Annotated in this window: 52 protein-coding genes and 3 tRNA genes (2 of these 55 only partly in view); 17 read left to right on the plus strand and 38 right to left on the minus strand. The window is 70.8% G+C overall.

Annotated elements, in window-relative coordinates; all coding sequences use genetic code 11:
* Positions 1–693, minus strand: partial view of a signal recognition particle-docking protein FtsY gene (ftsY, locus tag RS82_RS07155; RefSeq protein ID WP_045297906.1) — the 5' portion only. It extends 180 nt beyond the left edge of the window; the window shows 693 of its 873 coding nt (coding positions 1–693); it begins with the start codon at positions 691–693; the stop codon falls past the left edge of the window.
* Between the two features lie 21 nt (positions 694–714).
* A complete protein-coding gene (gene smc, locus RS82_RS07160; RefSeq protein WP_045297907.1) occupies positions 715–4,323 on the minus strand; it encodes a chromosome segregation protein SMC in 3,609 nt (1,202 codons plus the stop codon).
* 492 nt (positions 4,324–4,815) lie between these two features.
* Between smc and RS82_RS07165 the strand changes: the two genes are divergently transcribed.
* From RS82_RS07165 to RS82_RS07175, 3 genes are all read left to right on the plus strand, one after another.
* Positions 4,816–5,070: a hypothetical protein gene (locus tag RS82_RS07165; RefSeq protein WP_045297908.1), complete on the plus strand. Its 255-nt coding sequence runs from the start codon at positions 4,816–4,818 to the stop codon at positions 5,068–5,070.
* A gap of 77 nt (positions 5,071–5,147) precedes the next feature.
* On the plus strand, positions 5,148–6,230 hold the full coding sequence (locus RS82_RS07170) for a GNAT family N-acetyltransferase (protein WP_045297909.1): 1,083 nt from the start codon (positions 5,148–5,150) through the stop codon (positions 6,228–6,230).
* A complete protein-coding gene (locus RS82_RS07175; RefSeq protein WP_045297910.1) occupies positions 6,223–7,323 on the plus strand; it encodes a GNAT family N-acetyltransferase in 1,101 nt (366 codons plus the stop codon). Before RS82_RS07170 ends, RS82_RS07175 begins: the two co-directional genes overlap by 8 nt.
* Positions 7,324–7,347: 24 nt before the next feature.
* On the opposite strand, the gene mutM is transcribed toward RS82_RS07175, so the two are convergent.
* From mutM to RS82_RS21335, 7 genes are read right to left on the minus strand one after another with little or no spacing between them, the layout of a single operon-like run.
* Entirely contained in the window at positions 7,348–8,295 is a 948-nt protein-coding gene (mutM, locus tag RS82_RS07180; RefSeq protein ID WP_045297911.1) for a bifunctional DNA-formamidopyrimidine glycosylase/DNA-(apurinic or apyrimidinic site) lyase, read from the minus strand.
* A complete protein-coding gene (gene rnc, locus RS82_RS07185; protein WP_045297912.1) occupies positions 8,288–8,989 on the minus strand; it encodes a ribonuclease III in 702 nt (233 codons plus the stop codon). The genes mutM and rnc overlap by 8 nt, the downstream gene beginning before the upstream one ends.
* 19 nt (positions 8,990–9,008) lie before the next feature.
* Complete coding sequence (gene rpmF, locus RS82_RS07190; protein WP_045297913.1) at positions 9,009–9,218, minus strand: 50S ribosomal protein L32; 210 nt, start codon at positions 9,216–9,218, stop codon at positions 9,009–9,011.
* 33 nt (positions 9,219–9,251) lie between these two features.
* Entirely contained in the window at positions 9,252–9,788 is a 537-nt protein-coding gene (locus RS82_RS07195; protein WP_045297914.1) for a YceD family protein, read from the minus strand.
* Positions 9,789–9,829: 41 nt separating this feature from the next.
* Positions 9,830–10,327: a pantetheine-phosphate adenylyltransferase gene (gene coaD, locus RS82_RS07200; RefSeq protein ID WP_045297915.1), complete on the minus strand. Its 498-nt coding sequence runs from the start codon at positions 10,325–10,327 to the stop codon at positions 9,830–9,832.
* Between the two features lie 41 nt (positions 10,328–10,368).
* Positions 10,369–12,531 (minus strand): ATP-dependent DNA helicase RecG, encoded by a 2,163-nt coding sequence (locus tag RS82_RS07205; RefSeq protein ID WP_045297916.1) that lies wholly within the window; start codon positions 12,529–12,531, stop codon positions 10,369–10,371.
* Between the two features lie 37 nt (positions 12,532–12,568).
* On the minus strand, positions 12,569–13,156 hold the full coding sequence (locus RS82_RS21335; RefSeq protein ID WP_157005457.1) for a hypothetical protein: 588 nt from the start codon (positions 13,154–13,156) through the stop codon (positions 12,569–12,571).
* Positions 13,157–13,246: 90 nt separating this feature from the next.
* Here RS82_RS21335 and rsmD point away from each other — a divergent pair, with 90 nt between their 5' ends.
* Positions 13,247–13,810, plus strand: coding sequence for a 16S rRNA (guanine(966)-N(2))-methyltransferase RsmD (gene rsmD, locus RS82_RS07220; protein ID WP_045297919.1), 564 nt, complete (start codon positions 13,247–13,249; stop codon positions 13,808–13,810).
* Between the two features lie 25 nt (positions 13,811–13,835).
* Here the strand turns inward: rsmD and thiL are convergent, their stop codons facing one another.
* A complete protein-coding gene (thiL, locus tag RS82_RS07225) occupies positions 13,836–14,816 on the minus strand; it encodes a thiamine-phosphate kinase (RefSeq protein ID WP_045298006.1) in 981 nt (326 codons plus the stop codon).
* Positions 14,817–14,888: 72 nt separating this feature from the next.
* Here thiL and RS82_RS07230 point away from each other — a divergent pair, with 72 nt between their 5' ends.
* Positions 14,889–15,386 carry a DUF3515 family protein gene (locus tag RS82_RS07230; protein ID WP_245619540.1) on the plus strand — a complete coding sequence of 166 codons (498 nt, stop codon included), beginning with the start codon at positions 14,889–14,891 and terminating at the stop codon, positions 15,384–15,386.
* A 9-nt stretch (positions 15,387–15,395) separates the two neighbouring features.
* Here RS82_RS07230 and RS82_RS07235 read toward each other — a convergent pair whose 3' ends face one another.
* The 7 genes from RS82_RS07235 to RS82_RS07265 form a co-directional block, all read right to left on the minus strand.
* Complete coding sequence (locus RS82_RS07235) at positions 15,396–16,511, minus strand: D-alanine--D-alanine ligase family protein (protein WP_045297920.1); 1,116 nt, start codon at positions 16,509–16,511, stop codon at positions 15,396–15,398.
* Positions 16,411–17,547 (minus strand): NAD(P)H-dependent glycerol-3-phosphate dehydrogenase, encoded by a 1,137-nt coding sequence (locus tag RS82_RS07240; protein WP_045297921.1) that lies wholly within the window; start codon positions 17,545–17,547, stop codon positions 16,411–16,413. Before RS82_RS07240 ends, RS82_RS07235 begins: the two co-directional genes overlap by 101 nt.
* A complete protein-coding gene (locus RS82_RS07245; protein ID WP_045297922.1) occupies positions 17,537–18,301 on the minus strand; it encodes a lysophospholipid acyltransferase family protein in 765 nt (254 codons plus the stop codon). Before RS82_RS07245 ends, RS82_RS07240 begins: the two co-directional genes overlap by 11 nt.
* Positions 18,302–18,305: 4 nt before the next feature.
* Positions 18,306–19,688: a UDP-N-acetylglucosamine 1-carboxyvinyltransferase gene (gene murA, locus RS82_RS07250; protein ID WP_245619541.1), complete on the minus strand. Its 1,383-nt coding sequence runs from the start codon at positions 19,686–19,688 to the stop codon at positions 18,306–18,308.
* A 74-nt stretch (positions 19,689–19,762) separates the two neighbouring features.
* Positions 19,763–20,359: a 3-isopropylmalate dehydratase small subunit gene (leuD, locus tag RS82_RS07255; RefSeq protein WP_045297923.1), complete on the minus strand. Its 597-nt coding sequence runs from the start codon at positions 20,357–20,359 to the stop codon at positions 19,763–19,765.
* Position 20,360: 1 nt separating this feature from the next.
* The gene (gene leuC / locus RS82_RS07260; RefSeq protein WP_045297924.1) at positions 20,361–21,833 is read right to left on the minus strand and encodes a 3-isopropylmalate dehydratase large subunit; all 1,473 of its coding nucleotides are present in this window, start codon (positions 21,831–21,833) and stop codon (positions 20,361–20,363) included.
* Positions 21,834–22,088: 255 nt separating this feature from the next.
* The gene (locus RS82_RS07265) at positions 22,089–23,162 is read right to left on the minus strand and encodes a TerC family protein (protein WP_045297925.1); all 1,074 of its coding nucleotides are present in this window, start codon (positions 23,160–23,162) and stop codon (positions 22,089–22,091) included.
* Positions 23,163–23,408: 246 nt separating this feature from the next.
* Here RS82_RS07265 and RS82_RS07270 point away from each other — a divergent pair, with 246 nt between their 5' ends.
* The 4 genes from RS82_RS07270 (at position 23,409) to RS82_RS07285 (ending at position 25,960) form a co-directional block, all read left to right on the plus strand.
* Positions 23,409–23,966, plus strand: a complete 558-nt coding sequence (locus tag RS82_RS07270; RefSeq protein WP_045297926.1) for an RNA polymerase sigma factor — start codon at positions 23,409–23,411, stop codon at positions 23,964–23,966.
* On the plus strand, positions 23,963–25,150 hold the full coding sequence (locus RS82_RS07275) for a DUF4349 domain-containing protein (protein WP_045297927.1): 1,188 nt from the start codon (positions 23,963–23,965) through the stop codon (positions 25,148–25,150). Before RS82_RS07270 ends, RS82_RS07275 begins: the two co-directional genes overlap by 4 nt.
* A gap of 94 nt (positions 25,151–25,244) precedes the next feature.
* Positions 25,245–25,607, plus strand: coding sequence for a YidH family protein (locus RS82_RS07280; RefSeq protein ID WP_045297928.1), 363 nt, complete (start codon positions 25,245–25,247; stop codon positions 25,605–25,607).
* On the plus strand, positions 25,604–25,960 hold the full coding sequence (locus tag RS82_RS07285) for a DUF202 domain-containing protein (RefSeq protein ID WP_045297929.1): 357 nt from the start codon (positions 25,604–25,606) through the stop codon (positions 25,958–25,960). Before RS82_RS07280 ends, RS82_RS07285 begins: the two co-directional genes overlap by 4 nt.
* Positions 25,961–26,004: 44 nt before the next feature.
* Here the strand turns inward: RS82_RS07285 and RS82_RS07290 are convergent.
* Together RS82_RS07290 and RS82_RS07295 are read right to left on the minus strand one after the other, a co-directional pair.
* Positions 26,005–26,080 (minus strand) — tRNA-Glu (locus tag RS82_RS07290).
* 42 nt (positions 26,081–26,122) lie between these two features.
* A tRNA-Glu gene (locus RS82_RS07295) sits at positions 26,123–26,198 on the minus strand.
* A 118-nt stretch (positions 26,199–26,316) separates the two neighbouring features.
* Between RS82_RS07295 and RS82_RS07300 the strand changes: the two genes are divergently transcribed.
* Complete coding sequence (locus RS82_RS07300) at positions 26,317–26,955, plus strand: MBL fold metallo-hydrolase (protein WP_045297930.1); 639 nt, start codon at positions 26,317–26,319, stop codon at positions 26,953–26,955.
* Between the two features lie 119 nt (positions 26,956–27,074).
* Here RS82_RS07300 and RS82_RS07305 read toward each other — a convergent pair whose 3' ends face one another.
* The 4 genes from RS82_RS07305 to RS82_RS07320 all read right to left on the minus strand — a co-directional run bounded on the left by RS82_RS07305 (position 27,075) and on the right by RS82_RS07320 (position 31,191).
* A complete protein-coding gene (locus RS82_RS07305; protein WP_045297931.1) occupies positions 27,075–27,344 on the minus strand; it encodes an HPr family phosphocarrier protein in 270 nt (89 codons plus the stop codon).
* 63 nt (positions 27,345–27,407) lie between these two features.
* Positions 27,408–29,435 carry a PTS fructose transporter subunit IIABC gene (locus RS82_RS07310; RefSeq protein ID WP_045297932.1) on the minus strand — a complete coding sequence of 676 codons (2,028 nt, stop codon included), beginning with the start codon at positions 29,433–29,435 and terminating at the stop codon, positions 27,408–27,410.
* 38 nt (positions 29,436–29,473) lie between these two features.
* Positions 29,474–30,415, minus strand: coding sequence for a 1-phosphofructokinase (gene pfkB / locus RS82_RS07315; protein ID WP_045297933.1), 942 nt, complete (start codon positions 30,413–30,415; stop codon positions 29,474–29,476).
* Positions 30,412–31,191: a DeoR/GlpR family DNA-binding transcription regulator gene (locus RS82_RS07320; RefSeq protein WP_045297934.1), complete on the minus strand. Its 780-nt coding sequence runs from the start codon at positions 31,189–31,191 to the stop codon at positions 30,412–30,414. The genes pfkB and RS82_RS07320 overlap by 4 nt, the downstream gene beginning before the upstream one ends.
* A gap of 73 nt (positions 31,192–31,264) precedes the next feature.
* On the opposite strand from RS82_RS07320, the gene RS82_RS07325 reads away from it, so the two are divergent.
* On the plus strand, positions 31,265–32,185 hold the full coding sequence (locus tag RS82_RS07325) for an aminoglycoside phosphotransferase family protein (protein WP_045297935.1): 921 nt from the start codon (positions 31,265–31,267) through the stop codon (positions 32,183–32,185).
* 61 nt (positions 32,186–32,246) lie between these two features.
* Here RS82_RS07325 and RS82_RS07330 read toward each other — a convergent pair.
* From RS82_RS07330 to RS82_RS07340, 3 genes are all read right to left on the minus strand, one after another.
* Positions 32,247–32,321 (minus strand) — tRNA-Gln (locus RS82_RS07330).
* A 69-nt stretch (positions 32,322–32,390) separates the two neighbouring features.
* Positions 32,391–33,920: a glutamate--tRNA ligase gene (gene gltX / locus RS82_RS07335; RefSeq protein WP_045297936.1), complete on the minus strand. Its 1,530-nt coding sequence runs from the start codon at positions 33,918–33,920 to the stop codon at positions 32,391–32,393.
* Between the two features lie 11 nt (positions 33,921–33,931).
* Positions 33,932–34,903, minus strand: coding sequence for a LysR family transcriptional regulator (locus tag RS82_RS07340; RefSeq protein ID WP_045297937.1), 972 nt, complete (start codon positions 34,901–34,903; stop codon positions 33,932–33,934).
* Between the two features lie 82 nt (positions 34,904–34,985).
* On the opposite strand from RS82_RS07340, the gene RS82_RS07345 reads away from it, so the two are divergent.
* The 4 genes from RS82_RS07345 (at position 34,986) to RS82_RS07360 (ending at position 39,378) form a co-directional block, all read left to right on the plus strand.
* Positions 34,986–36,053: an aminotransferase class V-fold PLP-dependent enzyme gene (locus RS82_RS07345; protein ID WP_045297938.1), complete on the plus strand. Its 1,068-nt coding sequence runs from the start codon at positions 34,986–34,988 to the stop codon at positions 36,051–36,053.
* Between the two features lie 78 nt (positions 36,054–36,131).
* Positions 36,132–37,739 carry an N-acyl-D-amino-acid deacylase family protein gene (locus RS82_RS07350; RefSeq protein ID WP_045297939.1) on the plus strand — a complete coding sequence of 536 codons (1,608 nt, stop codon included), beginning with the start codon at positions 36,132–36,134 and terminating at the stop codon, positions 37,737–37,739.
* The gene (locus tag RS82_RS07355) at positions 37,736–38,122 is read left to right on the plus strand and encodes a RidA family protein (protein WP_045297940.1); all 387 of its coding nucleotides are present in this window, start codon (positions 37,736–37,738) and stop codon (positions 38,120–38,122) included. The genes RS82_RS07350 and RS82_RS07355 overlap by 4 nt, the downstream gene beginning before the upstream one ends.
* On the plus strand, positions 38,122–39,378 hold the full coding sequence (locus RS82_RS07360) for an alanine racemase (protein ID WP_045297941.1): 1,257 nt from the start codon (positions 38,122–38,124) through the stop codon (positions 39,376–39,378). Before RS82_RS07355 ends, RS82_RS07360 begins: the two co-directional genes overlap by 1 nt.
* Before the next feature lie 19 nt (positions 39,379–39,397).
* On the opposite strand, the gene RS82_RS07365 is transcribed toward RS82_RS07360, so the two are convergent.
* From RS82_RS07365 to RS82_RS07385, 5 genes are all read right to left on the minus strand, one after another.
* On the minus strand, positions 39,398–40,699 hold the full coding sequence (locus RS82_RS07365; protein WP_045297942.1) for an MFS transporter: 1,302 nt from the start codon (positions 40,697–40,699) through the stop codon (positions 39,398–39,400).
* Positions 40,692–41,459, minus strand: coding sequence for a fumarylacetoacetate hydrolase family protein (locus tag RS82_RS07370; protein ID WP_045297943.1), 768 nt, complete (start codon positions 41,457–41,459; stop codon positions 40,692–40,694). The genes RS82_RS07365 and RS82_RS07370 overlap by 8 nt, the downstream gene beginning before the upstream one ends.
* 110 nt (positions 41,460–41,569) lie before the next feature.
* Complete coding sequence (locus tag RS82_RS07375) at positions 41,570–42,676, minus strand: branched-chain amino acid aminotransferase (RefSeq protein ID WP_045297944.1); 1,107 nt, start codon at positions 42,674–42,676, stop codon at positions 41,570–41,572.
* Between the two features lie 61 nt (positions 42,677–42,737).
* Positions 42,738–43,790 carry a 3-isopropylmalate dehydrogenase gene (locus RS82_RS07380; protein ID WP_045297945.1) on the minus strand — a complete coding sequence of 351 codons (1,053 nt, stop codon included), beginning with the start codon at positions 43,788–43,790 and terminating at the stop codon, positions 42,738–42,740.
* Between the two features lie 7 nt (positions 43,791–43,797).
* Entirely contained in the window at positions 43,798–45,339 is a 1,542-nt protein-coding gene (locus tag RS82_RS07385; protein ID WP_396653182.1) for an MFS transporter, read from the minus strand.
* Between the two features lie 63 nt (positions 45,340–45,402).
* On the opposite strand from RS82_RS07385, the gene RS82_RS07390 reads away from it, so the two are divergent.
* Positions 45,403–45,948 carry a TetR/AcrR family transcriptional regulator gene (locus RS82_RS07390; protein ID WP_045297946.1) on the plus strand — a complete coding sequence of 182 codons (546 nt, stop codon included), beginning with the start codon at positions 45,403–45,405 and terminating at the stop codon, positions 45,946–45,948.
* A gap of 87 nt (positions 45,949–46,035) precedes the next feature.
* Here the strand turns inward: RS82_RS07390 and serA are convergent, their stop codons facing one another.
* The 7 genes from serA to RS82_RS07425 form a co-directional block, all read right to left on the minus strand.
* A complete protein-coding gene (serA, locus tag RS82_RS07395; protein ID WP_045297947.1) occupies positions 46,036–47,640 on the minus strand; it encodes a phosphoglycerate dehydrogenase in 1,605 nt (534 codons plus the stop codon).
* A gap of 139 nt (positions 47,641–47,779) precedes the next feature.
* Positions 47,780–48,154 carry a hypothetical protein gene (locus tag RS82_RS07400; RefSeq protein ID WP_045297948.1) on the minus strand — a complete coding sequence of 125 codons (375 nt, stop codon included), beginning with the start codon at positions 48,152–48,154 and terminating at the stop codon, positions 47,780–47,782.
* Entirely contained in the window at positions 48,151–48,687 is a 537-nt protein-coding gene (locus tag RS82_RS07405) for a hypothetical protein (protein ID WP_045297949.1), read from the minus strand. Before RS82_RS07405 ends, RS82_RS07400 begins: the two co-directional genes overlap by 4 nt.
* 75 nt (positions 48,688–48,762) lie before the next feature.
* Complete coding sequence (locus tag RS82_RS20660) at positions 48,763–49,617, minus strand: peptidoglycan-binding domain-containing protein (protein ID WP_052676738.1); 855 nt, start codon at positions 49,615–49,617, stop codon at positions 48,763–48,765.
* 81 nt (positions 49,618–49,698) lie between these two features.
* Positions 49,699–52,962, minus strand: a complete 3,264-nt coding sequence (locus RS82_RS20665; RefSeq protein WP_084695510.1) for a lamin tail domain-containing protein — start codon at positions 52,960–52,962, stop codon at positions 49,699–49,701.
* 79 nt (positions 52,963–53,041) lie between these two features.
* Entirely contained in the window at positions 53,042–53,758 is a 717-nt protein-coding gene (locus RS82_RS07420) for a copper homeostasis protein CutC (protein ID WP_045297950.1), read from the minus strand.
* Positions 53,759–53,840: 82 nt separating this feature from the next.
* Positions 53,841–54,047: a hypothetical protein gene (locus RS82_RS07425; RefSeq protein ID WP_045297951.1), complete on the minus strand. Its 207-nt coding sequence runs from the start codon at positions 54,045–54,047 to the stop codon at positions 53,841–53,843.
* 199 nt (positions 54,048–54,246) lie between these two features.
* On the opposite strand from RS82_RS07425, the gene RS82_RS07430 reads away from it, so the two are divergent.
* On the plus strand, positions 54,247–57,061 hold the 5' portion of the coding sequence (locus RS82_RS07430; RefSeq protein WP_084695511.1) for an nSTAND1 domain-containing NTPase. 1,424 nt of this gene lie beyond the right edge of the window; only the first 2,815 of its 4,239 coding nucleotides appear in the window; its start codon is at positions 54,247–54,249; its stop codon lies off the right edge, out of view.

A 57,061-nucleotide genomic window follows, 5' to 3' on the forward strand; every position in this document is an offset into this window, starting at 1 on the left:
GAGGAACGCCTGCGCCTGCATGACGCCGTTCTGTCCGGTCGTCGCATCGAGCACGAGGAGCACCTCGCTGATGGGCGCCTGCTTCTCGATGACGCGCCGGATCTTGCTGAGCTCGTCCATGAGCCCGCCCTTGGTGTGGAGGCGTCCGGCGGTGTCGACGAGCACGATCTCGGTACCGGTGCTCTTGGCGTACTCGATCGTCTGGAAGGCGACGGATGCCGGATCCTGGCCCTCCTGCTGCGGCCGGACGATCGTCGCGCCGCCGCGCTCCGCCCACGTCGCGAGCTGGTCGACCGCCGCGGCCCGGAACGTGTCGGCTGCGCCCACCACCACCGATCGGCCGTAGCGCTGCAAGAACTTCGCGAACTTGCCGATCGTCGTCGTCTTCCCGACGCCGTTGACCCCGACGACCAGCACGACGGCCGGTCGCTCGGTGAGACGCAACGTGGTGTCGAACTTCGCGAAGTGCTCCTCGAGGGTCTCCTTCAGCATCCGCTGGAGGTCCCTCGGGTCGGTGGTGCGGTAGCGCTCCACCTTCTCGCGCAGCTCGTCCACGATGCGCTCCGTGATGTCGGGGCCGAAGTCCGCGGTGAGCAGCGCGGTCTCGAGGTCTTCCCACGTCGTCTCGTCGATGGTCGGCTTGACGAACATTCCGCGCAGCGCGCGTCCGAGCGACCAGGAGCTCTCTGCCATGCCTCTAAGCCTAGGGTCCGCTCACGAGGCCACGCGCTCTGCGATGCGCTGGCCGACCACGGCCGACACGCCGTCCTGCCGCATCGAGACGCCGTAGAGCGCGTCGGCGATCTCCATCGTGCGCTTCTGATGCGTGATCACGATGAGCTGGCTCGAGGCGCGCAGCTGCTCGAAGACGCCGAGGAGGCGCCCGAGATTCGCGTCGTCGAGGGCGGCCTCGACCTCGTCGAGGATGTAGAACGGGCTCGGGCGGGCCTTGAAGATCGCGGTCAGCAGCGCCACCGCCGCAAGCGACCGCTCGCCGCCCGACAAGAGTGAGAGCCGCTCGATCTTCTTGCCCACGGGCCGGACGGCTACCTCGATCCCCGTGGTGAGGGGCGAGTCCGGATCCGTGAGCGCGATCGAGCCGGTGCCCCCAGGGAAGAGGATCGGGAACACCTCGCCGAACGCCACCTTGGTGTCTTCGAACGCAGCGAGGAAGATCGTCTGCATGCGCTCGTCGAGCTCTTCGATGATCGTGAGCAGGTCCTTGCGCGTCTGGGTGAGATCGGCCAGCTGCTCCGTCATGAACTTATGACGCTGCTCGAGCGCTTCGAACTCCTCGAGCGCGAGCGGGTTCACCCGGCCGAGCTGCGCCAGCTTGCGCTCGGCCTCCTGCAGGCGTCGGCGCTGCTGCGGGCGATCGTAGGGAACGGTCCCCACGCCCCCTCCAGGCGCCGCCGGCGCGTCGCCCGGAGGCTCGGGCCGCGTGGGCCCAGCTGCGCCCTCGGGGGCGCCCGCATCTCGGAGCGGCTGAGCGACCGGATCGACGGGAACGGGCTGATCCGGACCATATTCCGAAACAAGAATGTTCTCGTCGAGTCCCAGCTCAGACTGCACCCGCTCGAGAAGGCCGGTGACATGGAGACGCTTCTCGTGAATCTGCAGCTCCAGGCTGTGAACGCTCTCCGTCAGCCCTGCCAGCCGCTCCCGCACCCCGCTCTCCTGTGCGCGGAGCTCGGCGAGCTCGGCCGTCACCGCCGTGCGCTCCGACTCCGCAGCGGCCAGCTCGGCACGGGCCTGCGCGAGGGAACGGTCGACCGAGTCGATGACGGCGGGCAGATGCCCCGCGACGCCCGCGGCGATCTCGCGCTGCGCGCGACGGACCACGGCGCGGCGCGCCGCCTCTGCCGCCGCATCGCGCTCACGTTCACGCTGGCGCTCGAGCGCCACCACCCGCGCTTCGCCTGCCCGGATTCGTTCGCGGAGCGTCTCGACGTCGAGGCGAGAGCGCATCTCGCCGTCGCGAGCCTCTTCGAGCGCCGCGAGCATGCCCTCGCGCGCGGAGGCGTCCAGGATCGGACGCGGGGCTTCGAGTGCCGAGGTCAACTGGTCGTCTGCGGACCGCGCCGACGCCTCGGCCTCCGCGACGGCCGCGGCCGCCTGGGCGAGCCCCGCGGCGAGTCGATCGCACTCGGCGACGGCGGCCTCATGCCGGAGCGTCGCCCGGTTGACCTGCTCGGCGTGGGCCGCAAGAGCGGCGTCGTGCTCGCGAAGGGTCGCGAGCGCGGTCTTCGTGCGCAGGCGCGCCGACTCGAGCTCGCGCGTCGCGTCGGCCAGCGCGGCGCGCAGCGAGTCCGCCACGACGGCGATCTCGTCGCGGCGGTCGGCCGCGGCATCCCGTTCCGCCGCGAGCTCCAGTCGCGATCGCGAGGCCCCCGCGCCCGCGCGGAGCGAGTACTCGGTGTACACCTCGCCGCGGCGGGTGACGAGGGTGATCGGGCCGCCCAGCTCGGCATTCGCCAACGCGGGACCGGCGTCGCGCGCGGTATCGAGATCGTCGGCCACCATGACGTACGACAGCAGGGCGAGCACGCCCTCAGGAGCCGTCACGACCTCTCGTGCCGGAACCACACCGCGCAGCGACGGGAACGGCGGACCCATCACGCTCGCGGTGGCGATCACGATGTCGACGACACCGGCTTCGGCATCGCGCGCGGCGTCCGCCAACGTGAACGCGCTGTCGCGGTCTTCGACGAGGACGCCTTCGGCGATCGGTCCCAGCACCGCCGCGATCGCGGCCTCGAACCCCGGCTTGACCTGCACGGCGTCGCCGACCAGCCCGCGGACGCCGTCGCGCCCGTCCGCGATCAGCGACGAGGCGCCGTTCTTCACATCGAGCGCCCGGCTCAGCGCTGCCGTCTGCGCCGTAAGCGCCTCACGTTCGCGTTCCGCGGCGTGCAGGCGCTCACGGAGCGAGGAGACCGTGGCCTCGGACTCCGAGGCGTCGCGCTGCGCCCGGTCGTATGCCGCTGCGTGATCGGCCGAGGACTCCTCGGGAACGAGGTCGGGGTCGACGCCGGCGAGGATCTCCTCGGCCTCCGCACGGCGTGCGAGCGCGGCATCCAGCGCCTTCTGCTGACGCTCGACCGCGGCGCGCACGGCAGCGAGAGCGGATGACGCAGCCTCCGCGGTACCGCGCAGCGCGGTGATGCGCATGTCGTGGTCCGAGACCAGCGCGCTCTGCGCGGCGATGTCGACGTCGAGCGCGTCGAGTTCGGCGCGGGCGCGCACGACGCCGCGCGCCGCCTCGGCGGCGGAATCCTGTGCGGCGCCGAGGCCGTCCGACACGACGTCGATCTCGGCGCGTGCCTCGTCGATCATCGCCTGCGAGACCGTCGTCAACTCGATGCGGTCCTCGTCCTCGGCGTCGCCCAGGAGTGCGAGTCGCTGACCGGCCAGGGCGTACAGACCGCGCAGGCGCTCCTGCACCCGCTCGAGCCCGAACGCCACGCGGCGCGCCTGGTCCACGCTCTCGGATCGCTGGTCGCTCTCGAGCTGCTCGATGCGCACGCGAGCGTTGTCGAGCCGATCCTGCAGCACCATGCGCTCGGCATGCCGCTCCTGCTCGCTGTGCGCGTGCGAGGCGAGCTCGGCGCGCAGGCCCACGATCTCGTCGGCGAACAGACGGGCCTTCGCGTCGCGCACGACCGCGGCGATCGTCGCCGCTTCACGGGCGATCTCGGCCTGACGCCCCAGCGGCTTGAGCTGCCGACGCAGCTCTCCCGCGAGGTCGCTGAGCCGTGTGAGGTTCGCCTCCATCGCGTCGAGCTTTCGCAGGGTCTTCTCTTTGCGACGGCGGTGCTTGAGGATGCCGGCCGCCTCCTCGATGAAGCCGCGGCGGTCTTCGGGCGTCGCCTGCAACACGCTGTCGAGGCGACCCTGTCCGACGATCACATGCATCTCGCGACCCAGCCCGGAGTCGCTCAGCAGCTCCTGCACGTCCAGCAGGCGGCAGGACTCGCCGTTGATCGCGTACTCGCTGGAGCCGTTGCGGAACAGCGTGCGGCTGATCGTGACCTCGGAGTACTCGATCGGAAGGGCGCCGTCGCTGTTGTCGATCGTGAGCTGCACCTCGGCCCGGCCGAGCGGCCCGCGCGTCGCGGTGCCGGCGAAGATGACGTCCTCCATCTTCCCGCCGCGGAGCGTCTTGGCGCCCTGCTCCCCCATCACCCACGCGAGCGCGTCGACGACGTTGGACTTGCCGGAGCCGTTGGGACCGACGATGCAGGTCACGCCGGGTTCGAGGGCGAAGGTCGTCGGCTGGGCGAACGACTTGAACCCTTTGAGCGTCACGCTCTTCAGGTGCATGGATTCGCCTTCCACCCCGGTCGTTTACCCGCCTACGCTACCCGAGCAAGCCTCCGCTGCCGGGAGGACCGGCCGAGGGGCATCCGGATGCCGCGACACGCCATGAGATCACCGAATCTGCGAGAAAGCTTGACGCGGGTATCCCGCAGCCGCTAACGTAACTCTCTGCGTCTGAAGTCGAGAAAGGAGGTCCCCCGATGATGCTGATGACTCCAACCGGAATCGCCGCCCGTGATGGCGGAGCGATTCGTGCCGTCGCGTCGGGGACCGTCTCCTTCGGCGCTGTGCTGAGCGGCCGCTTCCCCGCCGCCATCTGATCCCCGCAGGGGACGAGTCTGCCCGTTTTCGGGCGACGACCGTCTGCTGCGCCGCACCCGCTTCGCGGTGCTGAGCGCTCTCCCCCTGCAACCACCTCCCGTCGTGCTGCGGCACGGCATCCCCCGCCTCCGGCGCCTGCCCGAGGCATCCCTTCCACAACCGGAAAGAACGCTCATGAATACTCTCCTTGCGCCGCAGCGCCGCTCGGGCCTTCCCGATACGCTGCGGCTCCCGAGCCGCGACACCCGCACATCGCTCCTGGACCGCCTCGCCCTTCACCTGGGTGTGCGGCTGCTGCTGTGGAGCACCCGCACGCCGCGGCTCGCGGACGACCGCCGCCGGCACGCTCAGACGTACCGGCATCAGGAGGCCACCGCGCAGCGTGAACGCGCCTACCTCCGCGAGGCCAGCCTCGCTCCCCGGCCGTGACGGCCACCGGGTCCGCCGCCCGCATGCGGGCGGCGGACCCCCACCCCCGACCACACGACATGCAAGGACGCACTGACATGACCACCCTCACGGGGCTCGAGTTCCGCCCCCTCGTCGTACCCGCCTCCATCGACGCACCGGATGCCGCCGACTTCGTGGAGATGGTGCGCGTGCGCAACCTCATCTACCGCGAGATCTCCGGGCACGACGACCACGGGATCACCGCGGACGAGCTGCTCCCCCACTACCGGCCTTCCGAATACGAGACCCGGCTCAGCTGGGTGATCGTCGACGACGGCGCGATCGTCGGCCGCGTCGGCCTCGACGTCCCGCACGAGGACGGCTCGACCGCCGCGTTCTGGCTCATCGAGCTGCTGCGCGAGACGTGGGGCCGTGGCATCGGATCCGCGGCCTACGAGCTCGTCGAGCGCACCGCCCGCGAACACGGTCGCACCGTGCTGCAGTCGTGGGCTGAGCACCCGGCCGCGCCCGGCCCGCAGCTCGCACCGCCCACCGGCTTCGGCGAGATCCCCGAGGACCACGTCGCCCGGTTCTACCTCCGGCACGGATACAGGCTCGAACAGGTCGAGCGCAACAGCGCCTTCGACCTGACGGGCTCATTCGCCGGCGTCGAGCGACTCCTCGCCGAGGCGCAGGCCGCATCGCCCGCCTACCGCGTCGTCCAGTGGTCTGCGCCGACCCCCGACGAGTACGTCGCCGGCTACGCCTGGATGAAGTCCCGCATGTCGACGGATGCCCCCGCCGCGGCCCTCGAATTCGACGAGGAGACGTGGGATGCTGCGCGCATCGCCGAGCACGACGGGCGATACACCTCGTCCGGGCGCACGATCCTGGTCACGGCGGCACAGCACATCGAGACCGGTGAGCTGTGCGCGTTCAACGAGCTCGTGATCGGCAAGGATCACACCGAGGCGACGCACCAGGAGGACACCTTGGTCCTCAAGGAGCACCGCGGGCACAAGCTCGGAACGCTCGTGAAGTGCGCGGGGCTCCTGTCGTGGCGCGAGATCGCGCCGGACTCGAAGCGAGTCATCACCTACAACGCAGAGGAGAACCGGCCGATGCTGGACATCAACGAGGCGATCGGCTTCGTGCCGATCGCGTACGAAGGTGCATGGAAGAAGGTGCTCGATGACTGACCTGGCCGAAACCGGCGTCGTGACCGTCCAGCGGATCGTCGTCCCCGAGACGGCGGACGCCCCGGATGCCCGCGTGTTCCTCGAGATGGTGCGGATCGACAACGCGGTCTGCCTCGAGGACGCCGGACACGACTACCTGCACGAGGAGCCCGACGAGGTGCTCGGGTTCTGGCAGGACCAGACCGACTGGACGCAGCTCGGCTTCGCCGCACTGCGGGCTGACGAGGTGCTCGGGGCCGTGAAGCTCATGATCTCGAACGAGGCGGATGCCAGCACGATCGAGTTCGACCTGATGATCGATCCGCCGCACCGCGGTCGTGGTCTCGAGGAGCGGCTCCTCGCCGAGGTCGAGCGGGAGGCGCGCGAGCGCGGCCTCGCCACGATCCAGACATGGACACTGCATCGACCGGATGCTGCGGGCCCGCGCCTTCAGCCCTCCACGGGTTGGGGCGCCGTCCCTGCCGACGACGCGCAGACGAAGTTCCAGCTGGCGAGCGGCTTCACGCTCGAGCAGGTGGAGCGCAACAGCGTGTTCGATCTGACCGGCGACCTCGCCCTCGTGCAGCGCATGCTCGCGGACGCCGTCGCGGTCGCGGGTGAGGAGTACCGGCAGATCCAGTGGACGTCGCCGACGCCGCCGGAGTACGTCGACGGGTTCGCCTACGCGCTGTCCCGCATGTCCACCGACGTGCCGGCCGGCGGCCTCGTCATCGACGAGCAGCACTGGGACGCGGCGCGGGTCGAGCGCCGCGATGCCCGTCTCAAGGCACAGGGGCTCACTGTCTCGGTCGCGGCCGTGCTCCACGTGCCGACGGGGCGGGTCGCCGCATACAACGAGCTCGTGATCGGCGAGGACCGCTCCGGCGCGACGCAGCAGTACGGCACGCTCGTCGTGAAAGAGCACCGCGGCCATCGCCTCGGAACGATCGTCAAGTGCGCGAACCTGCTGCGCTGGCGCGACCTGGTACCGGAGTCGCCGCGGGTCTCGACGTTCAACGCCGAGGAGAACCGCCACATGCTCGACATCAACGAGTCCATCGGCTTCGTGCCCGCCTCGTACGCCGGCGCATGGAAGAAGGTGCTCGAACTCTGATCTCCGGCGTCCGCCGGAGTCGACTCAGTCGTGTGCCGTGCTCGGTTCGTCCACACCCGGGCGCGGCACTCGCTGGCAATGCGCACAGAAGTGACTCGAGCGATTCGTGAACGACACGCGCACGATCGGTCGGCCGCACCGGGGGCACGGCTCTCCGGTGCGGCCGTACGCGTTGAGCGAGTGGGCGAAGTACCCCGCTTGCCCATTGACGTTGACGTACTGCGCGTCGAAACTGGTGCCGCCTTCTGCCAGCGCCTTATCGAGGACGTGGCGCACTTCGCCGAGCAGGCGGTTCACGGCGCGGGTCGGCAGAGCGCGGGCGGGCGTCTCGGGGTGTATGCGCGCGGCCCACAGCGACTCGTCGGCGTAGATGTTGCCGACTCCGCTGACGACCGTCTGGTCGAGCAGCACGCGCTTGATCGCCGAGTCCTTGCGCGCGAGGGCACGCCGGAACCCGGAATCCGAGAACGCCGGATCGAGAGGATCGCGTGCGATGTGCGCCACCTGCGCGGGGACGGATGCCTCGCCCCACCCGTGACCGCCGGGTGCGCCGTCGGGCGTGGCGATCAGGTCGTCGATCGCGAGCGAGCCGAACGTGCGCTGGTCGGCGAAGACGACCGAGAGCTCGCCGTGCGTCGGATGTGCGAGGTCGATGCGCACGCGCTCGTGCCGCTCAGCGGGGGCGCCCGGAGCACGCAAAAGCATCTGCCCGCTCATGCCGAGGTGGCCGATCACCGCCTCCTCGGAGGGAGTGCCATCAGCGTCCGACCGCAGCGGAAGCCACAGGAATTTGCCGCGCCGGGCGGCGGCGCTGACGACACGCCCGGTGAGCCGCGACTCGAAGTCGGAGCCGCCGCCGGTGTGTCGCGTCAGCGCGCGTTCGTCGAGCACGGTGACGCCCACCACGAGCGCGCCGGTCACGGCAGGGGCGAGGCCGGCGCGGACGACCTCGACCTCGGGAAGCTCAGGCACGCCCGCTGAGTGCGCGCCACGCCGTGAGCGCGGCCGCCATCTCGGCATGCTTCTTGCTCGTGCCCGCGCCCTCCGCCGAGAGTTCGCCCACCGTCACGGTCGCGGTGAAGCGCCGGTCATGGTCGGGTCCCGTCGAGGTGACTTCGTACGCGGGGGGCAGCAGCCCGGCGTGCGCGGCGAGCTCTTGCAGCGCCGTCTTCGGATCCATCGCCGCACCGTAGCGCTCCGGGTCCGCGAGCAGCGGCTCGACGAGCCGCAGCACGAGTCCGGTGGCGGCATCGGATCCGTTCGACAGGTATGTCGCCCCGAAGATCGCCTCCATGGTGTCGGCCAGGATCGAGTCCTTGTCGCGTCCGCCGGTGAGGATCTCGCCGCGGCCCAGCTTGAGGTGCGCACCCAGGCCGATGCCCCGGGCGATCTCGGCGAGAGCCACCGTCGAGACGACGCTGGCGCGCCGCTTCGCGAGTGCGCCCTCTTCGAGCTCGGGATGCCCGGTGAACAGACGCACCGTCACAGCCAGGCCGAGCACGGAGTCCCCGAGGAACTCGAGACGCTCGTTGTGCGGGACCTGTCCGTTCTCATACGCCCAGGAACGATGTGTCAGCGCCAGCGACAGAAGCTCGGGGTCGATATCGACTCCGAGCTTCTGTGTGAGGTCTGAGAGCGTGTTCCGCTCCGCTGCGACGTCTGTCACGTCAGACCGTGCGCGACGATCAGACGTCGGCGACCTTGCGGCCCTTGTACTCGAGGAACAGCTCGGTGCCCTGCGAGTCCGTGACGACCTTCGCCTGGTGCGGACGGCTGTAGACGGTCTTGCCGTTCTCGACGGTCTTGACGAGCGTGGGGGCCTCGGCCTTCCACTGCGCGCGACGCGAGCGAGTGTTGGAGCGGGAGACCTTCCGCTTCGGGGGGTTACCTGCCATGGCTAGCTCTCTTCTGTGTTCTCGACGCCGCTGTCAACCGCGGGGGCGCGGTGCATCGTCGTCGTGGCTCGTGGTGAAGTCCTGGAGCGCGGCCCATCGTGGATCGAGAGGCCCGCTCTGCGGCGTTCCGGCGTTCTCGGCCAGTCGCTCACCCGTGACCGGATCTAGTCCGGGGCAATCCGGCTGGCACACCGGCTGAAACGGAAGCGACAGGACGACCGCTTCCCTGACCAGAGTTTCAAGATCCACGTGGTCGTCTTGAACCTCGAAGTCAGTTTCTTCCTCCCCAGGATACGCGAAAAGCTCCTGAAACTCGACTTTGAGCCCTTCGGCGATGTCGATGAGGCAGCGACTGCAGATGCCGGCGTACTCGGTGTCGATTTCTCCGGACACGAGAATGCCCTCGTGCACCGACTCGAGGCGCACGTCGATGACGACCGGCTCGCCCTCGGCGACCGAGACGAGTCCCTCGCCCCACTTCTCGGGAGCAGGGGCCTCGATGGTGTGCTCGCGCATCTCTCCGGAACGGTGGGCGATGTCTCGGATCGGGATGACGAACGGACCCGTCACATGCTTTCTGACCACGGTTCCAGCCTAGCCGCGGTTTCTGGTCAGATGCCGCGCGCGCCGGTGTCGAGGAATCGCGCCACGGCCGGCGGCACGAACGGCGACACGTCTCCCCCGAGCGACGCGACTTGCCGCACCAGCGAGCTCGAGACGAGGGCGTGCGCCGGATCGGGCAGCAGGAACACCGTCTCGACGTGCGCGAGGTGGCGGTTCACGATCGCCATCGGCGTCTCGTACGCCACATCGACCTGCGACCGGATGCCCTTGACGAGCACGCCGGCCCCGACATCCGTCGCGTAGTCCACCAGCAGGCCCATGCTCCACGAGGCGACGATCACGTCGCCCTCGATCTCGGCCTCCGCGATCGACTGCTCGAGCAGCGACTGGCGCTGCGCGATGGGGAGCATCGCCTCCTTGCCGGGGTTGTGCACGACCAGCACATGAAGCTCGTCGTACAGCGAGGCGGCGCGCCGGATCACGTCGAGATGACCGAGGGTCGGCGGATCGAACGATCCCGGGACGACGGCGATCCGGCTGCTCATGCGGTCCAGCCTAGTGGGCCGTCCCCAGGGCCTCCGACGCGTCAGTTCTTGGCGAGCGCCGCGCGCTCCGCCATGCCGACGTTGCGCTCGAGAGCGGCGGCGAGCCCGGGATGCCGCAGCAGTGCGGGATCCTCGGCGAGCAGCTTCTCGGCCGCCACCCGCGCTTCGGAGATGATGTCCGCGTCCTTCACGACCCGCAGCAGTCGCAGCGACGACCGTGCCCCGGACTGCGCATCGCCGAGCACATCGCCCTCGCCCCTCAGCTCGAGGTCGATCTCCGCAAGGGCGAAGCCGTCGAGGGTGGAGGCCACGGCTTCCACGCGCTCGCGGGCGGGGCTGCCGACCGGAGCCTCTGTCACGAGCAGGCAGAGCCCCGGGATTCCGCCGCGCCCCACGCGCCCGCGCAGCTGGTGCAGTTGCGACACGCCGAACCGATCGGCCTCGAGGATCGCCATCGTCGAGGCGTTCGGCACGTCGACGCCGACCTCGACCACGGTCGTCGCCACGAGCACATCGATGTCGCCACGGGCGAAGGCCTGCATGACCGCATCCTTCTCGTCCGACGGCATCTTGCCGTGGAGGACCTCGACGCGGATTTCCGAGAACGACGGATGCCGCGACAGCAGGTCGGCGACCTGGACGACGCCCCAGCGGGTCCGGCTCGCCTCGCCTCCCGTGTCGCCGGCGGGCTCGTCGGCGGTGTCGTCCTTGGTGAGCTTCTCGGCGTCGATGGCGGCGCACACGACGAACGCCTGCCGGCCCTGGGCGACCTCTTCGGCGACGCGCTCCCACACCCGCGCGAACCAGCCCGGACGTTCGGCGAGCGGCGCGACGAAGGTCTCGATGCCCGCGCGGCCGGCGGGCATGGTGCGGATGGTCGACACGTCGAGATCGCCGAACACCGTCATCGCCACAGTGCGCGGGATGGGCGTCGCGGTCAGCACGAGCGCATGGGGTGACGACCCCTTGGCGCGCAGCGACTCGCGCTGCTCCACGCCGAAGCGGTGCTGCTCGTCGACCACGACGAGACCGAGGTCGGCGAAGGTCGTGCTCTCGCTCAGGAGCGCGTGCGTCCCGACGACGATGAGCGCCTGTCCGGAGGCGGCGCGCAGCGCCGCCTTGCGGCGTTCGGCCGCCGGGAGCTGCCCGGTGAGGAGCGTGGGCATGAGCTCGGGGGCGAGCTTCGGCCCCAGCATCCGTGCGATCGACCGAACGTGCTGCGCGGCAAGGACTTCGGTCGGCGCGATCAGGGCGGACTGACCACCGGACTGCGCGACCTGGAGCATGGCGCGCAGCGCGACCAGCGTCTTGCCGGAGCCGACCTCGCCCTGGACGAGGCGGTTCATGGGCCAGTCGCCATGCAGGTCGCGCGCGACGTCGTCGCCGACCGTGATCTGGTCGGGGGTCCGTGGGAACGGCAGGCCCTCGTCGAATCGCTCGAGCAGCGTTCCCGGAGCACGCCTGGTCGCCGACAGCGCACGGACGAACTGCCGCTGCTGCAGGAGCGCGACCTGCAGGACGAAGGCCTCCTGCATGCGCAGCGTGGCGCGCGCGGGGTCGATCTGCTCGAAGTCGGTGGGGCGGTGGATGTGTTCGATGGCGGACCGGGCCTCTATGAGTCCGTGCCGTGCGCGCAGCTCGTCGGTGAGCGGCTCGGGCACCTCGCCGAGTCCGTCGAGGACGAGTTCGACGATCTTCTGCAGCTGCCAGCTCGCGACCGTGCTCGTCGCCGGGTAGATCGGGATGGGCAGATTGGCGTTCGCCTGCACCTTCAGCCTCGCCGTGTCGGCATCTTCGAACAGCTCGTAGTCGGGGTGGGCGAGCTGCTGGACACCCTTGTAGATGCCCACCTTGCCCGCGAAGATCCCCTGCCTGCCCGGCTGCAGGTCACGCACGCGCCACGACTGGTTGAAGAACGTCAGCGACATCTCGCCGTTGCCGTCGCTGATCACGACCTCGAGCAGCGACCCGTTCCGGTTCTTCATGCGCCGCTCGCTGACGCGGCGAACCTCGGCGACGATGGTCACCGGCTCGCCGAGCGGCAGTGTCGAGATCGGCGTCAGCTCGCCGTGGCGCGCGTAGCGGCGGGGATAGTGGACCAGCAGATCGCCGACGGTCGTCATGCCGAATGCGCGCTCGAGGGCCGCCGCGGTCTTTCCGCCGATCGCGCCGCCGAGGCTCGAGTCGAGGGTGAAGGAGGCCACGCCACGAGTCTAGGAGCGACCGGCGACGTCCCGTGCGCTAGCCGAAGATGGACTCCACGATCTCGGAGAGGAACGCGCGCCCGTTGCGGTTCACCGTGGAGAGGTAGATCCAGACCCCGTCGCGCGCGACGATCATCTCCTCGGTGTCGGTCCCCTGTCCGGGGAGCACGCAGAACTCCGCACCGAAGTCATCCGACACCTGGCATGTGTAGCCCTGTGCGGGGAGGTCGGCGACCGCGGCGGTGACGGCCTCCGCCGTCGCGATGCTGATGAGCAGCAGCATTCCGGTCGCATCGCCGACGATCCAGTCACAGCCCAGCGCGAGCGTCGCGCCATCGGGAGCCGGCCGCACGAAGCCCTCACCGTTGCTCTGCAGCGTCATGTCACCGACCGCCGCCTGCCACGTCGCGGGCGTCGCGAGGTTGTTGCAGTCGGTCGGCAGCGCGACCGGTGCGGGCTCGGTCGGCGTCGGTGTCGACGACGGGCTCGGAGACGCCGAAGGCGATGCCGAAGTCGTCGGCGACGTCGTCGGAGATCCGCCGCCGCTCGCGCATCCCGCGAGCACGAATGCAGCCGCGACGAACGCGATCACCGCCGATGAAACCCCGGTCCCGCTGCGATTCATCTCGACCCCCATCGATTCCGGGCTCCCCCACTCGCGATCATAGGGGCGCGCACGACCGGGCCGCATGGGGCGGGCCGATATCGTGGGAGGGTGACGCGCATCATCGCCGGCCGTGCGGGCTCGCTCATGCTCGACGTGCCCGAGGCCGGCACCCGGCCCACGAGCGATCGTGTGCGCGAGTCCCTGTTCGGCGCACTGGAGTCCGCGGACGCTCTCCGCGGCGCCGCCGTGCTCGACCTCTATGCCGGCTCGGGCGCACTCGGGCTCGAAGCGGTCAGTCGCGGTGCGGCTTGTGCCGACCTCGTGGAGAAGTCCCCGCGGGCCGCGACCATCGTCCAGCGCAACGCGGGCAGGGTGAGCAAGGCCGTGGGAACCGGCACCACGATCCGCGTGCATCGCGCGTCGGCCGACTCCTTCCTGCGGTCGGCCCGCGGCCCGTTCGACGTGGTCTTCCTCGATCCGCCCTACGACCTCGGCGAGACCGAGCTGTCCTCGACCCTGGCGCTGCTCGTGCCGGTCCTCTCCGCCGGGGCCGATGTGGTGATCGAGCGCGCCACGCGCTCCCCCGAGCCGAGCCTGCCCGACGGACTCGTCGCCACGCGCTCGAAGCGCTACGGCGACACCGTGATGTGGTGGGCGACCACCGCCGGCTGATCTGAAGCATCCGGCCGATGCCGGATCAGCCGGTGCCGGAATCCCAATCGCGGTAGGGGTCCCAGCCGCCGCGGCGGTCGTGAGGCCGGCCGTCGACGAGCACGGCGTCCTGGCCTCGCGCCAGCACCACGCCCACCCGGACGAACCCGTGCGGCAGCGGTCGGTCCGCCGGGAACGTCGCCAGCAGCGCGTGGTCCTCACCGCCGGCGAGTGCCGATGCGATGTCGGGTCCGAGCACCGCTGATTCGAGGGCGATGGTGACATCGGATGCTGCGGCCATGCGCGACGCGTCGAGCACGAGGCCGTCCGACACGTCCATCATCGCCGTCGCCCCCGCGTCGGCCGCCTCGGGACCGAGCCACACGGGAGGCGACGGACGCAGCTGCGCCGCGAGATCGGCGAGCTCCGCGTGGTCGAGCAGGCTCTCGTCGACCGGGACCGGGTGGCCCTCGGCATCCGTGAATCGCTCGAAGAGGATGCCGAGGCCGCGCGCCGCGCGTCCCAGGTCGCCCGCCACCGCGACGAGGTCGCCGGGTTCGGCGCCCGAGCGCAGCACCGGTGCGCGACCCGCGAGAGCCCCCAGGGCGGTCACCGCGATCGTGAGGGTGTCGGAGACCGTGAGGTCGCCGCCTTCGACCCGGCAGCCGGGCGCGAGCTCGCGGCAGGCGGCACGCAGGCCGTCCGCTATGCCGGTGACGAAGGAGAGACGTGTCGCATCGGGCATGGCGAGGGCGACGAGCAGGGCGGTGGGCGTCGCGCCCATTGCAGCGACGTCCGCGAGGTTGACGGCAGCCGCCTTGTAGCCCAGGTCGAACGCGCTCGACCACGCGAGGCGGAAGTCGGGACCGTGGACCAGCGTGTCGACGGTCGCCACGACGCGGCCGTCCGCGGCGGCGATCACGGCCGCATCGTCGCCCGGTCCGACGAGGGCGTTCGATTCGCCGAGGCGCTCGAGGATGCGCCGCAGGATGCGCCCCTCGCTGAGCTCGCCCACCGTCGGATCCATGCGCTCGTCGACCACACGACCACGCTACCGGTGCCGGCGTCGTCCGCCGCGCCGCCGGGTTAGCCTGGAACGGTGCGTGTTCTCCCCTTCCTGATTGCGTTCGGGCTCACGATGGCGGCTGCCGTCGGCGTGACGGGGTGCACCACCACCGTCGACCTGGATCCCGCGGAGGCCGCGAACGACCCGCTCTGCGCGGAGGTCACCTCGAATCTTCCGGGAACGGTCAGCGGTCAGGCGCGCCGGTGGACCGACGCACAGGCGACGGGCGCGTGGGGCGATCCGGCGAAGGTGCTGCTCACGTGCGGTGTCGCGCCTCCGGGACCGACCACCCTCCCCTGCCAGGACGTCGCAGGCGTCGACTGGATCATCGACGACTCCGATGCGCCGCGCTTCCGCGTGACCACGTTCGGCCGCACCCCCGCCGTGGAGATCTACCTCGACACGACCGCCGACGAGAACGGCGACGGCGTGTCGAGCCGCGACGTGCTCGACGCCTTGTCGCCGATCGTCAGCGTGCTGCCGGTCGACGGCCGGTGCCTCGATCGCAGCGAGGCGACCCCCGCTCCCTGAGGCCCCGGCTCAGCGAGCCGCGCGGACGACGACCGTCTGCCGGGCGCGCTCGAGTGCAGTGTCGATGAGCTCGGTGATGAGCTCGGGGTACGACAGCCCCGACGCGATCCAGCACTTCGGGAACATGGAGATCGGCGTGAACCCCGGCATCGTGTTGAGCTCGTTGACGTAGAGCCCGTCCGCGGCGAGGAAGAAGTCGACGCGCGCGAGCCCCTTGCCGTCGACCGCTTGGAAGGCACGGATGCCGAGCGCCTGGATGGCGGCGATCTCGCCGTCGGTCAGGTCGGCGGGGCAGACCACCTCGGCACCGTCGCCACCGAGGTACTTGCCCTCGAAGTCGTAGAACTCGCGCGTCGTGAGCACGATCTCGCCGGGCAGCGATGCGCGCGGAGCGGCGCCGCCGCGGCCTTCGAGGATGGCGACCTCGACCTCGCGGCCGACGATCGCCGACTCGATGAGCACCTTGTCATCCTCGGCGAACGCGAGGGCGAGCGCCGCATCGAGCTCCGAGGCGTCGTGGACCTTCGAGACGCCGACGCTCGAGCCGGCGCGCGCGGGCTTCACGAACGACGGCTCACCGAGGGTCGCAGCGTCCGCTCGGACACCCTCCGGGTCGCGCTCCCAGCGCTCCTGCGTCACGGTGACCCAGGGGGACACGGGCACGCCCGCCGCCTGCAGGACGATCTTCATGAAGTGCTTGTCCATGCACAGCGCGGAGTCGAGCACGCCGCCGCCCGCGTACGGGATCTCCAGCGTGTCGAAGTAGCCCTGGATCGTGCCGTCCTCGCCGTGAACGCCGTGGAGGATCGGGAGCACGACGTCGAGGGCGCCCAGGTCGTCGACGGTTCCATCGGCGCGGCGCACGCGCAGTTGGCGGTCGCCGACCTCGGGCCACAGCACACGGGTGCCGTTGTCGACGACCTCCGGAAGCCGTTCCGCGTCGAGGGCGAACTTGTCGGGGTCGTCGTCCTCGAGGACGAACACGCCGTCCCGCGTGATCCCGACGGGGATCACGCGGTAGTTGTCACGGTCGATCGCCCGCAGCACCCCGCCCGCCGTTGCGGAACTGATCGAGTGCTCGCTGGATCGACCGCCAAAGAGCACCGCCACCGCCGGCTTGTCCATTCGTCGTCCTCTCGCCCTGGGGGGTGTCGTCATCGGTCGTGAGATGCGGCGCGATGTCGCGAGGGTTCATTGTGCCGTCGAGCACCATCTTCACCTGCTCGACGATGGGCATCTGCACGCCCACCTCCCGCGCCAGCTGCAGGATGGGCGCGACGGACGCGAGCCCCTCCGCCGTCTGGTTCATCTGCTTCACGACGTCGTCGAAGCGATAGCCCTGGCCGAGCAGTCGCCCGGCGGTGTTGTTGCGGCTGAGCGGCGACTGGCACGTCGCGATGAGGTCGCCGAGTCCGGCGAGACCCTGCAGCGTCTCGTGCTGGGCGCCGAACGCCACCGCGAAGTCCGTCATCTCGACGAGGCCGCGCGTGATGATCGAGGCCTTCGTGTTCTCGCCGTAGCCGACGCCGTCGACGATGCCGATCGCCACCGCGATCAGGTTCTTGAGCACGCCACCGAACTCGGTGCCGATCACGTCGGTGTTGACGAACGTGCGGAAGTACTTGTTGCGCGCGCGCCGGGCGACGGCCTCTGCCGTCTCCTGGCTCGTCGAGGAGATGACGGCCGCGGTCGGCTGCTCGCTGGCGATCTCGAGGGCGAGGTTGGGGCCGGAGGCGACCGCGATGCGCGCGGGGTCGCAGTGCAGCTCCTGCTCGATCACCTGGCTCATGCGCAGGCCCGTACGCCGCTCGACACCCTTCATGAGCGACACGATGGGCGCGTCACTCTGCGAGATCAGCGGGCGGACCGCTTTCAGGTTCTGGCGCACCGCCTGGCTCGGGATCGACAGGTAGATCTGCTCGGCGCCCTCGAGCGCCTCCGACAGGTGGTGGGTCGCGTGCATGTCGCGCGGCAGGTTGATGCCGGGGAGGTACTCGCTGTTGCGTTTGCCCTCCTGGATCTCGCTCGCGAGCTCGGGGCGGCGTGCCCACATCGTGACGTGGGCACCGCCGTCGGCCAGGATCTTGCCGAACGTCGTGCCCCAGCTGCCCGCGCCGACGACGGCGACGCGCGGGCGCGCGGCATCCTGCCTACGGCTCAAGGCGCCCCGTCTCCTTCTGGCCGTGATCGGCCGGGTTCCAGCGCTCCGCGGGTGCGGGCTCGCCGCGCAGCTGAGAGAGAAGGCCCGAGATGTCGGCCATCACGGCGTCCGTCGCCTCGACGAGCGCGGTCTGCGACGAAGGCGCCCCGGTGTACGCCGAGAGGTCCACCGGGTCGCCCACGATCACGCGCACGCGGCGGCGCAGCGGCCACAGCTTGAGCTTGCCGTAGCGCGGGAGCACCTGCTGGGCGCCCCACTGCGCCATGGGGATCACCGGGATGCCTCCCGCCAGCGCGAGGCGGACGGCTCCGGTCTTGCCACGCATGGGCCAGAGGTTCGGCTCGCGGGTGAGCGAGCCCTCCGGGTAGACGATCACGCCGCGACCGTGCCGCACGAGCGTCTCCGACGCCTCGAGCGTGGCGCGCGCCGCGGCGGCCGACGTCGCCCGCGCGACCGGCACCATCCCCGTGATGCGCAGCACCCAGCCCAGCACCGGCACCCGGAACAGGCTCTCCTTCGCCATGAACCGGGGCGCACGACCCAACCGCCACACGGCGAGGGCGACCACGAGCGGATCGATCTCGCTCATGTGGTTCGGAGCGAGGACGTAGGCGCCATCGCGAGGGAGTTTCCTGCCGTCTTCGATCTCCAGTTTGAAGAGCAGGCTCAGCAGCGGCACGAGGAGGCCGGCCAGTGGCCAGAAGGCGCTCGGTCGCGTCTTCTCGGCCGACGCGCGCGGACGATCAGTGGACACCGGGTTATCCGATGACGTCGAAGTCGGCGCCGAGCTGGTCGAGCTTGGCGAAGAACTTCTCGTAGCCGCGACGGATGATCCCTACGTTGCGTACGACCGACTCCCCCTCGGCGGCCAGTGCCGCGATCACGTAGCTGTATCCGCCGCGGAGGTCGGGCACGACCACATCGGCGCCGTGGAGAGGTGTCGGGCCGTTGATCACGGCGGCCTGCTCGAGGGCTCGGCGGGGAACGCGGCGACCGGGCGCATCGATGCCGTCGCGGTGCACGACGATGTCGGCCCCCATGAGGTTCAGCGCCTCGGTGAATCCGAGCCGGTTCTCGTACACGGTCTCGTGCACGGTCGACTCCCCCTCGGCCTGGGTGAGCGCGACGATGAGCGGCTGCTGCCAGTCGGTCATGAAGCCGGGGTGCACATCGGTCTCGACGACGACGGGCTTCAAGGCCCCGCCGCGGCGGAACTGGATGCCATCCTCGCGGACGTCGAACCATCCGCCGGCCTTGCGGAAGACGTTGAGGAAGGTCAGCATCTCCTGCTGGCGCGCTCCGCCGACGAAGATGTCGCCGTCGGTCGCCAGCGCCGCGCACGCCCACGAGGCGGCCTCGTTGCGGTCGAAGATCGCGCGGTGGTCGTACCCGCGCAGCGAGTCGACCCCCTCGATGAAGATGACGCGGTTCGGCTCGTACGAGATGATCGCGCCCATCTTCTGGAGCACCGCGATGAGATCCATGATCTCGGGCTCGATCGCGGCGTTGCGCAGTTCCGTCACGCCTTTGGCGCGCACGGCCGTGAGCAGCACCTGCTCGGTCGCGCCGACGCTCGGATACGGCAGCTCGATGTTCGCGCCGTGCAGCCCGTCGGGCGCGGTGATCCGGATGCCCTCGTAGCTCTTGTCGACGACGGCGCCGAAGGCGCGCAGCGCGTCCATGTGGAAGTTGATCGGGCGATCCCCGATGCGGCAGCCGCCGAGGTCCGGGATGAGCGCCTCACCGAGCAGGTGCAGCAGGGGTCCGCAGAACAGGATCGGGATGCGGGAGGCCCCGGCGTGCGCGTCGATCTCCTCGAAGTGGGCTGCGACGGCCCCACTCGGGTCGAGGTGGATCGTGCCCTCCTCCTCGCCGTCCACGACGCGCACGCCGTGGACTTCGAGAAGGGAGCGGACCACCTGGACGTCGCTGATGTCGGGGACGTCGCGCAGCGTGCTGGCGGTCTCTCCGAGCAGCGCCGCGACCATCGCCTTCGTGACGAGGTTCTTGGCACCCTTGACCTCGACGCGCCCCGTCAGCGGTCGCCCGCCCCGGATCGCGAGGACTTCGCCGGTCCGTTCCTGCTCTCCCGCTTCGGCAGTGGTGCTTTCGCCGGCGGCGACGTTCAGGAGCGGCTTCATCCGGTGGTCCTCACTTGGTGTGCAGAGGGGGCTTGCGACGGTCGGGTGCCCGGGGTCTGGGCGCCCGGCCCGGCTTACGGAACGGGAAGTGTCCGCGGCCGCCACGCCTCTCGGCGAGCCTCGAACTGCGCGATCTTGTCTGCGTCGCGCAGCGTGAGCCCGATGTCGTCGAGCCCTTCGAGAAGCCGCCACCTAGTGTAATCGTCGATCTCGAAAGGGAGCTCCAGCGCGCCGATGCGCGCGGTGCGGGCGTCGAGGTCGACCGTCATCGAGACGCCGGGATCCGCCTCGATGGCGCCCCACGCGGCCTCGAGGTCGGCCTCGGAGATCACTCCGGCGACGAGTCCCTGCTTGCCCGCGTTCCCGCGGAAGATGTCGGCGAACCGCGGGCTCAGCACGACCTTGAACCCGAAGTCGCGCAGCGCCCACACCGCGTGCTCGCGGCTCGAGCCGGTGCCGAAATCAGGACCGGCGACGAGGATGCTGGCACCCGCGTACGCCGCCTGGTTGAGCACGAACTCGGGGTCCTGGCGCCAGCTGGCGAACAGGGCGTCCTCGAAGCCCGTCTTGGTGACGCGCTTCAGGTAGACCGCCGGGATGATCTGGTCGGTGTCGACCGCGGAGCGCTTCAGCGGCGCGGCGATGCCGGTGTGCGTCGTGAACTTCTCCATGTCAGGCCTCCGTGCCCTCAGCTGCGGCCGCGACGGGCGCGGGAAGATCGCCCGGGCTCGCGAGGCGGCCCATGACGGCGGTGGCGGCGGCGACGAGCGGCGAGACGAGGTGCGTACGGCCGCCCTTGCCCTGACGGCCCTCGAAGTTGCGGTTGCTCGTGGAGGCGCAGCGCTCCCCGGGAGCGAGCTGATCGGGGTTCATGCCGAGGCACATCGAGCACCCGGCGAAGCGCCACTCGGCGCCGAAGTCTTCGAAGATCTTGTCGAGGCCCTCGGCCTCCGCCTCGAGGCGCACCCGAGCCGAGCCCGGGACGACCATGACGCGCACGCCGTCCGCCTTCGTGCGGCCCTCGATGACGGATGCGAACGCACGGAGGTCCTCGATGCGGCTGTTCGTGCACGAGCCCATGAACACGGCGTCGACGGGCACCTCTTTGAGCGGCGTGCCGGGCACGAGATCCATGTACTCGAGCGCGCGCTCGGCTGCGGCACGCTCGTTGGGGTCGGCGAAGTCCCCCGGTGAGGGGACGGACGCGCTCAGCGAGACGCCCTGGCCAGGATTCGTGCCCCACGTCACGAACGGCTCGAGCTCGGCGGCGTCGAGGAACACCTCGGCGTCGTAGACCGCGCCCTCGTCGCTGGGCAGCGTCCGCCAGTAGGCGACGGCGTCGTCCCAGTCCTGACCGGTCGGCGCGTGCGCACGGCCCTTCACGTACGCGAAGGTGGTCTCGTCGGGGGCGACCATCCCGGCGCGGGCGCCGGCCTCGATCGACATGTTGCAGATCGTCATGCGGCCCTCCATGGAGAGGGACCGGATGGCGCTGCCGCGGAATTCGAGCACGTAGCCCTGCCCGCCGTTCGCGCCGATCTTGGCGATGATAGCCAGCACGATGTCCTTGGCCGTGACGCCGGGCCTCAGCTCGCCCTCGACCGTGATCGCCATGGTCTTGAAGGGCTTGAGCGGCAGCGTCTGCGTCGCGAGCACGTGCTCGACCTCGCTGGTGCCGATGCCGAACGCCATCGCGCCGAACGCGCCGTGCGTGGAGGTGTGCGAGTCTCCGCAGACGACCGTGATGCCCGGCATGGTCAGCCCCAGCTGCGGTCCGACGACGTGGACGATGCCCTGCTCCTTGTCACCGAGCGAGTGCAGTCGCACACCGAACTCGGCGGCGTTGCGGCGGAGCGTCTCGATCTGCGTGCGGCTGGTGAGGTCGGCGATCGGCTTGTCGATGTCGAGCGTAGGGGTGTTGTGGTCCTCGGTCGCGATCGTCAGGTCGAGGCGCCGCACCGGGCGGCCCTCCCCACGCAGACCGTCGAAGGCCTGGGGGCTGGTGACCTCGTGCACCAGGTGCAGGTCGATGTAGATCAGGTCCGGCTGACCGTCTTCGCCGCGGACGACGACATGGTCGTCCCACACCTTCTCGGCGAGGGTGCGGGGACGGTCGGGGATGCCGGATGCATCGGTCGTGCTCATAGCTAGTCGTTCTCCTCTGTGGGACTGCGCCCGAAAGGGGTGGGGCCCGCGACGAACTCCGCGACGAGGGAGGCCTGGGGACTAGGACTCGTCGCGGCCGCTAAGGAGAAGGCGAGCGATCCGCACGTGCCCAGGCTACCACCGCCGATGCGGGCACCCGCGCCGCCGCCGTCATCTGCCGTCTCTCCCCTCGCGTGCGCACCTCGGGCCGCCGACGACGGTCGGCGGCCCGAGGACAGGGCTGACGGAAGGCGATCAGAGAGCGTCGTCCGAACGGGGCTGGTCGACGGTGGGAGGGGTGCCCTTCTCGTCCGCCACGACGGCGGCCGCAGCATCCGCGGTCGGCATCTTCTTCTCCCGCGCGGAGGCGACAAGGCTCGCCACCGTCGCCACCAGCATCGAGACGATGATGACGCCGAGCGACATCCACGTCGAGATCTCGGGCGCCCACTCGATGGGCTCGCCGCCGTTGATGAACGGCAGCTCGTTGACGTGCATGGCGTGGAAGACGAGCTTCAGACCGATGAAGGCGAGGATGAACGCGATGCCGTAGTGCAGGTAGCGGAGGCGATCCAGCAGGTCGCCGAGGAGGAAGTAGAGCTGGCGCAGACCCATGAGCGCGAAGATGTTCGCGGTGAACACGATGAACGCGCTCTGGGTGATGCCGAAGATCGCGGGGATCGAGTCGATCGCGAACAGCAGGTCGGTCACGCCGATCGCCGCGAACACGATGATCATCGGCGTCCACATCTTCTTGCCGTCCACGACGGTGCGGATCTTCGCGCCGTCGTAGTGATCACTGATGTCGATCGTGCGGCGCAGCATCCGCACCACGAAGTTCTCCTGCTTCACGTCGGAGTCGTGGTCGCCGCCGGGGAAGGCCTGGCGCCAGGCCGTCCAGACGAGGAACGCGCCGAAGATGTAGAAGACCCAGCTGAACTCCTCGATCACGGCGGCGCCGACCATGATGAAGATGCCGCGCAGCACGAGGGCGATGATGATGCCCACCATCAGGACTTCCTGCTGATAGCGTCGCGGAACCGCGAACTGGCTCATGATCAGCACGAAGACGAAGAGGTTGTCGATCGACAGGCTGTACTCGGTGAGCCAGCCTGCGACGAACTGTCCGGCGTACTCGGGCCCGGCGACGATCCACATGATGCCTGCGAAGATGAGCGCGAGGGTCACGTAGAAGACGACCCAGAGCGTCGATTCACGCGTCGAGGGGATGTGGGGCCGCTTGAGGATGAGCAGCAGATCGGCGATCAGGATCAGGGTGAGGATCACGAGTGATCCGATTTCGAACCACAGCGGGAGTTCGAGGTCCATGGAGGGCCTTTCGAAGGGGATGTGAGCGGGGTCGGTGGAATCCGAAAGTCTCTCCCCCGCCGGCTGAGCGCCTGCGGCGCGCACCCGGGGTCGCTCTGTCGGGACCCGTGATGACGGATGCGCGGTGTCGGGATACTCCCTCTCGCTCGCAACAGACTACAGGGTCGGCGCGGCGCGACCGGCGCCCGTGAGACGATCCGGTCGGTGCGGACACTCACACGGTGAGAGACAATTCGGAGGATGGGGATGACGGGCGAGGACCTGCCGGGCGACGCCGAGCTCGTGGTGCTGGCTGCGGGCGGGAGCGAGCACGCCTTCCGCACGCTGTACCGGGCGTACGTGCGCCCGGTGTACTGGCTGGCGCACGGGCTCGTCGGCAATCCGGCGGATGCCGAGGAGGTCACGCAGGAGACGTTCCTCGCCGCCTGGCGCAAGCTCCCCGACCTCGACCTGGCCGGCGATTCACTGCTGCCCTGGCTCGCGACGATCTGCCGGTTCCAGTCGGCGAACCGCATCCGCCGGCAGCGGCGCGACCGCGAACACACCGGGGCTGCAGCCGACGAGACCCTGCCCTCGACGGTCGACGTCGAGCAGCAGGTGATCGGCGACAGCCTCGCCGAGGCGATCCTGCACGAGGTCGCCGGCCTCGGCGAGCTCGATCGCGCCATCTTCCGGCTCTGCGCGACCGAAGGCTACGCGTATCAGGCGGCCGCCGACGAGCTCGGCGTCGCACACGGTGTGGTCCGCAACCGTCTCTCCCGCATCCGCACCCGTCTGCGGACCGTCGTGAAGGAGAGCACATGAGCACGCAGTCCCCGGGTCCCGACACCCCGGCATCCCTCCCCGAACTCAGTTCCGAGCGCATCGACGAGATCGAGGACGCTCTCTTCGCCGACATCGCACGGGAGCGGGCACGCCAGTCCGCCCGGCGCACGCGGCGAGGACGCCTCTGGATCGCCGGCGGCGCCGCCGCCGCGGTGATCGCCGTCGCGGCCGTGATCGCGCCGGCCGTGGGCTCGCTGGTCAGTCCCTCGGGTGCCACGGGCGACGAATCCGCCGTCGCTCCCGTCGCTCCGGCCGACTCCGGTGCCGGCACGTACACGGACGAGTCCTCGGGCGCCGACACGCGCGAGTCCGCACCGCTTACGGTCGCACCCGGCACCGCCGGTGACACCGCTGCCGGCTCGACGGCGGCGGATCGCGACATCATCACCACGGCTTCCGCGACGGTCACTGCCGACGAGGTCGACGTGGCCGCACGTGCCATCGCCAACTCCGCGGTCGCGCACGGCGGCTATGTCGAATCGATGAGCGTCGGAAGCGACGGCACGGTGTACCCGGTGAGTCCCACCGACGGCGGCATCGTCTACGACACCATGCCCTATCCGTATCCGACGGACGGCGCGTGGATCACCGTCCGCGTTCCCGCCGACCAGCTGCAGCGCGTCGTCGACGAGCTCGACGACGTGGGCGAGGTGACGTCGACCAACCTGTCCCGTCAGGACGTCACCGAGCAGACCGTGGATCTCGAGGCCCGCATCGACGCGGCCCAGGCCTCGGTGGACCGCCTCACCGAGCTGATGGCGCAGGCGCAGAGCGTCGCGGATCTCATCGCCGCGGAGTCCGCGCTCTCGGAGCGTCAGGCGACCCTGGAGTCGTATCAGCAGCAGCTCGAGATGCTCGACGACCAGGTCGCGATGTCGACGCTGTCGGTCACGGTCGTCCCTGAGGTGGAGGCCGTGACCGCGGATCCCGCCGGGTTCGGCGACGGCCTCGCCGCCGGCTGGAACGGCCTCGTCGCCACGCTCAACGGCATCGTCGTCGCCCTGGGCTTCCTCCTCCCCTGGCTCGCCGTGGCCGCGGTCGCCGCGCTCATCGTCTGGGGCATCGTACGGCTCGTCCGCGGTCGCCGGAGTCGGCGGACGGATGCTGCAGCCCCCGCGTCGCCGACCGTCGACGCGGACCGTTCCAGCGACTCGCCGGGATGACGGTCTCGGCGCCGTCCGCCCCTCAGGGAGTCTCGACCCGGCCGTGGTGCCGCGCCACGGCCGGGTCGACAGGCGGCGCAGTTACGGTGTGAGGGTGACCCGCACCCGCTTCCCCGCCTCCGTCTACGGCACCGGCGACGAGCCGGACGCGCGCTTCAGCCTCGCGAACGAGCGGACGTTCCTCGCGTGGAACCGCACCGCTCTCGCGCTCATCGCGGGAGGGGTCGCCCTGGAGGCGCTGGGGCTCGACCTGCAGCCGGGACTGCGGCTCGCAGCATCCGTCATCCTCATCGTCGCGGGACTGCTCCTCCCCGCCCTCGCCTGGCGCGAATGGGGACGCACGGAGCGGGCGCTGAGGGCGGGCTCACCAATGCCGGGATCCGCGACGAGCATCGCCCTCGCCACCACGATCGTGGTCGTCGGCGTGCTCGTGCTGCTCGGTGTGATCCTGCGATGACCGAACGGCGGATCTTCGATCCGGGCCTGCAGCCCGAGCGCACGGAGCTCGCGTGGCGGCGCACGGCCCTCGCGATCGGCGTCGCCTCGCTGCTCGCCCTGCGGATCCTGCCGGCGACCACGCCGCGACCCGAGCTTGCTCCGGTGCTGCTGCTGCCGGGCATCCTCGGTCTCGCGTTCGCCGTAGTGCTCTGGGCCTGCGCCGGCGCCCGGCATCGCCGCGTCACCCGGGCCCTGCTCGACGACCGGCCCGACCGGCTGCCCGGCGCCGGCCTGCTCCTGCTGCTGACGGCGTTCGTCATCGCGTGCGGCCTGGTGGCGGCCGTCGTGATCGCGCTGCCCCGCCTCATCTGAGCGGAACCGAAAGACGCCCCGGTCCAGCTGGACCGGGGCGTCGATGGTGACCCCAGCGGGATTCGAACCCGCGTTACCGCCGTGAGAGGGCGGCGTACTAGGCCGCTATACGATGGGGCCGTACAGCGCGCCGCAACCGAGGCTGCGGCGTTGTTGCCTGACTGGTGACCCCAGCGGGATTCGAACCCGCGTTACCGCCGTGAGAGGGCGGCGTACTAGGCCGCTATACGATGGGGCCGTTCAGGCAACCGTTCGATTATGCCACGGGCCACATGCCCTCTCCAAATCGGCCCGGGCACCGGCGCGCCGCCCGCTCATCGCTTGCTCCGACGACGCCGTGACGCTTGACTCGACCCATGCGAGTCACGAAGTTCGAGCACGCCACCCTCACCCTCGTCGACACCGGCAGCACGGTCGTCATCGACCCCGGGTCGTTCACCGCCCCGCTCGGAGAGCTCGAGGGCGTCGTCGCGATCGTCATCACGCACGAGCACCCCGACCACTGGACGCCCGACCACCTGGACCGCATCCTCCAGGCTTTCCCGGGAACACCGATCTTCGCCCCCGATGGCGTCTCCAAGGCGGCCGAGGGCTACGACGTCACGATCGTCCATCCGGGCGACGTCGTCGACGTCGAGCCGTTCCGCCTCGAGTTCTTCGGCGGCCGGCACGCGGTGATCCACGAGTCGATCCCGGTCGTCGACAACGTCGGAGTGCTCGTGAACGACGAGTTCTACTACCCCGGGGATTCGTACGCCGTGCCGAAGGGCCGCCCGGTCAAGCTGCTGGCATCTCCGGTCGGCGCCCCGTGGCTCAAGATCGGCGAGGCGATGGACTTCGTACTCGCCGTCGCGCCGCGGCGCGTCTTCGGCACGCATGACATGACGCTGTCGGTCGCGGGACGGGACATGGGTCGCGCGCGCCTGGGCTGGGCGGCCGAACAGAACGGCGGGGAGCTCCTCGCGCTGAACCCCGGAGACAGCACCGACATCTGAGCCGGATGCGCCGGCACACCCCGGCAGAACGCGGACGACGGATGCCGCAGCGGCTTCGACCCGCGGCATCCGTCGACACGCTTCTCCCGCGGCCCTGCGACCGCGCCCTCTTCAGGTTCTCACTGGGCGTCGAGGTCCGTCTCGAGCAGAGCGACCAGAGCGTCCAGCGCCTCTTCGGCGCCGTCGCCGTCGGCCTTGAGGGTCACGACGGTCCCCTGCGAGGCGCCGAGGCCCATCAGCGACAGGATGCTGCCCGCGTTGAGGTCGGCACCGCCCTCGACCGCGATCGTGACCGGGACGGGCTGCGCCTGCACGGCCTGCACGAAGAGCTTCGCGGGGCGGGCGTGGAGTCCCGAGCTGCTGGCGATGGTGGCCTGACGTTCTGCCATGGTTCTCTCCTGTCTGTGTCGGACCTCGGCGGTCGACGATTCCGATTCTGGCGGACGACGGCCTCAGGCCGCCACGGGTACGCGCGCTTCGGCCTCTTCGAGCTCCTTCGGGGCGATCCACTTCTTGAGGGCGATCACCGTGAGGGCCGAGACGACCGTGCCCGCCGCCAGGGCGATCAGGAATCCCCAGATCGGGTTGATCGCGAAGAGGACGAAGATGCCGCCGTGGGGCGCCAGGGACTCGACGGCGAACGCCATGCTCAGCGCGCCGGTGACCGCGCCGCCCGCCATCATCGCGGGGATGACGCGCAGCGGGTCCGCCGCGGCGAACGGGATCGCGCCCTCGCTGATGAACGCCGCGCCGAGCAGCCAGGCCGCCTTGCCGTTCTCGCGCTCGACTGGGGGGAACATGTTCCGCGCCAGGACCGTGGATGCGAGCGCCATCGCGAGCGGCGGGACCATGCCCGCGGTCATCACCGCCGCCATGATCAGGTACGGCGTGGTGTTCTCCGCCGAGGCGGAGGCAAGGCCCGCGACCGCGAACGCGTAGGCGACCTTGTTGACCGGACCCCCCAGGTCGAAGCACATCATGAGTCCGAGGATCACGCCGACGAGGATGATCGCACCGGTCGCAGCGAGGCCCGTGAGCCAGTCGTTGAGCCCGACCATCAGGGTCGCGATGGGCCGGCCGAGGAACAGGATCATGAGTCCCGACGCCACGATCGACGCCACGAGCGGGATGATCACGACCGGCATGAGTCCGCGCAGCCAGCGCGGCGCGTTGAACCGCCCGATCCACCATGCGACGTAACCCGCGAGCAGACCGCCGATGATGCCGCCGATGAATCCGGCGCCCATCAGCGCGGCGATCGCCCCGGCGACGAAGCCGGGGGCGATGCCGGGCCGGTCCGCGATCGCGAAGGCGATGTAGCCGGCCAGCGCCGAGACCAGGAAGCCCATCGACGTCACACCGATCACGAAGAACACCGACCCGAAGTACTGGGCGAGCCCGCCCTCCGGAAGCGCCCACAGCGCGTTGTCCTTGATGACGGTGAACGCCGCGTCGTCGGCGTTCACGTTGACGCCGCCGATGAGGAAGCCGAGGGCGATCAGCAGACCGCCACCCGCGACGAACGGGATCATGTAGCTGACGCCGGTGAGGAGGATGCGCTGAATGCGCGCACCCCACGACAGCGTCTCGGCGGGGGCGGCAGTGGCCGCGGCCGACTCGCCGCCCACCCGCGTGGCGGACGGGTCGTTGGCGGCGGCGACGGCCTCCGAGATCAGCTGGTCCGGCTGCTCGATGCCGCGCTTGACACCCGAGCGCACGACGGGCTTGCCGGCGAACCGCTGCGGTTCCCGCACGTCGACGTCGGTCGCGAAGATCACGGCGTCGGCGTTGCGGATGACATCGGGCGGAAGCGCCTGGTAGCCGCTGGAGCCCTGCGGCTCGACGACGAGATCGATGCCGGCCTTCTTGCCGGCGGCGGTGAGCGCGTCGGCGGCCATGAACGTGTGCGCGATGCCGGTCGCGCAGGCCGTGACCGCGACGACGCGTGCCGGGCGGCCGTCGACGACGAGGCCCGGTGCGGCGCTGGGTGCCGCAGCGGCCGCGGCAGCAGCGGGCGCGGCGGCCTCGCGCTCCCCGATGGCCGCCTGCACGATCGCGACCACATCGTCGTCGGACGAGGCGGCGCGCAGTCCCGAGGTGAAGTCCTCCTGCATCAGGCTGCGGGCGAGCTTCGAGAGCACCGCGAGGTGCGCCTCGGCGGCATCAGCGGGGGCCGCGATGAGGAACACCAGATCGGCGGCGCCGTCCGGCGCGCCGAAGTCGACGCCCGGATTCAGGCGCGCGAAGGCGAGGGACGGGGTCGTTACCGCGGCGCTCTTGGCGTGCGGGATGGCGATGCCGCCGGGAAGCCCGGTCTCGTCCTTCTCTTCGCGGGCCCACGCGTCGGCGTAGAGAGCTTCGGCGTCGGTCGCGCGACCCTGCGCGACCACGCGTGCGGCGAGGGACCGGATGACGGCTGCCTTGTCGGCGCCCAGCGGGACGTCGAGACTCACCAGGCCTGGGGTGATGGTGTCGGACACGGTGACCTCCTGCGGTCGTGGGGTGGGGTTGGTGGGTGTCAGTCGAGACGCGTGACGGGCACGTCGCCGGTGGGAAGGTCTGCGGGAGCCGGCGCTTTCGTGCCGGGAAGGGATGCCGCGGCCGACCCGTACCGGACGGCGAGGCGCAGCCGCTCGCCCTCTTCGGCGCCGCGGGTCGCGGCGAGCACGTAGCCGGCGAGGGAGCTGTCGCCTGCGCCGACCGTGCTCACGACCTGGATCGGCGGCGGCGTGGCTACCCAGGCGCCATCGGCGGCGACGAGCACGGCGCCACGGGCGCCGAGGGTGACGAGTGCGGTCCGCACCCGCGCCGGGACCAGCACGCGCGCGACCTCGAGCACTGCGCGAGGGTCGGCGCCGTCGATCGCGACGCCGGCGAGCTCGGCGAGTTCTTCGTCGTTCGGCTTGATCAGGTCGGGTGCACCGTCGGCGACGACGGCGGTGAGCGCCGGGCCGGAGGTGTCGACCGCGATGAGGGGGGCGTCTGCTCCGTGCGCCCGTCGCACGGCGCGAATCACGTGCACGTAGAAGTCATCGGCGACGCCGGGAGGCAGCGAGCCCGCCAGCACCAGCCAACGGGCACCGACGGATGCCGCGACCACGGCATCGATGACCGCGGAGACCTCGTCGGGCGAGAGCTCCGCGCCCGGCAGGTTGAGCTTCGTCGTCACCCCGTCGGGGTCGGTGATCGCGATGTTCGCGCGCACGTTGCCGCGGATCGGAACGCGCTGGGCGTCGACCTCGGCGGCGCGGAGGGCGGCGTCGAACGGATCGCCCGGCGCGAGCGGCAGCACCGCGGTGCAGTCCTCGCCCGCAGCGGCGACGGCGCGGGCGACGTTGATGCCCTTGCCGCCGGCGTCCTCCCGCGTGGAGGCTGCGCTCTGCACATCTCCGACCTGCAGAGGCGCGGGGAGCATCACGGTGCGGTCGAGGGACGGGTTGGCGGTGAGCGTCACGATCATGCGAGCCAGACCTCCACGTCGGCGTCCGCGAGCGCGGACGCGAGTTCTTCGTCGGGTGCAGCATCCGTCACCAGCACGTCGATGTCGGAGAGCGACGCGAAGCCGACGAGCAGCTCCGCGCCGAGCTTCTCTGCGTCGGCGACGACGACCACCCGGCGCGCCGACTCGACGATGGCGCGCTTGACGGCGGCCTCGTCGGGATCGGGCGTGCTGAGCCCGAACGTGGCGGACACGCCGTTGGTCCCGATGAAGGCGACGTCGGGACGCAGAGCGCCGATCGCGCGGACCGTGTCGGCGCCGACCGCCGCGGCGGTGAGGCCGCGCACGCGACCCCCGACCAACGAGAGCGAGGCGCCCGGGACACCCGCCAGCGCGTTTCCGTGGGTCAGCGAGTGCGTGACGACCTCGATCCGCGCGCTCGAGAGGCGCGGGATCAGTGCCGAGGCGACAGCCGCGGTGGTCGTGCCGGCATCGAGGAAGACGGATCCGGCGAACTCGGCGCCGAGGGCGTCCAGGGCGCGCTGGCCGATCGCGGCCTTGGCGCCGCCGTGGTGCTCGAAGCGCTCGGCGAGCGAGGGCTCACGTGTGCTGGCGCGCTCGCGGCTCACCGCTCCCCCGTGAACCCGGCGCAGCGCGCCGGCCGACTCGAGGTGGTCGAGATCGCGGCGGATGGTCTCGGTCGTGACGTCGAAGCGCTCAGCGAGCTCGACGACGCTCACGCGGCTCTGCGCAGCCAGCAGGAGTTCGATCTGCTCGTGGCGCTCCGTCGCGTACATGTCGCAACCCTTCGTTGGATTCCAACACAATACAACACATTCCCACACAAACGCAATGGAGTATTTTCTTACGGTGCCCGACAAGCCCGCCGCCGAGATCTCGATCGACATCGCACTCATCCGCGGACTGCTCGCCGACCAGGCTGTCGCGATGATCCCCGCCGCCACCGAGCTGCCCCTCCGAAAGGTCGCCGAGGGCTGGGACAGCGAGGTGTGGCGACTCGGCGACCAGTACGCCGTGCGACTCCCCCGTCGCACCCTCGCCGCACCCCTCGTACTGCACGAGCAGGCGGTGCTTCCGGGCGTGGCCGAGCGGCTCGCACCGGTGGGTGTGCGCGTTCCGGCGCCCGTGGTCGACGGTGTTGCGGGCGACGGCTACCCCTGGGCGTGGTCGGTCGTACCGTGGATCGACGGCGTCCCAGCGCTCGCTCAGCCCGTCGCCGAACGCGGCGGATGGGCCGCCACGCTGGCTCGGGCGCTTTCCGCTCTGCACTCCGACGCCCCGGACGACCACCCGATCAATCCGTTCCGCGGCGTCCCGCTCGCCGCTCGCACAGGCGCCGTCGAGGAGCGGCTGCGGACACTCCGCGCCGGCGGCGTCCTCGACGGCTCCTCAGCGGACGCCCTGCACGCGCTGTGGCAGGCGGGAAGAGCAGCTGCTCCGTGGGATCGCACACCGGTGTGGATCCACGGCGATCTGCACCCGGGCAACCTCGTCTCGCGTGATGGCGACCTCGCCGGGATCATCGACTTCGGCGACGTGACCGCCGGCGATCCCGCCTACGACCTGGCTGTCGCGTGGCTGGCATTCGACGCCGCCGGGCGCGAGCGGTTCATGGCCGCCGTGGGTTCGCGCTACGACGCCCACATCTGGGTGCGGGCACACGCCTGGGCCGCCGCCGTCGTGCTCACGCTGCTCGCCCACAGCGACGACAACCCCGCCTACCTCGCGCTGGGACGGGATGCCGCGACGGAGGTGCTCGCAAAGGTCTGAGACCGAGGCATCCGTCGTCTGGAAAAACGAAAAACCCCCGCTCAGCGGGGGTTTTCTCGTTTGGCTGGGGTACCTGGACTCGAACCAAGAACAACTGAACCAGAATCAGCCGTGTTGCCAATTACACCATACCCCAAGGCTGTCAGCCGAAGCCGTGCCGAGGAATGAGTCTACGCGACGCCGGCACGTGCTCCAAACCGAGCCGTCACCCGCGCGCGTCGAGCAGTGCTCCGAGACGGCGGATCGACTCGGACTTGCCGAGCAGCTCCATCGATTCGAACAGCGGCGGCGACACCCGACGGCCGCTCAGAGCGACGCGCAGCGGGCCGTAGGCGATGCGGGGCTTGAGGCCGAGGCCACCCTCCTCCGCGGGCGAGATCAGCGCGCCGGCGAGGGCGTCCTGCACCGCGCCGGCGGTGAATTCGGTGCCGGGCACGAGCTCAAGGGCGCCGACCGAGGCGACCAGAACCTCGTTCGCGTTCGCCGGCAGCGACGCGAGGGCGTCTTCCTGGTAGGCGACCGTGTCCGAGAACAGGAAGCCGAGCAGTCCCGGCGCATCGCCGAGCAGCTGCATGCGCTCCTGCACGAGCGGCGCGGCGGCGACGAGGATGGCCTCCTGCGCCGGCGTCGGGTTCTCGGCGACCACTCCGGCCGCGGCCAGGTACGGCACCAGGCGATCGGCGAAGTCTCCGGGCTGCAGCATCCGGATGTGATCGCCGTTGATCGACTCCGCCTTCTTCTGGTCGAAGCGGGCCGGATTCGGGTTGACGTCGACGATGTCGAACGCCGCCACGAGCTCCTCGAGCGAGAAGACGTCGCGGTCGGGGCCGATCGACCAGCCGAGGAGGGCGAGGTAGTTGAGCAGGCCCTCGTGGATGAAGCCCTTTTCGCGCTGCAGGAACAGGTCGGCCTTCGGGTCGCGCTTGGAGAGCTTCTTGTTACCCTCCTCGCCGAGCACCAGCGGCATGTGGGCGAAGCGCGGGATGAACGTCGTGACGCCGGCATCGACCAATGCGCTGTAGAGGGCGAGCTGACGGGCGGTCGACGGCATGAGGTCCTCGCCGCGGATGACGTGGGTGATGCCCATGAGCGCGTCGTCTACGGGGTTCACGAACGGGTACAGCGGCACGCCGCCGGCACGCACGAGGACGAAGTCGGGGAAGGAACCCGCCGGGAAGGTCACCTCGCCGCGGATCAGGTCGACGTAGGTGAGGTCCTCGTCGGGGACCCGCAGGCGCCACGCGGGCTCGCGGCCCTCGCCGCGGAAGGCCGCCTTCTGCTCGTCGGTGAGGTCGCGGTCGTAGTTGTCGTAGCCGAGCTGCTTCGCACGGCCGTTCGCCTCGTTGCGGGCGTCGATCTCCTCAGCGGTCGAGTAGCTCTCGTACACGGCTCCGGCGGCGATGAGCTTGTCGAGCACCTCGCGGTAGATGTGGTGGCGCTGCGACTGGCGGTACGGGGCATGCGGACCGCCGACCTCGACTCCCTCGTCCCAGTCGATCTTGAGCCAGCGGAGGGCGTCGAGAAGCTGCTGGTAGCTCTCCTCGCTGTCACGCGCCGCATCGGTGTCTTCGATGCGGAACACGAGCTTGCCGCCGGTGTGACGCGCGTACGCCCAGTTGAACAGCACCGTGCGGATGAGTCCGACGTGCGGAAGACCGGTCGGCGAGGGGCAGAACCGGACGCGGACGTCGGTGCCGGTGGCGGTCGTGGTGCGGGGATCAGGCGAAGAAGACATCACCCCTGAGTCTAGTTGCGGGATGCCGCCGAACCAGGCTCGGCCAGGGGCTCGGAGATGAGCCGAGCCAGGGCGTTCAGCGTCGCCCGGACAGCCGGCACGCGCTCTGCGCCGCGCGCGGTGACGGTGTGGATACGGCGCTGCTCCCCCGCCGGCAGCGGCACCACCGCCACCCCCGGCAGCTGCGGGAACGACTCCACCGCCATCCGTGGCAGCGTCGCGACGCCGATGCCCTGTGCGACGAGTCCCTCGACGGCGACGAAGTTGTCGGTCTCGAACGCGATGCGCGGCGCGAATCCGGCGCGCCCGCACAGCTCGAGCAGGTGACCCCGGCAGCGCGGACAACCGGCGATCCAGTCGTCGTCCGCAAGTGTCGCGACGTCGATGATCTCCGAGGTCGCCGCCGGGTGCTCAGCGGGAAGCACCGCGAGCAGCTCGTCGGCACCGACCGTCTGCACAGCGAGGCCCCGGGCGCTCGAGCCGTGCGGATCGTCGCGGTCGCCCGGGTAGCTGAAGGTGAGGGCGATGTCGGTCCGGTCTTCGCGCACGGCCTCGACGGCCTCCGGGGGCTCCGCCTCGACGTAGGTGAGGGAGATTCCCGGATGCCGCTGCGCCAGGTCCGCGAGCAGGCGCGGCACGATCGTGGGCGAGGCGGACGGGAAGCCCACGAGCCGCACGCGCGCGGCCCGGAGACCGCGGAGCTCCGCGAGCTCGCCGGCGGCGGCATCCAGAGCCGTCGTCACTGCGGGAGCGTGCCGCGCGAGGATGCGGCCGGCGTCGGTGAGGCGGACGGTGCGACCGACACGTTCGACGATCGCGACGCCGAGCCTGTGCTCGAGGCGCTTGAGCTGCTGGCTCACCGCGGGCTGGCTGTAGCCGAGGGCGAGGGCGGCACCTGTGATGGACCCTTCATCCGCGATCGCCTTCACGACGCGGAGTTCGCGCGCGTCGAAGCCCGGGTCGTCGTCCCACGCATCGGTCATGCCTGAATCATAAGCTTCTGTTATGTCCAGCATGGAACACCTGCCGTAGACGCGAGCATTCGGCGCCGTCCACTCTGGATCCATGCCCGCGACCGCGCCTTCCTCCGCTCTCGACGCAGCGCGGCGCGAGTTCGCCGGCGGCCGCGACTATCTCGCAGCGTGCACGGTGGGCCTGCCGAGCCGGGCGACACGGCTCGCCGTACTGACCGACCTCGACGCCTCCGCCTCGGGCCGCCCCGACCTCGCCGCCTACTGCGCGGCGGTCGAGCACTCGCGGGCGCTCTTCGCATCGCTGGTCGGCGTGGGCGCCGAACGGGTGGCCATCGGCTCGCAGACCTCGGTCGCGGCGGGAATGGTGGCTTCCGCACTCCCTCACGGCGCCGAGGTGCTCGCGCCCGAGGGCGAGTTCTCGTCACTCGTGCTGCCGTTCGTCCACGCCGGCCGCGGGCTCGCCGTGCGCACCGCGCCGCTGGACGAGCTGGCCGCGCACGTGCGTCCGACCACGGCACTGGTCGCGTTCTCCGTGGTGCAGTCGGCAACCGGGGAGGTGGCGGATGCCGCGGCGATCGCCGCGGCGGCGGCCGCGCACGATGCGCTCACGCTGTGCGACGCGACCCAGGCCGTCGGCTGGCTGCGCGTGGAGGCATCCGTCTTCGATGCCGTCGTATGCCACGCGTACAAGTGGCTGTGCGCGCCGCGGGGCGTGTCGTTCCTGACCGTATCGGACCGTCTGGCAGCGCGCATGACGCCGCTCAACGCCGGATGGTACGCCGGGGACGACCCGTGGTCGTCGTGCTACGGCGCGGAGGTCGAGTTCGCACCTGACGCGCGCCGCTTCGACGTGTCGCCGGCATGGCAGGCCTTCGTCGGGGCCGCCCCGGCGCTCGACCTCTTCGCCTCGCTGGATCCGGCCGAGCTCCACGAGCACGCGACCGGGCTCGCTGCGGCTTTCCGAACCGGCCTCGGCCTCGCACCACCGGAGCGCGCATCGGCGATCGTCACGTGGGACGACCCGGAGGGGTGCGACCTCGCGCGCCTGACCGCGGCTGGGATCACGGCATCCGGTCGATCGGGCCGCGCACGCGTCGCTTTCCACGTGTTCAATGACGAAGACGACGTCGACCTCGCCCTCGCGGCGCTGGGTCACTGACGGCACGCCCTCGGGGCATCCGGGCGACTGCGTAGACTGCCAACGCGGGTCAGCCGGGCCCCGCACGACGGAGGCCGCATGACCGCCCACCCCGACCGCACGGTGCTGCGCGGCGGTACCGTGGTCGACGGCACGGGAGGCGACGCCCGCGAAGCGGACGTCGAGATCCTCGGCGATCGGATCGGCGTGATCGGCGACATCCCGGCACGGGAAGGTGATGACGTCGTCGACTGCCGCGGCCGCCTCGTGATGCCGGGCTTCATCGACGCGCACGCACACGCGGACGGGACCGTCTTCCGGCCCGACGTGCAGCTCGCACTCCTGCGCCAAGGAATCACGACCGTGATCGGCGGCCAGGACGGCGTCTCGTACGCCCCCGGCGACGGCGTCTGGGCGAGCCGGTACTTCGCGGCGATCAACGGCCCACATCCGACCTACACGGGCGGCGGCGTCGCAGAGCTGCTCCGCACCTACGACGGCACCACGCCCCTCAACGTCGGGTACCTCGTCCCTGCCGGCACCGTGCGCCATGCGGTCATGGGCATGGCGAGGGGACCAGCGGATGCCGGGCAGCTCGCGCACATGCAGCGCCTCGTGGCCGACGGGCTGGGGTCCGGCGCGCTCGGGCTGTCGACCGGGCTGGACTACGTGCCCGGCATCTTCGCCGGCACGGACGAACTCGCGCAACTGTGCGCTCCCCTGGCCGCCGCGGGCGGGCTCTACGTGACGCACATGCGCGGCGGGTACGAGACCAACACTGCGGCCGGCCTCGAAGAGGTCGTCGCGATCTGCGCGCCCGGCGCGGCGCACGACGGCGTGCGCGGACACGTCTCGCATCTTCACGTGGACGCCGATGACGCCGAGCGCCTGCTGGCCGGGGCCGCGGCATCCGGAGCCGACCTCTCCTTCGACATGTACCCGTACACGCGCGGCTGCACGCTCGTCTCGATGGCGGTGCTGCCCCCGCAGTACAGCGCGCTGGCCGTCGACGACGCGATCGCGCGGCTGTCGGATCCCGCCGAGCGTGCCCGTCTGCTCGACGAATGGTTCCCGACCGTGGCACACAAGCCGAGCCTCGGACCCGACTGGCCCTCGATGATCCGCGTCGGGCATACGCCCGCGACGGACTGGGCCTGGGCGCCCGGGCGGACCCTCGCCGAGATCGCCGACCGTCGGCAGACCTCGGTCGAAGAGGCGACGCTCGACCTCCTCGTCGCGGGGCGGATGGAGGTCAACGCGGTGATGGCGGTGCGCGACGAGCGCGCGATCGAGAACCTGGCGCAGCTGTTCGCGCATCCGGGGCACACCGGCGGCTCCGACGGCATCTTCATCGGGGCTGTGCCCCACCCCCGCGCGTGGGGCGCGTTCGGCCGGTTCCTCGGCACCTACGTCGGACGCTCGTTCACGTGGGACGGTGCCGCCGTCCACCTCGCCGCGCACACCGCCGAACGGTTCGGACTCGTCGATCGCGGCATCCTGCGTCCTGGCGCGGTCGCGGACATCGCGATCGTGGACCCGGCGACCGTCGCCGATGCCGCCACCTACGACGACCCGCAGCGGCTCGCACGCGGCATCGACGACGTCTTCGTCAACGGCACGCACGCGCTGCGCGACGGAGAGCTCACTGGCGCGCTCGCCGGGCGAGGACTTCGCCGTTCCCCCTCTCCCTCGAAAGGAACCACATGACCAAGCAAGCCGTCCTCATCGAGAACGCTCCGAAGCCCGCCGGTCCCTACAGCCACGGCGTCGCCGCCGCGGGTCTGCTCTTCACCGCCGGCTTCGGCCCGCAGGACCCCGCGACGGGTGAGGTCGTGCCGGGCGGTGTCTACGAGCAGACACAGCAGGTGCTGCGCAACGTCGGCAGCGTGCTCGCCGCCAGGGGCGCCTCCTTCGACGACGTCGTCAAGGTCACGGCCCACCTGCAGCACCTCAAGCGCGACTTCGCCGACTACAACCGCGCCTACGCCGAGTTCTTCACCGAGCCGTACCCGGTGCGCACCACGGTCGGCTCCGACCTGTACGACATCCTCGTCGAGATCGACGTCGTCGCCGTGCTGCCGAGCGAGTGATGCCGGCCGCGCAGCGCGGCATCGCCGATCGCGTGCTCGGCGGGGCCGACAAGGGACTGCCGTCGGATGCCGCGGGCCTGACCGTCGCCGAATTCCTGACGCGTGAGCCGCGGCTCGCCGACCTGTGGACACCCCTCGTCGTGCTCGACGACAGCGTGCTCGACGACAACATCGCATTCCTCGCAGGCTGGGTGGCCGCGCGCGGGCTCGAGCTCATGCCGCACGGAAAGACCACGATGGCGCCGCAGCTGTGGCATCGGCAGCTCGATGCGGGCGCCACCGGCATCACGGTGGCGAACCCCTCGCAGCTGCGCGTGGCGGTGGATGCCGGCATTCCGGCGATCATGCTCGCCAACCAACTGGTGCAACCGGGGGCGATCCGCTGGACCGCCGACGTCGTCGCGCGCGGCACCCGGGTGTGGAGCTGGGTCGACGATGTCGCCGGGATCGAGGCGATCGAGCGCGCCCTCGGCCCGGTGGAGCGGCCGCTCGAGGTTCTCGTGGATGTGGGCCGCCCGGGCGGCCGCACCGGCGCCCGCTCGCTGACGGCGGCGGTCGCGGTGGCCGAGCGCGCGGCGGCCTCGCCGGCGGTGCGCCTTGCCGGCATCACCGGGTACGAGGGCTCGGTCGCGCACGGGCGCGGCGCGGAGGCGCTGGCGTCGGCGGGGGCGTACATCGACGAGCTGCTCGCCGTCCATGACGCCGTCGGCCCGCTCTACGATGACGGCGACGTACTGGTGTCGGCCGGCGGCAGTGCCTACCCGGACGTCGTCGGCACGGCGTTCGCCGCGGCATCGGTGGGGGGCGACGGCGCGCGTTTCGTACTTCGCTCGGGCGCGTACATCGTGCACGACCACGGCTACTACCGGCAGAACTCGCCGTTCGAGGGATCGGGGCTCCGCCCCGCGGCGCGCGGGGTCGCACGAGTGGTGTCGCGGCTGGACGCCGACACCGCGATCGTCGATGCCGGCAAGCGCGACTTCCCGTACGACGAGGGACTGCCGACGCCGCTGTACGCGATCACGAGCGACGGCGAGCGGATGCCGCTTCCCGGCGCCGAGACGACCAAGCTCAGCGATCAGCACGGCTTCGTGCGCATCGGAGCCGACTCGCCGCTGGCCATGGGCGATCTCGTGGTGTTCGGACTCTCGCACCCGTGCACGATGCTCGACAAGTGGCGCCTCGTGCCGGTGGTGGACTCCGTGGAGGATCTCGAGGCCGCGATCGTGACCGACCTCGTCGAGACGCGGTTCTGAGGATCGTGCCGAGCTGCGCTCAGGCGCCCGACACGGCTTCCGGCGTCGCAGCTGTCGACGCCCGCCAGCCGAGTGGCGACAGCAGCACCGAGGCGGCGACGAGCACCATCACGACGAGTGCGAGCCCGCCGTAGCCGATCCAGCCGAGCAGTGCGCCGGCGATGATCGCGCCGACGCCGCCGACGATGCTCATCGTGAAGTCGCTGATACCCTGCCGCCTGGTGCGCAGCTCCTCAGATGACGACTCGGTGAGCAGAGTGGAGCCGGCGACCGTCGACGCGCTCCACCCGAGCCCCAGCAGCACCAGCGCGACGGTCACCGCAGTCGTCGAGGCCTGGCCGAAGGAGGCCGTCAACAGCGCGGCGGCGAGCAGCGCCTGACCCACGAGGATCGTCGGCACGCGCCCCATCTTGTCGGCGAGGATGCCGAAGACCGGTGAGAGCACGTACATGCCGGCGATGTGGAGGCTGATCGTGAGACCGATGATCGACAGCGTCGCTGCCTCCGACGCCTCGTGCGTCAGGTGCGCCAGGTGCACGGGGGTCATGGCCATGACCGAGACCATCGTGCCGTGGGCCGCAGCGACCGCGAAGATCGCGTAGCGCGCGGCCACGGGCCGGTCGGCTTTGGCGATCGCTCGGCTGCCCGCCTTCGCGGAGGCCACGACGCGCTGCGCGAGCAGCAGCGGGTCGGGTCGCATCGCGACGAGGTACAGGACGATGGCGAGCCCCTGCGCGACGATCGTGAACAGGTACGCACCTGTCAGCGGCGGCATTCCGATGGCCCCGCCGATCAGCTCGCCGGGACCTGTGAGGTTCGGGCCGAGGACGGCCCCTACGGTGGTCGCCCACACCACGATCGACAGGTCACGGCCGCGGGAGGCATCCGTCGCGAGATCCGCCGCGGCGAAGCGGGACTGCAGGTTCGCGGCCTGCCCCGAGCCGATGATGAGGAATCCCGCGAGCAGCAGCGGGAACGATCGCAGCGCGACCGCGAAGATGACGAGGCCCACTCCGATGAGTGCGACTGCCATCCCCGTGGTGAGTGACAGCCTGCGGCCGCGGCGGCGGGCGATCGCTGCGAGGGGCACCGCCGTCAACGCCGTGCCGAAGGTGACGGCGGCGGCCGCAAGCCCCGAGAACGCGTCCTCGCCGGACAATTCGGCCGCCAGCACCGCACCCAGCGACAGGGTCGCACCGAACGCGAGCCCGCCGAGCACCTGCCCGCCCGACAGGACCCACACGGTGCGTCGCTGGACGCGCACGACCTCTTGAGCGCTCGGCGCGAGGTCGACCGCCGGTTCTGATCCGGTCTCAGGCATCGCGGGCGGGATTGCGGAGCGTCCCGAGCCCGGTGATCTCGACCTCGACGGTGTCGCCCGCGCTGATCTGGCCGACCCCGGCGGGGGTGCCCGTGAGGATGACGTCGCCCGGCAGAAGCGTGAAGGCGGCCGAGGCGAAGGCGATGACATCGGCGAGCGAGAAGATCATGTCGCTGATCGGCCCCTGCTGGCGGACCTCGCCGTTGAGCCGGGTCGTGATGACGGCCGGGCCGTTCACGTCGAAGTCGGTCTCGATCGCGGGGCCCAGCGGGCACGACGTGTCGAAGCCCTTGGCGCGCGCCCACTGGCCGTCCGACTTCTGCCAGTCGCGCGCCGTGAGGTCGTTCGCGATGGTGTAGCCGAACACGTAGTCCAGCGCGTTCTCGGCCGAGACGTTCTTGGCGATGCGGCCGATGACGGCGGCGAGCTCGCCTTCGAAGCTGATGAAGTCGGACCCCTTGGGCAGCACGACGGCGTCGCCCGGACCGATCACCGAGGTGTTCGGCTTGAAGAACAGCATCGGCGATGTCGGCACGTCGTTGCCCATCTCCGCCGCGTGATCGCGGTAGTTGCGGCCGACCGCCACGATCTTGGACCGGGGGATCACCGGCGCCAGCAGCGCGACGTCGGCGAGCGGCACACGCTCTCCGGTGGTCTCGTACCCGGCGAACATCGGGTCGCCCGCGAGGACGACCAGCTCGCCCTCGTCGACGATCCCGAATCTGATGGCGTCGTTGTGGCTGAAGCGCGCGATCCTCACCCGCTCAGCCTAGCGAGAAGAGCCGACGCCGGCCCGGGGGGCACCGGAACGATGAAGCGGACGGATGCCGCAGCATCCGTCCGCTCCACAAGACCGGGTGTGCGCGCGGGTCAGCCGTCGAGGCGCACGAGCCAGTTGTGCTTGTCTTCGCGGCGGCCGTACTGGATGTCGGTGAGCTCCTCGCGCAGCGACAGGGCGAGCGAGCCGGTCGGCTGCTCGTCGAGGAAGTCCTTGCCCTTGAGTACGCCGATCGGGGTGACCACGGCTGCCGTGCCGCAGGCGAACACCTCGACGATGTCGCCGGACGCGACGCCCTGCCGCCACTCGTCGAACGAGACCGCACGACCCTCGACCTTGTGGCCGCGGTCGGCCGCGAGCTGCAGGATCGAGTCGCGCGTGATGCCCTCGAGGATCGAATCGGACTGCGGGGTGACGATGGTGCCGTCCTTGTAGACGAACACCACGTTCATGCCGCCGAGCTCCTCGACGTTGCGGTCCTGGTCGAGGAAGACGACCTGGTCGCACTCGTTCTCGTACGCCTCGGACTGCGGCAGCAGGCTCGCAGCGTAGTTGCCGCCCGTCTTGGCCGCACCCGTGCCGCCCTTGCCGGCGCGGGCGTAGTCCTCGCTGAGCCAGATCGAGACCGGCTGCACGCCGCCCTTGAAGTAAGCGCCGGCGGGCGAGGCGATGACGTAGTAGCCGACCTTGTGGGCGGGACGGACGCCCAGGAACGCCTCCTTGGCGAACATGAACGGGCGCAGGTACAGGCTCTGATCGTCGCCGGAGGGCACCCACGCAGCGTCGACGGCGATGAGCTCGCGCAGCGACTGGATGAAGTACGAGACCGGCAGCTCGGGCAGCGCGAGGCGACGCGCGGAGCGCTGCAGGCGACGGCCGTTCTGGTCGGGGCGGAAGGTGTGGATGGAGCCGTCCGCGTGGCGATAGGCCTTGATGCCCTCGAAGATCTCCTGCCCGTAGTGAAGCACCGCCGCGGCGGGATCGAGCGTCAGCGGGCCGTACGGCTGGACGCGCGGTCGGTGCCATCCGCCGCCGACCGACCAGCAGATGTCGACCATGTGGTCGGTGAAGCTCGTGCCGAAGCCGGGGTTGGCGAGGATCTGCTCGCGCTCTGCGGCGCTCTTCGCCTGGAGGTTGCGGTTGACGGTGAACTCGAGAGGTGCGAGTCCGGTGTCGGGATCGGAATCGATGAGGGTCATGACGAGCCTGTGCTTTCGTGCGGTCGAGCCGCTGGATGGAGAGGCGCTTGCCGGTTCCAGGTTACGCCGGGAGCCGGCCGGCGATGGCGTCGCCGATCTGCGCAGTGCTGCGCGATGCGGTGCCCCGGTTCGCGATGTCCGTTTCGACAGCCGTGGTGACGCGCTGTGCCTCTTCGGTGAGCCCGAGGTGATCGAGCAGTAGCGAGACGGAGAGGATCGCGGCCGTGGGATCGGCCTTCTGCTGTCCTGCGATGTCGGGCGCCGATCCGTGCACGGGCTCGAACATCGAAGGGAACGCGCCGTCGGGGTTGATGTTGCCCGAGGCTGCGAGGCCGATGCCACCGGTGACGGCGCCGGCCAGGTCTGTCAGGATGTCGCCGAAGAGGTTGTCGGTGACGATCACGTCGAAGCGGCCCGGGTTCGTGACCAGGAAGATGGTTGCCGCGTCGACGTGCAGATAGTCTACGGCGACGTCAGGGTGCTCCAGCGCCACCTCGTCGACGAGGCGCTTCCAGATCCCGCCGGCGTGGACGAGCACGTTCGTCTTGTGCACGAGGGTGAGCTTCTTGCGGCGCCGCTCGGCCAGGTCGAATGCATAGCGCACCACCCGCTCGACGCCGAAGGCGGTGTTCACCGAGGTCTCGTTCGCCACCTCGTGCGGCGTGCCGGTGCGGATCGACCCGCCGTTGCCGACGTACGGCCCCTCGGTGCCTTCGCGGACGACGACGAAGTCGATGTCGCCCGGCTCGGCCAGCGGTCCCGGCACTCCCGGGTACAGCTTCGACGGGCGCAGGTTGACGTAGTGGTCCAGCTCGAAGCGCAGCTTCAGCAGCAGCCCGCGCTCGATGTTCGCGTTCTTCAGCCGCGGGTCGCCGGGCAGTCCTCCGACGGCTCCCAGGAGGATCGCATCGTGCGTCTTGATCGCGTCAAGGTCGTCGTCGGTGAGCGTGTCGCCCGTTTCGAGATAGCGGGCGGCGCCCAGCGCGTACCGCGTCTTCTCGAAACGGATGCTGCTGCCCGCGGTCGCGGCGTCGAGCACCTTCTCCGCTTCGGCGATGACCTCCGGACCGATGCCGTCACCCGGGATGACGGCCAGCTTCACGACACGCGACATGGTGCTCCTACGACTTCTGGCGGGACCCTCCCAGGGTAGTGGCCGCGATGACCCCCGCGACGACCACGAGGGCCGCCCCGATGAGCGCAGTGACCGTGACGCCGGCGTCGAACGCGGTGGCCGCCGCCTCGAACAGTGCGTCGCCCGTCGCCCCGCCGATCCGGCCGGCCGCGTGCACCGCACCGGCCAGGGTCTCAGACGAGGCCGCGGCCGCGGCATCCGGGACGCCGTCCGGTACCACGAGATTCGAGCGGTAGAGAGCCGTCAGGATGCCGCCCAGCACCGTCGTGCCGAGAACGGCGCCGAGCTCGTACGCGGTCTCGGACACTGCGCTCGCGGCGCCCGCCTTCGCGGGCGGTGCGCTCGAGAGCACCAGCTCGTTCGACACGGTCTCGGCCGCGCCGATGCCGATCCCGAGCGAGATGAACGCCGCCACGAGCGTGCCGATGCTGTCGGGCCCGGTCGCGAACGCCACCGCGACATAGCCCGCGACGGAGAACACCAGCGCCGTCGGCACCACGATGCGGGCAGGCCACTTCTTCGAGATCGGCACCACCGCGAGGCCCGCCAGGATCATCATCGCGAGGCCCGGCACGAGCGCGAGACCCGCCTGCATCGGCGACAGCCCGACGATGAGCTGCAGATGCTGCGCGACGAAGAAGAGGAAGCCGACCAGCGCGATCACGCTGAGGAGGTTCACCAGCAGCGCGCCGCTGAACGTGCCGAGACCGAACAGCCGCATGTCGAGCATCGGGGTCTTGGCGCGCAGCTGGCGACGCACGAAGAGCACGCCGAAGCCGAGGCCCACGAGCATCGGCAGCCACGCGGCGACCGTGAACCCGTGCACCGCGAGCTCCTTGATGCCGTAGACGATCGGGATCATCGTCGCCATCGACAGCGCGATGCTGAGCGGGTCGATGCGGCCCGGCTTGGGGTCGCGACTCTCCGGCACGAGCAGCGGCGCCAGCACCAGCAGCGGAATGAGCACAGGGACCGAGAGGAGGAACACCGAGCCCCAAGAGAAGTGCTCGAGCAGCAGTCCGCCGACGACCGGGCCGAGTGCGGCACCGGCGGAGAACATCGACGCCCACACCGCGATCGCGAGACGCCGCTGATCGCGGTCGGTGAAGATGCTGCGCAGCAGCGAGAGCGTCGACGGCATCAGCATCGCGCCGAACACGCCCATCGCCGCGCGCGCCGCGATCAGCCACACGGCGCTCGGCGCGAAAGCCGCGAGCACGGACACGGCGGCGAAGCCGGTCGCGCCGATGAGCAGCATCCGTCGCCGTCCGAACCGGTCGCCGAGCGTGCCCATCGTGACGAGCAGACCCGCGAGCACGAGCGGGTATGCGTCGATGATCCACAGCTGCTGGGCGCTCGACGGCCCCAGTTCGAGCGCGATCGACGGCAGCGCGAAGCTCAGCACCGTGTTGTCGACCGAGACGAGCAGCACCGGCAGCATCAGCACGACCAGCGCCGCCCAGCCGCGCCAGCCGACCTTCCGCCCCTGGGCGTCGGCGAGCGAGAGTTCTTGAGTGAGTGTCATCATTTCTATACCGTCCAGCCGGTATAGTAACAGAATGCTCAGACACCCGTCGATACGATCGAGGCCATGAGCCGTCCTCCCCTCGCCCGCGAGAAGGTGCTCGACGCCTTCGAGCAGATCCTGATCGAGGAGGGCGAGCGAGCCGCGACGATGGACGCCACCGCCAAGGCCGCGGGCGTCTCCAAGGGCGGCCTGCTGTACCACTTCGGCACGAAGGAAGCTCTCGCAGCCGCGCTCATCGACCGGCTGCGGGAGCTCGTGCAGGCGGACGTCGACAGGATGGCGTCGGCGCCGGAGGGCCCGATCGCCTACTTCCTGCACACGTCGGTCATGGCGAACGACCCGATCGACCGAGCCATCCTCGCGACGTCGCGACTGGCCCAGGGAGGCGACGCGACGGCGAGCGACGCGCTGCGGCACATCAGAGAAGACTGGGCCGCCGTGCTTCAACCCCACACCAGGGACGCCACGGCGCTCGATCTCGTGATGCTCGTGAGCGACGGCCTCTACTTCAACAACGCCCTCGCGGGCGGCTCCATCCCCGGTCCGGTCCCTCGCGGCGAGGCGCTCGACGCGCTGGTCGCGCTGGTGGAGCGCGCCGCGCGACCCTGACCTGCGCCGGGTCTCGCCCGCACGCAACGACGGATGCCCCGCCCCGGCCCTCGCCGAGGACTCAGGGACGCGGCATCCGTCGTGGAATCAGGACTCGGTGATCTCGATCTGGCGGAACAGATCTGCCTGGATAGCGGTGCTCACCTCGTCGAGCAGGGCGTCGGGCACCGGCGAGTCGACCGTGAGGACCGACAGCGCCTGGCCGCCGGCCGTCTGGCGCGCGATCTGCATGCCGGCGATGTTGATGCCCGCCTCGCCAAACTTCTGGCCGTAGATCGCGACGATGCCGGGTCGATCGGTGTACAGCATGACGACGTGGTTCGTCTCGATCGGCAGCTCGATCGCGTAGTCGTTGATGCCGACGAGCTTCTCGACCTGCTTCGGGCCGGTGAGCGTGCCCGAGATCGCGAGCTGCGAGCCGTCCGACAGGGCGCCGCGCAGGGTGATGACGTTGCGGTACTCAGGGCTGTCGTCGTCGACGAGCAGGCGCACCTCGACGCCGCGCTGTTCGGCGAGCAGCGGCGCGTTCACGTACGACACGGTCTCGCTGACGATGTTCGTGAAGACGCCCTTCAGCGCGGCGAGCTTGAGAACGCTGACGTCGTAACCCTGCAGCTCGCCGTGCACCTCGACGTCGAGGCTCGTGAGCGGCGACCTCGCGAGCGCCGAGAAGATCTGGCCGAGCTTCTCGACGAGCGGGATGCCGGGGCGCACATACGGGTCGATGACGCCGCCCGCGACGTTCACGGCGTCCGGAACGAGCTCGCCGCCGAGCGCGAGACGCACCGACCTCGCGACCGAGACGCCCGCCTTCTCCTGCGCCTCTTCGGTGGAGGCGCCGAGGTGCGGGGTGACGACGACGTTCGGAAGATCCAGCAGTGCCGCAGCGGTGCCGCCCTCCGCGGGGGGCTCCGAGGTGAAGACGTCCAGGCCTGCGCCCGCGATCTCGCCGGCAGTGAGGGCGGCGTGGAGGGCCTCCTCATCGATGAGGCCGCCGCGCGCGACGTTCACCACGTACGCGGTCGGCTTCATGATCTTGAACTGCTCTGCGCCGATCATGCCCGTGGTCTCGGGGGTCTTCGGCATGTGGATCGTGACGAAGTCGCTCTGCTCGAGCAGCTCGTCGAGCGTGACCAGCTGCACGCCGAGCTGCTGTGCACGGGCACTCGTGACGTAGGGGTCGTAGGCGATGACGCGCACATCGAACGCCTGCAGGCGGGCCGTGATCAGAGCGCCGATGCGGCCGAGACCGATGATGCCGACGGTCTTCTCGAAGAGCTCGGTGCCGGTGTACGAGCTGCGCTTCCACGCGCCGCCCGAGAGCGACGCGTGCGCGGCGGGAATGCGGCGCGCGAGGCTGAGGATGTGACCGACCGTGAGCTCCGCCGCCGAGATGATGTTGGAGGTCGGCGCATTGACGACCATGACGCCGGCGGTGGTGGCCGTCTTGATGTCGACGTTGTCGAGGCCGACGCCGGCGCGGGCGACGACCTTGAGGACGGGCGCGGCGGCGATCGCCTCGGCGTCGATCTTCGTCGCCGAGCGGATCAGCACCGCGTTGGCGTCGGCAAGGGCCGAAAGAAGTGCGGGGCGGTCGGTGCCGTCGACGTTGCGCACGTCGAAGTCAGGACCCAGGGCATCGATCGTGGCGGGAGAGAGCTCTTCGGCGATCAGGACGACAGGCTTCGGCACGGGTGTTCCTTAGTGGGGCGGTGCGCGAACGCGCGGAGCAGAACCGGATGCCGCGCCGCACGCCGTCGGGGGGCGAGGCCTGTGCCAGCCTACCGCCCGCGCGGCGGAGCGCCCGACCGTATGACGGCCTGCGGCAGGCTCAGCCCAGGAAGGACGCGGAGTTGAGCGTGGTGTACGCGACCACGTTCAGCCAGAACACCGCTACCAGCGCGAGGCCGGTGAGCATCACGAGGAGGAGCTCGTGCGGTGCGCGCCGGTAGCCGATCGCGAAAGCTCCGCCCCACACGAGCAGCGGGAACACCGCGGCGAAGATCCAGATGAACCACCCGAGGGCGTTGAGCGAGACGCCCGCGCCCCCGAATGTCTGAAGCGTGATCACGAGGTTGCCGATCGCGTTCCAGACCGCGTAGGCGTAGAACAGGCCCACAGCGCCCGAGATCGTCGCCACGAGCCACGTGGGCGTCTTGCCGCGCTTCGCGGCCGAAGGCGCAGCATCCATCGCGTTCTCGCTCATTGTCCGATAGCCCCGATCATCACGAAAGGCCAGGGCAGCAGCAGCACGACCCCGGCCGCGAGCCACGTGAACCGCAGCCACGCGCGCGAGGCGCGGGTCAGCAGCAGGGTCGTGGCGAACCACAGCAGGGGGGCCAGCACGGCGAGCCACAGGCTTCCCTGGTACATCACGTCGGTCACGAGGTACTGGGCCCTCCCCTGCAGGCGCAGGCCTCCGATGAGCCAGCCGATCGCGAAGAGGGCGTACACGCCGCCGAGCACGCCGAACGCGATCAGAGCGCCGTTGCCCATCGGCCGGCGGTCGGGGGCGGTGGCGGTGGGCGCTTCGGGCACCGATTCCGCCGCCGGCGCGTCGGCGGAGCCGAGCGTCTCGCTGCCCTTGCCGACGGCGGTGAAGCCCTTCGGGAGTTCGGCCGGGGATGCCGCGGCCGCAGTCTCGGGCTCCTCCTCCGGCTCGCCGGTTCCGCCGTGGTCGAGCGTGGGATCGTCGTCGCCGTCCCACGTGAGGGCGTCGTCGTCGCGTCCGGTCGTCACGTTCTCAGCGTAGTGCCGCGGCCCGGCAAGCCCGGATGCCACCCGCGGTGGTCGCGGCACCCGGGCCCGCGTCGCTCATTCGAAGAGCCGCAGCATCAGCGTGTGCCAGGTGACCGGGCCCACGATCCCATCGACCGGCGGGGCGAACAGCTGCTGGAACTCGCGGACGGCGGCGTCGGTGGCCGGACCGAAGTCGCCGTCGACGGTGAGCCCGGCGAGGAGCGTCTGCACGGCGCGCACGGCCTCGCCCTTCGGGCCTGCGGGCCCGTCGCCCTGCTTCACGGTGATGATGAGGCTCGGCCAGTCGAGTTGTCCGAGCGTCGTCGAGATCTCGACGGCGCGCAGCGTCTGCTGGAAGGCCTTCACGGCCTGACCGCTCTGCGGGCCGAACGCGCCGTCGGCCGCGATGGTCGCACCGTGCGCACGCAGCAGGTGCTGCGCGGCGAGGACGCGCCAGTTGGTGGCCTGCGACGACCCCTGCTTCACGAGCGCCCACGGCCGGTCGCCCGGCATGAACGTGCTGAAGAACGACCAGGTCTCGCGGCCGGCGACGCCGTCGATGGTGAGGCCCCACGACTCCTGGAAGAACTCGACCCGCTCCTTGGTGATCGGGCCGAAGCTCCCGTCCACGACGAGCGGAGGCTCCCCCGGGGACCGCGCGAGCCCGAACTGCTGGACGGCGCGCACCGCGTCGCCGGTCGACCCCTGCTGCACGGCGATGACGAGCTTGGGCCACGTCACGGGTCCGACGATGCCGTCGGCGGGTACGGCATGCGCGGTCTGGAAGGCCGTGACCGCTGCGGTGGTCGCGGGGTCGTACGTCCCGGTGACGGCCACAGCATGGCCGTGGGCTCGCAGGAGGTACTGGATGCCGGGGACGATCGCCGACGACGATCCCGGTCCGACGGTGCTCCACGGTTCGACGTTCATGACAGCTCCTCTGTTCTGAGTGGAATGCGGGGTCGCGCGTCCCCTCCCGCTTCCGAGGCGATCCCCGCGTGGCCTGATACCTCAGTCGCGCACGAGGGTGACGGCATCGGTCACCACCGCCTTCGCGTACTGCAGCGCCAGCGGCACGGCGAACTTGTCGTCACCCTCGGTGTAGCGGTGCTGGAGCCCCTGCGCAAGGATCCGCCATGGCCGCTCGTTCGACGGGGTCGCGGCGTCGCCGTCGTCGGGAACGAACTGCGTGTAGTCATAGGGATGACTCGCGGTCGCACCGAGCGGGACAGAGAAGGTGTCCACCGCCAGCACGCCGGCGGCGAGATCGACCTGCAGCAGCCGCTGGAAGCCCGTCGCCCGCTCCCCCGTCGGGGTGCGGAACTCCTGGTAGTCCGCGAGCGCCTCGAGCACGGTGTGCCCCGGGATGCCCCCGGCGTTCTCGGTGACGATCGCGCCGAGCCCGTGGAAGTGGCCGGACAGCACGAGGACCACATTGCGGTTCGGCGCGACGACGCGCTCCCACAGCCGGTCGCCGTGCGAGACCCATCGCGACGTGGTCGAACGCTCCGCGTCGTCTTCGGCGGTCGCCGGCGTGAGGTGCTCATGCGTCGAGATGACGATGTTCGCGTCCCGGTGAGAGGCGATGACCTCCTCGGCCCACGCGATCTCCCGGTCGTCATAGGCGTAAGGCAGCGAGACCATGACGAACCGTGCGCCGCCGGCCTCGAACGAGGACCAGTTCGCGCTGTTGTCGTCGGGCGTGAGCGAACCGCCGAACCACGGCTGGTCCCGGTACCTCTCCGGCCCGAAGTATTCGTTGAACAGGTCGTTGCTCACGCCCCGCTTGTTGTCGTGATTGCCCGGAAGCACGCTGTTGGCGATGCCGTTCGCATCCAGCACCCCCTGCAGCCGCGACGCCACCTCGTACTCCCGCCGGGCACGATCCTCGGGCTGGGCCGGATCGACCCAGTTCTGGATCAGGTCGCCGGTGTGGGTGACGAAGGCGAGCTTTCGCGCGCCGGCGTTCTCGGCGAGCCACGCCACCTCGCCCGCGTACACCTCGGGGTACGCCTCCGAGTAGTACTGCGTGTCGGTGATGTGCCCGAGCGCGAGGTCGTAGTCCGCGGGGTCGGCGAGTCCGTCCGCGTCGCGCGCCGCGGACTCCGTCCTCGGCACCACCTGCACCAGCAGGTCGACCGTGCCGCCGACCACCTCCTCGCCACGCACGACGCCCTCCAGCCGGATCGGTGCGGTGGCGGCCGCATCCGTCGCCGTCGCCGTGCCGGCGGCTTCGTCGAGGGCGCGCCAACCCGCGCGGCGCGCGGTTGCGGCGGCAGGAACCCAGACCGACAGCCGCACTTCGGCCCGCCCGACGGAGCGCCCTTGCCACGAGACGGTCCCGCCCTCGTCGGGCAGGCGCACGCGCATCCGCACATAGGGCAGGTCGTACCCGTCGTCGCGAGCCGCCGGATCGGCGGTGGAGACCTCCCGCTCGTCGGGCGCAGTCCGGCTGGTGAGCGGCGAGGGCCAGGACCCGGCGTGGGCCGCCTGCACCTCCAGCGGGGTGCCGTCCCCGTCCGCCGGCGCGACCGCGACCGCGATGGCCGCGGCCCGGCCCGCGGCCGCATCACCCGTGGCCGCATCGACCGCGTCCGATCGGGCGTCGTCGAGCGCGTGTCGGATCACGTCGTCCGCAGACAGCCCACGGCGCGGGGCGACCACCCCCGGGCTCTCCGGGGCCGGGACGAAGTCACTCGCGTCATCGCCGGTGAACGCGGTGCGCTGCAGCGTCTCGCCGCGCAGCCGGTCTACGGCGAAGGTCGACAGCGCGAGTCCTTTCGTGCACGGGCTCGGGACGTCCACGCTGTCGTCCATCTCGTTGCGGTGGAAGATGCCGACGCTGTCGACGCGGTGTCCCTCGGCGTCCTGCACCCACACGCCGGCTCCCGCGAGCTCGAGCGGCTCGGGGTACGCCGCGTCGGCGGCACCGGCCGCGGGTGTTCCTTGGAGGGCGGCCGTCCACGTGTCGTCAGGACCCAGCACCGTGCCCGAAGCCACGACGGCGAGGTCGTCCGACCGTCGGAAGCCGTCGGCACCGCACGCGACGAGCGTCCAGCCGGAGATGTCGACCTCTCGCGCGCCGAAGTTCGCGAGCTCGACGAAGTTGCGCCGGGGCATCCCGTCGAGCTCGGGGTCGGTGGCGATCTCGCTCACCGCCACCCCCGGAGGGCCGTCGTACCCGAACGCCGGCGCGATGGATGCCGAGACCGTCCGAACCGCGTTCGGTGCGCCCGGCGTGCGACTCGCGATCGCGAAGCCGCCGTCGGCCTGCCGCTGCCAGCTCTGCCCCGTGCGGTAGTCCAGCGTCGAGGGCAGCTTGTCGCGTCCGGTCTGGCAGGCGGTGTCCTCCCGCGAGGACACCCCGACGCCGTCGACACGACGTCCGTCGGCGTCGACGAGGAGGGCACCGTGCACGAGATCGGCCAGCGACGTCTCGACGCGGATGTCCGCGTGTTCCGCGAATCCGGGACCTCCGATCACCAGGCGCTCACCCGGAGGCAGCGCGGCGCCCGCGCCGAACACGTGCTGGAGCGCTTCGGTCGGGACCGCTCCGGTGGCGGTGCAGCGGTAGAGCCGCCAGCCGTCGAGGTCCACGACCGCCGTGCCGTCGTTCACGAGCTCGATGAAGTCGTCGCCGCGCCCGGCCGGGCCCGCCGCGGCGATCTCGGACACCCGCACCGGCTCGGCGGCGGCGTTCGCAAGCCGGTTCGGCTCCCCGGCGGTCGCGACGGCGCGCACCCAGCGCCCGTCGTCGGACGACCCTGCGCGCTGCCAGCTCTCGCCGAGCGCCGCCGCTGTGGTCACCGGCAGCTCGACACCCCCGCCGCATTCCGACGTCGTCCGAACGGGATCGTCCGAGTACGCCGCCAGAGCGTCGGCGATCCCGCCCGACGGGGCGACGACGATGAGCCCGTACCCGCGCTCGGAGAGACGGGGTGTGGGGAACGCTCGCCGCTCCCCGGCCGCGAGGACGACTCCGCCCAGGTCCGCCTCGGGATCCGACGGGCGAGAGCGCAGACCCTCGTCGTCGCAGCGGAAGACCGCGTACCCCGTGAGGTCGACCGGGCGATCCCCCGGATTCGCGAGTTCGAAGAACCCGGAAGCCGATCCCCGAACGCCTGCCGGCGAGACCTCGACGAGCGACACCGTGCCCGTCGACGCGACGATTCGGCGCGATTCCGCCGCACCGGCGGGAGAGCCGACCGAGGCCGCGATCCCGACGAGGAGAACGGATGCCGCAAGGATTGTGGTCACACGGTTCGTGGCGCGCACGCCCTGACCGTGTCCCGGCGAGGTGAACCGTCGCGGGCCCCGCGGCGATCATCCGGTGTACGGCTGCGGGACGGTTGCCTCAGCCGGCCGCGGCGACGGCCTCCGCAACGACGGCGGGGTCGGTGACGTCGTGCCCCGCCGAGCCGCCGCCGGGACCGGACGGAGCATCGCGGCCCGCGCGCCCTCGCGCCGACAGGTGCACCGCGTCGACACCGGCCGCGAACAGTGCGGGGATGTCGGCCGGCAGCACGCCGCCGCCCGCCATGACCTCGACGCTTCCCGAGCGCGCCGCGAATGCGGCGAGCATGGCCACCCCGTCGATGGAGCGCGGAGCACCGCCCGAGGTGAGCACGCGGTCGACACCCTCGGCCACCAGCGCGTCGAAGACGGCCGCCGGATCGGCGGCGGCGTCGACGGCGCGGTGGAACACGAGCGTCGCCGGGCCCGCGGCATCCCGCCATCTGCGCAGTGCGTCGACGTCGAGGCCGCCCGCCGAGGTCAGTGCGCCGACGACCACGCCGCCCGCGCCGCGCTCGACGCACGCGCGGATGTCGGCACACACCAGCGCGACCTCGTCGGGCTCGTAGACGAACCCGCCGCCGCGGGGGCGTACGAGCACGTTCACAGTCGCGGGGTCGACGGCCGCGAGCACGGCTTCGAGGGTGGCGAGCGACGGCGTCAGCCCGCCGAGGTCGAGGGCCTGGCACAGCTCGAGACGGGCGGCCCCGGCCGCGATCGCGGAGCGGGCCCCTGCGGGGTCTTGGACGGCGATCTCGACAGGGCGCGGAGCGGACATGCCGTGAGCCTAGTCCGGCGGTGCGCCCCACCGCAGACACGGCGAGACCCGCCGCACTCCCGGGCGGCGGGTCTCGACGGAATCAGGAGAATCGCAGCTGCCGCGGCCTCGTGAAGAGGTGCCGGAACCACAAGCCGATGCCTGTGGAGACGCGTGACGCCGGGCTTTCCGGCGTGATCGTCGCGCCACGATCGGCGATGCTGCGGAGAATCTCGTTCTCGCGATCCAGGGCGGCCGCCCGCTCGCGATCGAGCCGGTCGGCCGTGAAGGTCAGGGTGCTCCCGTCCATGGCCGTTCCTTTCATGATGCTCGCCCGGGTTGGCGAGGGTTGTGTGATGTGAGTCGCGGTCGCGGTGCGGTGATACGCCGGGCCGTGAACACAGCGTCGCGGCATCCGGTATCGGAATCGTGCCCGCCCGGTACTGGTCCGGTACTGATCCGGAGCGGATGCCGTTGACGCTCGTATCGGCGGAGATCACACTGCAACCATGGCCATCAGGGTCCTGGGGCCGCTCGACACGGGGACAGAGCAGACCCTGAGCCCGCGGGAGCGGGTTGTGCTCGCCGCACTCATCGTGCGAGCGGGACGGACTGTCGCGCCGGGCGATCTCGCGCAGGCGTGCTGGGGCGAGGACCCGCCGCGCACGTGGCCGCAGCAGGTCAAGACCTGCGTCGCGCGCATCCGGGCCGGGCTCGGAAGCGCCGCCATCGTGACGCGGGGCTCCGAGTACAGCCTCGGCATCGACCCGGCCACGATCGATGCATTCGAATTCGAGCGCCTCGTCTCGAGCGCTCGGCAGCATGCGCTGCACGACGAGCACGATCGCGCGGTCGATGCGTACCGGCGGGCGCTCGAACTGTGGCGCGGCGAGCCCTACGCCGAACTCGCGGACTGGGAGCCTGCGGCGGTGGAGGCCGAGCGCCTCATCGAGATCCGCGACAGCGCCCAGGAGGAGCTGCTCGAAGCACGACTGGCGGAAGGCGAGCATCGCGCCGTCATCGCCGACGCGGAGCGCCTCGTGCGCGCGGCACCGCTTCGCGAGGATCGCTGGGCGATCCTCGCGATCGCGAACTACCGCGCCGGCCGGCAGGCGGAGGCGCTCGCGACCGTCCGCGCTGCGCGCGTCCGGCTCGCGGAGGAACTCGGCATCGACATCGGTCCGCGCCTGGGCGAACTCGAATCGTCGATGCTGCAGCAGGATCCCGCGCTCATGCTCGTCAAGACGCAGCATCGCGTCAGCGATTCGTGCCCATACCGCGGCCTTGCGGCCTACTCGATCGTCGACGCGGACGAGTTCTTCGGACGGGAGGGCGATATCGACACCCTCCTGCAGCGCGTGCGCCCGGGGACGCTGACCGCCGTGGTCGGCGCGTCCGGATCGGGGAAGTCGTCCCTCGTGTTCGCCGGTCTCCTCCCGCACGCGTCGGAAGGCCGTCGGGTCGCCGTCGTCACTGCGGGGCGCGAGGCCGCCGCCCACCTGCGGGCGCGCATCGAGCAGCGCGGCGCCGACGACATCGTGGTCGTCGACCAATCGGAAGCGCTTTTCCAGCTCCCCGAGCAGGAGCGGGAGGAACTGTGCACGCTGGTCGCCGGCGTCCTCGCAGCCGGGTCGGCGGTCGTCTTGACTCTTCGCAGCGACTTCCTCGACAGGGCGACGGGGCTGCCTCATATCGGCACGCTCATCGGCCGCGGGGTCTATGCCATCGGGCCGTTGAGTCTCGCCGGACTCCGCGAGGCGATCGAGTACCCCGCGACGCGCGCGGGTCTCCGCCTCGAACCGGGACTGGTCGAGCTGGTCGTGAGGGATGCCGACGACCGGCGCAGCACGCTGCCCCATGTCTCGCACGCCCTGGTCGAGACCTGGATCCGGCGCGAGGGAGCCACGCTCACCGTCGCCGGATATGAGGCATCCGGGGGGATCGTCGGCGCCATCGCACAGTCGGCCGAGAGCCTTTACCGGTCGCTCGACGACGAGGATGCGGGTGCCTGCCGATCCCTCATGCTGCGCCTCGTTCACCGCGGAGTCGACGGCGCGTCGGTGCGCCGCACCGCTCAGCTGGCACCGCTCGTCGCGGATCCGGCTCGCCGCAGGGTGCTCGATCGCCTCGTGACCGCGCGTCTGCTCGCGACCGACGGCGACGAGGTCTCTGTCGCCCACGAAGCCGTGGCCACGGCGTGGCCTCGTCTGGACGGTTGGCTGGAGGAGGATGCCGAGGGTGCGCGCCTCGTCGCGACGGTGGCGACCGCTGCCGAGCTGTGGAGCGGCGCCGGCAGGCGGGACGAGGATCTGCTCCGCGGAGCCCGGTTGCATGCCGCGCTGGACTGGCGGGACGAGGCACAGCCCGATCTCACCGCAGTGGAGCGAGAGCTGCTCGACGCGTCGGCCGAGCGCGAGCAGGACGAGGTGCGCGAGCTCGGCGAGCGGGCGGCCCGCGAGAAGCGGAGCAACCGACGTCTCCGATGGGCTGTCGGCGGCGCCGGAGTGCTGCTCGTGGCTGCCATCGTCGGTGGCAGCCTCGCAGCGATCCGAGGCGGCGAAGCGCAGGTCGCCGCAGAGAACGCGAGCGTCGAGGCGCTCGTGGCGACTTCGCTCTCGCTGCTCGATCAGGATCGGGAGGCGGCCGCGCTCCTCGCTGCGGAGGCATACCGCAGGTGGCCCGAAGATCCGCGGACGCGATCCGCGCTCTGGGGTGTCATGACGAACTCGGGAGGAGTCGTCGCCGTTCACCACGGAGGCGACGCGTCCGTTCCTTGGCTGGATGTCGTTCCGGGCACGGACACCGCGGTTCGGGTGTCGGTGGCGCCGGCCGATCCGACAGCGTCCATCGTAGACATCGTGGATGTCGCGACCGGCGAGTCCCTGCGCGTGCTGGACACCGCTCTGCCGGCGGCCGAGGGCGCATCGGAGCGCAGCGTCTCGGTGAGCCCGGATGGATCCGTCGCGGCGATCAGCGTGTTCGTCCATCCCGACCCGCCGGCCGACGATACGTGCTGCTGGACGCACCTGTCGGTGATCGATCTCGCGACAGGAGGATCTCGGCCCGAAATCGACGTCGTTCACGCAATACTGACCACTGGCGCGGCATGGGATGCGGCGAGCCGGAACTTCTTCATGGCCGACGCGAACACGGCCGACCTGATCTCGGTCGACGCGACATCGGGTGTGGTGCGGGCCTCGAGCGGCTGGGCATCCTCCGCGCAGCAACCCCTGAATCAGGTGCAGTTCTACGCAGCCCCGGCCGTGATCGACGACCGCCTCGTCGCCGTCGGCGCCGGCCACGAGATCCGGATGTACGACCAGC

The sequence above is a fragment of the Microbacterium trichothecenolyticum genome (assembly GCF_000956465.1).
Taxonomy (GTDB): Bacteria; Actinomycetota; Actinomycetes; order Actinomycetales; family Microbacteriaceae; genus Microbacterium; species Microbacterium trichothecenolyticum.

Excerpts from the sequence above, each read along its gene's own strand:
- smc (WP_045297907.1), bottom strand. The coding sequence starts at position 4,323 with ATGCACCTGAAGAGCGTGACGCTCAAAGGGTTCAAGTCGTTCGCCCAG.
- RS82_RS07165 (WP_045297908.1), top strand. The coding sequence starts at position 4,816 with ATGAATACTCTCCTTGCGCCGCAGCGCCGCTCGGGCCTTCCCGATACG.
- RS82_RS07170 (WP_045297909.1), top strand. The coding sequence starts at position 5,148 with ATGACCACCCTCACGGGGCTCGAGTTCCGCCCCCTCGTCGTACCCGCC.
- RS82_RS07175 (WP_045297910.1), top strand. The coding sequence starts at position 6,223 with ATGACTGACCTGGCCGAAACCGGCGTCGTGACCGTCCAGCGGATCGTC.
- rpmF (WP_045297913.1), bottom strand. The coding sequence starts at position 9,218 with ATGGCAGGTAACCCCCCGAAGCGGAAGGTCTCCCGCTCCAACACTCGC.
- coaD (WP_045297915.1), bottom strand. The coding sequence starts at position 10,327 with ATGAGCAGCCGGATCGCCGTCGTCCCGGGATCGTTCGATCCGCCGACC.
- RS82_RS21335 (WP_157005457.1), bottom strand. The coding sequence starts at position 13,156 with ATGAATCGCAGCGGGACCGGGGTTTCATCGGCGGTGATCGCGTTCGTC.
- thiL (WP_045298006.1), bottom strand. The coding sequence starts at position 14,816 with ATGGATCCGACGGTGGGCGAGCTCAGCGAGGGGCGCATCCTGCGGCGC.
- RS82_RS07235 (WP_045297920.1), bottom strand. The coding sequence starts at position 16,511 with ATGGACAAGCCGGCGGTGGCGGTGCTCTTTGGCGGTCGATCCAGCGAG.
- murA (WP_245619541.1), bottom strand. The coding sequence starts at position 19,688 with ATGAAGCCGCTCCTGAACGTCGCCGCCGGCGAAAGCACCACTGCCGAA.
- leuD (WP_045297923.1), bottom strand. The coding sequence starts at position 20,359 with ATGGAGAAGTTCACGACGCACACCGGCATCGCCGCGCCGCTGAAGCGC.
- leuC (WP_045297924.1), bottom strand. The coding sequence starts at position 21,833 with ATGAGCACGACCGATGCATCCGGCATCCCCGACCGTCCCCGCACCCTC.
- RS82_RS07265 (WP_045297925.1), bottom strand. The coding sequence starts at position 23,162 with ATGGACCTCGAACTCCCGCTGTGGTTCGAAATCGGATCACTCGTGATC.
- RS82_RS07270 (WP_045297926.1), top strand. The coding sequence starts at position 23,409 with ATGACGGGCGAGGACCTGCCGGGCGACGCCGAGCTCGTGGTGCTGGCT.
- RS82_RS07275 (WP_045297927.1), top strand. The coding sequence starts at position 23,963 with ATGAGCACGCAGTCCCCGGGTCCCGACACCCCGGCATCCCTCCCCGAA.
- RS82_RS07285 (WP_045297929.1), top strand. The coding sequence starts at position 25,604 with ATGACCGAACGGCGGATCTTCGATCCGGGCCTGCAGCCCGAGCGCACG.
- RS82_RS07300 (WP_045297930.1), top strand. The coding sequence starts at position 26,317 with ATGCGAGTCACGAAGTTCGAGCACGCCACCCTCACCCTCGTCGACACC.
- RS82_RS07305 (WP_045297931.1), bottom strand. The coding sequence starts at position 27,344 with ATGGCAGAACGTCAGGCCACCATCGCCAGCAGCTCGGGACTCCACGCC.
- pfkB (WP_045297933.1), bottom strand. The coding sequence starts at position 30,415 with ATGATCGTGACGCTCACCGCCAACCCGTCCCTCGACCGCACCGTGATG.
- RS82_RS07320 (WP_045297934.1), bottom strand. The coding sequence starts at position 31,191 with ATGTACGCGACGGAGCGCCACGAGCAGATCGAACTCCTGCTGGCTGCG.
- gltX (WP_045297936.1), bottom strand. The coding sequence starts at position 33,920 with ATGTCTTCTTCGCCTGATCCCCGCACCACGACCGCCACCGGCACCGAC.
- RS82_RS07340 (WP_045297937.1), bottom strand. The coding sequence starts at position 34,903 with ATGACCGATGCGTGGGACGACGACCCGGGCTTCGACGCGCGCGAACTC.
- RS82_RS07345 (WP_045297938.1), top strand. The coding sequence starts at position 34,986 with ATGCCCGCGACCGCGCCTTCCTCCGCTCTCGACGCAGCGCGGCGCGAG.
- RS82_RS07350 (WP_045297939.1), top strand. The coding sequence starts at position 36,132 with ATGACCGCCCACCCCGACCGCACGGTGCTGCGCGGCGGTACCGTGGTC.
- RS82_RS07355 (WP_045297940.1), top strand. The coding sequence starts at position 37,736 with ATGACCAAGCAAGCCGTCCTCATCGAGAACGCTCCGAAGCCCGCCGGT.
- RS82_RS07360 (WP_045297941.1), top strand. The coding sequence starts at position 38,122 with ATGCCGGCCGCGCAGCGCGGCATCGCCGATCGCGTGCTCGGCGGGGCC.
- RS82_RS07365 (WP_045297942.1), bottom strand. The coding sequence starts at position 40,699 with ATGCCTGAGACCGGATCAGAACCGGCGGTCGACCTCGCGCCGAGCGCT.
- RS82_RS07375 (WP_045297944.1), bottom strand. The coding sequence starts at position 42,676 with ATGACCCTCATCGATTCCGATCCCGACACCGGACTCGCACCTCTCGAG.
- RS82_RS07380 (WP_045297945.1), bottom strand. The coding sequence starts at position 43,790 with ATGTCGCGTGTCGTGAAGCTGGCCGTCATCCCGGGTGACGGCATCGGT.
- RS82_RS07385 (WP_396653182.1), bottom strand. The coding sequence starts at position 45,339 with ATGATGACACTCACTCAAGAACTCTCGCTCGCCGACGCCCAGGGGCGG.
- RS82_RS07390 (WP_045297946.1), top strand. The coding sequence starts at position 45,403 with ATGAGCCGTCCTCCCCTCGCCCGCGAGAAGGTGCTCGACGCCTTCGAG.
- RS82_RS07400 (WP_045297948.1), bottom strand. The coding sequence starts at position 48,154 with ATGAGCGAGAACGCGATGGATGCTGCGCCTTCGGCCGCGAAGCGCGGC.
- RS82_RS20660 (WP_052676738.1), bottom strand. The coding sequence starts at position 49,617 with ATGAACGTCGAACCGTGGAGCACCGTCGGACCGGGATCGTCGTCGGCG.
- RS82_RS07420 (WP_045297950.1), bottom strand. The coding sequence starts at position 53,758 with ATGTCCGCTCCGCGCCCTGTCGAGATCGCCGTCCAAGACCCCGCAGGG.
- RS82_RS07425 (WP_045297951.1), bottom strand. The coding sequence starts at position 54,047 with ATGGACGGGAGCACCCTGACCTTCACGGCCGACCGGCTCGATCGCGAG.